This is a genomic window from Streptomyces sp. NPDC026575, from assembly GCF_055567415.1.
This window is the reverse complement of record NZ_JBVHQM010000031.1, coordinates 1-57671: the sequence shown is the minus strand read 5'-3', so window position 1 is coordinate 57671 and position 57671 is coordinate 1. Positions and strand designations below refer to the sequence as shown.

The window sequence follows — 57671 nt, the reverse complement described above, 5'->3', positions numbered from 1 at the left end:
ACGATGATCCCCTTCTACATCTTCTACTCGATGTTCGGCTGGCAGCGCACCGCCGACCAGATGTGGCAGCTCGGCGACCAGCTCGGCAAGGGCTTCCTCGTCGGCGCCACGGCCGGCCGTACGACGCTGACCGGCGAGGGCCTGCAGCACGCGGACGGCCACTCGCCGATGATCGCGGCGACGAACCCGGCGGCGCTGACCTACGACCCGGCGTTCGCGTACGAGGTCGCGGCGATCGTCAAGGACGGTCTGCGGAGGATGTACGGGGAGAGCGCCCCCGGCGAGGACTCGAACGTCTTCTACTACCTGACCGTCTACAACGAGCCGATGCCCCAGCCGGCCAAGCCCGAGGGCGTCGACGAGGGCATCGTCCGCGGCCTGTACCGCTTCAACACCGCGGCCTCCGCGGGCCTCACCGCGCCCGCCGGCGCCCCGGCGATCCAGCTGCTGTCCTCCGGCACGGCCATCCACTGGGCGCTGGCGGCCCAGCGGATGCTCGCCGAGGAGTGGGGCGTGGCCGCCGACGTGTGGTCCGCGACCTCCTGGACGGAGCTGCGGCGCGACGCGATGGAGGCCGACGCGGCCACGCTGCGCGGCGAGGAGCGCACGCCGTACGTCCGCGAGGCGCTCGGCGGCGCCGAGGGCCCGGTGCTGGCCGTCAGCGACTACATGCGCCAGGTCCCGGACCAGATCGCGCAGTGGGTCGAGCAGGACTACCTCTCGCTCGGCGCGGACGGCTTCGGTCTGTCCGACACCCGTGACGCGGCCCGCCGCCACTTCGGCGTCGACGCCGAGTCGATCGTGATCGCCGCACTGGCCCAGCTCGCCCGCCGCGGCGAGGTACCGGCCTCCGCGGTCAAGGAGGCCCGGGAGCGCTACGGGTTCTAGCCACGGGTCCCGAAGACCCGGAGGGACACCCCCCGATCTCCCGTGCGGAGGCGACCTTCCCGCGCCCGGAGCCTCCGCACGGGATTCCACTGGCCCGGCCGGTCACGCCCTGACTTCGGCCGGGCCTTCCTCCGTCCCCGTGCCGCCTCCCCGTCCGGCGTTGTCGGTGCCCCCCCGGCATCATGGGGGGCATGCGAGCCGCACGGCTGATCAAGATGGTGCTGCTGCTCCAGGCGCGGCCGTCGATGACGGGCGCGGAGCTGGCGCGGGAGCTGGAGGTCTCCGAGCGCACGGTCGTGCGCGATGTCCTCTCCCTGTCCGAGGCCGGGGTGCCCGTCTACGCGGACCGGGGCCGGGCCGGCGGCTACCGCCTCATAGGCGGCTACCGCACCCGCCTCACGGGCCTGGGCCGCAGCGAGGCGGAGGCCCTCTTCCTGTCCGGCGTGCCCTCCGCCCTGCGGGAGATGGGCCTCGCGGACGCCGCGTCCGCCGCCCGGCTGAAGGTCTCCGCCGCGCTGCTGCCCGAGCTGCGGGACGCCGCGACGGGCGCCGCCCAGCGCTTCCACCTCGACGCGCCCGCCTGGTATCAGGAGCCCGAGCCCCCCGCCCTGCTGCCCGCGATCGCCGACGCGGTCTGGGACGACCGCCGCATCCGCGCCCGCTACCTCCGCAAGGACACCGAGGTGGAGCGGGAGTTGGAGCCGTACGGCCTCGTGCTGAAGGCGGGGGTGTGGTATCTGGCGGCCCGGTCCCAGGGGGACTTCAGGGTGTATCGGGTGGACCGGTTCACGGCCGTCGAAGGCGCCGTCGGGGGCGCCGAGGGCAACGGCGGCGGCGCGGCCCGGTTCACCCGCGACCCCTCCTTCGACCTCCCCGCGTTCTGGGCGGAGCGGGCCGCGCAGTTCGCGCGCTCGATCCTGCGCGAGGAGGTGGTGCTGCGGCTCTCCGCGCACGGGGTGCGGCAGCTGCCGTACGTCACCGAACGCGCGGCGGCCCGCGAGGCGATCGAGGCGGCGCGGGCGGCCGGCGGCCCCGATCCGCAGGGGCGGCTGACCGTCACCCTGCCCGTGGAGTCCGCCGAGATCGCCTACGCCCAGCTGCTGGCGCTCGGCCCGGAGGGCGAGGTACTGGCGCCCGCCGAGCTGCGCCAGCGCTTCGCGGCGGCCGCCCGCCGGACAGCGGCCCTGTACCCGGAGCCGGGCGGACAGCAGCGTACGGAGCCCGGCGGGGGTACCGCCTAGGGCGGACCGGACCCGACCCATCGGACAGGCCCTAGCGGTAGTCCGCCGCGCTGCGGTCCTTCCCGCCGAAGACCACGTCCTCGAAGTAGCCGAAGCAGTCCGGCCGGGAGCCGTCCGTGTCGGTGAAGTCGTACTCCTTCGCCAGCTGGCCGCTGGAGAGCGACTTACCGCTCCAGCGCTGCTTGTCCGGGTCGCCGGCCAGCGCCCGTACACCGCGGGCGATCAGCGCCGGCGACTCGGCGATGGCGAAGTGCTGCTCCTGGGCGACCGCGTCGCGCCAGGTCTCCTCCGTCACCCCGAAGTGGTCCAGCATCTCCTCGGACCGCAGGAAGCCGGGGGTGAGCGAGACCGCCGTCCCGCCGTACTCCTTCAGCTCGGCGGCGAGGCCGAAGGCGATCCGGTGCGGGGCGCTCTTGGTGAGGTCGAAGCAGAGGTTGTCGCGGTAGGTGCGGTTGAAGTCCTCGGTGCCGTCGGTGATCTCGACGACCAGCCCGCCGGGCCGCCCGATCAGCAGCGGCAGCGCGTAGTGGCTGGTGATGACGTGGGCGTCGATGCCGAGGCGGAACATCCGCAGGCCCTTGTCCAGATCGAGGTCCCACACCTTGGTGTGGAACTCGATCAGCCGGTCGCCGCCCCACAGGCTGTTGACCAGCACATCCAGCCGTCCCTGCTCCCGGCCGATGCGCGTCGCCAGCGCCTCGACCTGCGCCGGCCGAAGATGGTCGGTCGGTACCGCGATCCCGGTGCCTCCGGCCGCTGTCACCAGCTCGGCGGTCTGCTCGATCGTCTCCGTGGCGCGGCCGACCTCGCTGACCCGCTCCCGGGTCGTCCGCCCGGTCACGTACACCAGGGCACCGGCCCGGCCCAGCTCCACCGCCATCGCCCGGCCCGCGCCGCGGGTCGCCCCGGCGACCAGCGCCACCCGGCCGGTCAGATCCGCCGCCACCGGCCGGTCCGCACGCCCCGCTCGTTCCTCATGGCCCGTCACGTTCTCGCTCCTCGCAGTCGGACACCGGATGCCGACGGCTCCGTATCGCCGCCGTACAGCGCGACCCTGACAGCGAATCCCGACACCTACTGTCGGGATTCAGAGCCCGGCACGCCGTGCCGTCCGCGAGCCCCCTAAGGGCGTAGCGCCCGCACGCTCCGCCCGTCCCGCAGCCGCCCGACGACCTCGGCCGCCGCGTCCCGCCCCGCCGGTGCGGCGAGCGTGCCGGCCTTGCCGCCGGCCCGTACGCCGCCCGTGGCGTCGAGGCCGACCACCTCCCGGCTGCCGGCCGCGAGCAGGTACCACTTCCCCGACTTCGCCTGCCAGTGGACGTCCGCGACGACATGCGGCCCGAAGCGGCTGCAGTCCGCGGTGTCGACGGCGCGTCCGGCGATCCGCCCCGGGTCGGCGGGACGGGCGGCGGGCGGCAGGAACGCGACGGCCACGGAGCCGGGGCCGCGCCAGGTGTCGGCGCGGGTGCAGACCCAGGTCGCCCTGCCGCCGCCCTCGGGGAGCGGCTGCTCGGCGAACGCCCAGTTGCCGACGGAGCGCACACCGGCGCCGCGCAGGGAGCCCAGCCGGCAGGCCGTACGGGCCCAGTTCTGCAGCGCCTGCGGGTCGGTCGCCTCGCGCGGCCCGCCGGCGGCGCTCCGCCCGTCCGCGGGAGGCGGCGGCGTATACGTCAGATGGACGGGCACCAGATCGTCGAGGTCGGCGAGGAGGAAGGCCGGCAGGGCCGCTCCGAGCCGCGTCGAGGCGCGGAACTGCGCCACCGGCCAGCGTCCGCAGCCGGCGCCCGCACCGGGCGGCGTGGCGATCCGGTCGGTGACGCCGTCCGGGGCGACATGCAGCCCGTGCGGCGGGGCTCCCGGCACCAGCAGGTCGCGGACGGCGACATCGGAGATCCAGGGCGCGAGCAGATAGCGCATCCAGCCGTTGCCGCGGCCGATCACCAGCCCGGCGCTGGTGGTCGGATCCGCGCCGTCGACGCGCGCGAAGTGCAGGGTGGGGGTGGCGTCTTCGGGTTCGGCGTAGCGGACCAGGCGCTCGCCGTCGTGGAGGACCACGACCATGACGTTGTCGATCAGGCCCGCGTAGAGCAGCTGCGGGGGACGGCCGGGCGGGCGGGTGGAGGTGCCGGCGGTCGCCGTGATCCGGGCGTCCTCGGGCGGCGCCGCCCAGACCCGCAGCGCCCGCGCCAGCAGCTCCTTGTCGCCGGTCTCCCGGCCGCGGGCGGGCCAGGCGGTGAAGTCCACCCGGGAGGTGCCGGACCACTGCTCGTTGGGGGTGCGCAGCAGCCGGGCCGGGTCCAGCGCCTGCTCGGCCTCGGTCGGCGCACGGCCGGCGGGGTCGCCGCCGGTCGGCACCGCCGCCGCCACGCCCGCCCCGAGCACCAGCGCGGCCGCCAGCGCGAGCGAGGCCCGCACCCGCTGGCGGCGGCGCAGCAGGTCCGTCGGCCGGGTCTGCACCGTGCACGGGTCGAACTCCCCGGAGTTCAGCAGGGCGGCGGCATCGGCCCCGGTCTCCCGCTCCAGCAGCCCGGCCGCCCGCTGCGCCGCCTCCGCGTCCTCGACCCCGGCCCGCTCCAGTACGGCGCGCGCCGCGTCCTCGTCCAGGCCCTCCAGGTGCCCCAGTCCGACGGCGGCCCGCACCGGCGCCGGGACGGCGGACAGCGCCTGGTCCAGGGCGAGTTCATCGGCGCCGCCGGCCCGCGGGAAGAGCCGCAGCCCCCAGACGACGGGCACGGCCGGCAGCCCCCGGCCGGGCCGTCCCTCGTGCGCCAGGGCCAGCCGCAGGATCCGCAGCCGTACGAGGTCGTAGCCGGACTCGGGCGCCGGGCCGCGCTGGGCCGGCAGCCCGCGGGCCGGGCGGCGGCGGCCGGCCCGCGGCAGGGCCCGCTGGACCAGCCCGTGGGCGGTCAGGACCCGGCGGTGGCGGCCCATCGACGGGGGCAGCACGAGGTAGGCGAGGCGGACCAGCCGTGGGTAGTGCTCGACGATGGCCGCCTCGGCCCGTTCGACGTCGGCCCGGGTGCGTTCGTCCATGGGCATGGCGTGAAACAGCCCTTCGCGAAGTGGCGGATTTGCCGTCTATGCCGTCGTTTGGTCGTTGCACGCCTTCCAACGAGTGATTCTTGGGACGGTCACACGACGAATCGCCCATACAGGGCACGAAGCAGTCCCGACGCCCGCGGGTCCGCCCGATCGTCAGCTCGGCGCACCGCCCGTCACCGGTCCGGATAACGACACCGTCGCATCCGGGGGACTCCGCATGCGTGGCACGGCGTCAAGGCGGATGCTGGAGCGGTGATGGACGAGACGGAGTTCTGGGAGCTGATCGACCACTCCCGCGCGGTCGCCGAGGGCGACCCGGAGGAGCAGGCCGACGCACTGGTCGATCGGCTGCTCGGGTTCGACCCGGATGCCGTCGTGGACTTCGCCCGCCACTTCGAGGCCCGCTACAGCCGGGCGTACACCTGGGACCTGTGGGCCGCGGCCTCGATCCTGCTCGGCGGCGCCAGCGACGACGCCTTCGACTACTTCCGCTGCTGGCTGATCGGCCAGGGCCGGGAGGTCTTCGAGGGCGCGCTGCACGACCCGGACCAGCTCGCCGAGCTGCTGGACGACTTCGACGAGGCGGTGGACGGCGACGCCGAGGAGCTGGGGTACGCGGCCGACGAGGCGTACGAGCGGATGACCGGCGGGGTGATGCCGGACCTGGCGCTCCCGCCGCCGCCCCGCGAACCCCTCGGCGGCTACCTCGACTTCGACGACGACCAGAGCCTGGCGGAGCGCTTCCCGCTGCTGTGGGACCGCTTCAAGTCATAGAGGGTGTCGGGCCGGGCCCGTCAGCACGGCGGACGGACCGCAGATGTCGTCTCCGGCGGCGCACTGCGGGCAGTATGGCCCCATGCGGATCGCGATCACCGGCTCGACCGGGCTCATCGGCACGGCGCTCGTACGCTCCCTGCGCTCGGACGGCCAGGACGTCGTCCGGCTCGTACGGCGCGAGCCCACGGCCGCCGACGAGGTGCGCTGGAACCCCGCGGGCGGGCAGGTCGACACCGCCGGGCTGGCCGGCTGCGAGGCGGTGGTCCATCTCGCCGGCGCCGGGGTCGGCGACCACCGCTGGACGGCGGCGTACAAGCAGGAGATCCGCGACAGCCGGGTACTGGGCACCCGCACCCTCGCCCAGGCGCTCGCCTCGATGGACGCCCCGCCCCGGGTCCTGGTGTGCGGCAGCGCGATCGGCTACTACGGCGACACCGGCGACCGGCGTACCGACGAGAGCGCACCGGCCGGAGCGGGGTTCCTGCCGGAGGTCTGCGTGGCCTGGGAGGACGCCGCGAAGCCGGCGCAGGACGCGGGTATCCGCACCGTCTTCGCGCGCACCGGCCTGGTCGTGGCCCGTGCCGGCGGCGCCTGGGGCCGGCTCTTCCCGATCTTCCGGCTCGGCCTGGGCGGGCGGCTCGGCGACGGCAGCCAGTACTGGAGCTTCATCTCCCTGCACGACCACATCCGGGCGCTGCGCCACCTCGTCGACACCCAGGAGCTGAGCGGGCCGGTCAACCTCACCGCCCCGGAACCGGTCACCAACCGCGAGGTGACCGCCGTGATGGGCCGCGTACTGAACCGGCCGACGCTGTTCACGGTCCCGGCGCCGGTGCTGCGGATCGCCCTGGGGGACTTCGCCGAGGATGTGCTGGGCAGCCAGCGGGTGGTGCCGCGGCGGCTGCTGGAGTCCGGCTTCGCCTTCGACCATCCGCGCATCATGGAAGCGGTCCGGGCCGCCTGACGGCCGCCGCGGCACCGTCCAGGCGGGGTAGACGCCCGGGCCCCGCGGGGGCTGTGGCCAAGGGCGCTCCGACGCGCCCCGGACGCCCCCTGCCCTACGGGCCGCCGCCTTCCTACCGTCCTCGCACACACCATCGGCATCCCGCGCGGCGGCACTGGGCATGACACTCGATGCGCCGCCGCTGGGACCGACCTCCGGGAGGGCACGTGCCGCCCATCGCATCGACCGTGGACGTCGTCATCGTGGGAGCCGGGCCGGCCGGTCTCGCCGCCGCCCGCCATCTGACCGGCGCGGGAGTGTCGGTCACCGTGCTGGAGGCCGCGGAACGGATCGGCGGCCGGTCCGCCACCGACCGGCTCGACGACTTCCGGCTGGACCGCTGCGGCCGCCCGCTGGCCGTCTCCACCGCCGAGCTGCGCCGCACCCCGGGCCTCGGCGATCTGACACTGCGTCCGTTCGCGTCCGGTCTGAGCGTCCACAACGGCCAGCGCAAGCAACGCATCGGCGCACCCCGGAGCACAAGGGGCGCACTCTCCGCAGCGCGCGCCCTCTTGCGCGCCGACCGATGTCCGCCGCAGCACACCGAGCACCGCACCGACCGCCCCACCCCCGCCGCCCCGCCCCCGGACCGCGCCATCCGCGACGCCCTCGCGGGCCGTCCCGCCTTCCCGCCCCGCACCCATGACGCGTTCCTGCGGCCCCTGCTGAGCGCCCTGCTGTGCGATCCGCAGCTGCGCGGCTCCAGCCGCGGCGCCGCCGCCGCGCTGCGCGCCTTCGCGCACGGGCGGCTATGGCTGCCGGCCGGCGGTGCCTGCGCGGTGCCCGAGCTGCTCGCCGCCGGACTGCCGCCCGGCACGATCCGTACGTCGGTGCGGGTCACCTCGGTCTCCACCACCGGCGTCGGCACCGCCGCGCACGGCCGGATCCCCTGCCGGGCGGTGCTGGTGGCGACCGGCGCGCGGGACGCGGCCGAGCTGCTTCCGGGGCTGCGGGTGCCGGCCTTCCATCCGGTGGCCGTGCTGCACCACACCGCGGGGGCCGGATCGGCGGGCCGCGCCGCGCCGCCCCGCGACACGGCGCTGATCCTGCCGACGGACGGGCCGGTCGGCTACACCTACCTCGCCGGCGCGATCGATCCGTCCCGTACGCCGCCCGGCCGGTCCCTGATCACCACGACCGTGCTCGGCGCCGCCGCCGCGCTGCCGCTGTCCGTCCTCGACAAGACGGTCCGGCCCCAGCTGGAGCGCATCCACGGGGCGCCGACCGACGACTGGCAGCTGCTGACCGCGCATCAGGATCCGTACGCGGTACCGGCGATGACGGCCCCCTACGACCCGGAGCGCACCGTGCGCGTGCTGTCCGGCCTCTATGTGTGCGGCGACCACCGCGACACCAGCACGCTCCAGGGCGCGCTGAACTCGGGCCGCCGGGCCGCCCGCGCCGTCCTCCAGGACTTCGGGCTGCCGACGCTCACGACGGAGCCGGACACCCTGCGCACGGCGGCCTGACCGGCCCGGCCGGACCGCCGCGCACCACCCGGCTCACCCCAGCGCCGCCACCCGCTCCCGGTACCCGCGCACCGCCGCCGCGTCCCGGTACGGCTCCAGGCGGCGCTCGAACTCCCTGACGTACTCATGGGCCCGTACGGACCGCATCTCGGAAGCCTGGAGCGCCGCCTCGGCACCCAGCGTGCAGGCCTGCTCCAGCTCGCCCAGGCCCAGCCGCGCGGTCGCCAGCACCACCCGGCAGAACAGCCGGCTGCGGGCGAACCCGGCGGCGCGCAGCTGCAGGGAGCGCTCGGCGTGCTGGGAGGACGCGCGGTACTGCTGGAGATCGCGATGGCAGTGCGCCAGCTCGTCGGCGAGCTGCGCCTCGTCGAAGAAGCGGGCCCAGTACGGGGTCTCGTCGCCGGGGCGGGCGGTCTCCAGCGCCCGCTCCGCACGGGCCAGCGCCGCCGTGCAGGCCCGCACCTCGCCCATCACGCCGTGGCCGCGCGCCTCCGCGGAGTGCAGCAGCGCCTGGACGGCGGGCGGCGCGCTGGAGCCGATGCCCTGCTGGGCGACGCGCGCCAGCTGGACGGCCTCCCTGCCGTGCCCCAGATAGACGGCCTGCCGGCTCATCGTCACCAGGACGTAGGAGCCGTACGCCCGGTCGCCGGCGGCCTGCGCCAGCCGCAGTGCCTGCACGAAGTACCGCTGCGCCAGGCCGTGCGCGGCGATGTCGTACGAGGTCCAGCCCGCCAGCCGGGTCAGATCGGCGGCGGCCGCGAACAGCCGGCGGCCGGTGGCCTCCCCGTAGGTGCCGCGCAGCATCGGCTCGGTCTCGTGCTCCAGATAGCGCACCAGGGCCTGCCGGGCGTGGCCGCCGCCGTAGGCGTGGTCCAGCGCCCGGAACAGCTCGCCGACCGAGCGCAGCGCGGCGATGTCGCCGGAGGTGACCCGCGAGCCCTCGGTGCGGTCGACGCGGTCCGTACGGCGCTGGCGCGGCACCGAGGCCCGGCTGCCCTGGACCGGCACCCGGCCCGACCCCTCGCCGGCGGGCTCGCCGCGGGCGACCCGGTCGTCGGGGCGGCCGATCAGCCAGTCCCGGCTCGGCACCACGAGGCCGGCCGGGGTGAAGGCGATCTTGCGGAGCTCGGCGTGGCTGCCGGAGTCCTTGCGCCACAGGCCGCTGACGATGTCCACGGCCTCGCTGGGGGTCGAGGCGAATTCCAGCCCGGCGTACACCGGCGCGCAGGCGTCCAGCCCGAGGTCCTGGGCGGACAGCCGGCGCCCCAGCCGGCGGGTGAACACCTCGGCGATCAGCGCGGGGGTGGTGCCGCGCGGCTGCTGGCCGCGCAGCCAGCGGGTCACCGAGGTCTTGTCGTATCGGAGGTCGAGGCCGTGCTCGATGCCGAGCTGATCGACCCGTCTGGCCAGTCCGGCGTTGGAAAACCCCGCCTCGGCGATGAGCGCGGCGAGCTGGCGGTTGGGTGTGTGGTGCGGGGGTCGGTCCGTCATCGGCTTTACCGGTCTCCTGCCTTCCGGGCCGGGCAGCCGGGTTCGGCGGACCCTGTCCGGCATGCTCATCGCCCTTGTGGAACGGCGTGAATGTAACGGCCTTCGGAGCCTTTCTCGCCGCCTGCGCCACGCGTTCATCCGATCGTGTGAGCAGGGACGGGGTCCGACAGGTGGCAGGTACACCGGCCGCCTGAAGCGTCCGGAATCGGTCGCCGTACAGTGGCAGGGGCGCGAAAGCATCGGAAGTGCATCAGCGTTGCGGAAAGAGCGCAACAAAGGTTCGAAGAGGAGCTGCCGTGACTGCGATCTCTCGGGGGGAGACCCCCGCACCCGAGGGGCTGCGCTTTGTGCACCTGGGCTTCGGAGCCGACGCCGTGGACTACGAGTCGGCCTGGCAGGAGCAGCGCCGGGTACACGCCGCCCGGTTCGCCGACGAGGTGCCCGACACCTGCCTGCTGCTGGAGCATCCGCCGGTGTACACCGCCGGCCGGCGCACCACCGACGACGAGCGCCCCCTGGACGGGACCCCGGTCATCGACGTGGACCGCGGCGGGAAGATCACCTGGCACGGGCCCGGCCAGCTGGTGGGCTACCCCATCCAGAAGCTCCCGCGCCCGGTCGACGTGGTCGCCCACGTCCGCCGCCTCGAAGACGCGCTGATCCGCACCTGCGCCGAGTTCGGCGTCGAGGCCAGCCGGGTCGAGGGCCGCAGCGGGGTGTGGGTGCTGGGCGACGCCGTGAGCACGGCCGAGGAGCGGGCGGGCCTGGGCGGGCTCCAGCTCGACTTCGATCCGCGGGTGACGGACGAGCTGTTCGACCCGCGGCTGAACGGCCCCGAGTACGCGCCGTCCAACGCCGGCCAGCGCCGCGAGGACCGCAAGCTCGCCGCGATCGGCATCCGCGTCGCCAAGGGCGTCACGATGCACGGCTTCGCGCTGAACGTGAACCCGGACAACACCTCGTTCGACAAGATCGTGCCGTGCGGCATCCGGGACGCGGGCGTCGCCTCGCTCGCGGGCGAGCTGGGCCGCGAGATCACCATCGCCGAGGTGCTGCCCGTCGTCGAGAAGCACCTGCGGGACGTGCTGGAGAACGCCGAGCTGCTGCCCCGGGCGGTCTGAGGCCCGGGTACGGGAATGCGCCCCTGCCGCAAGGGGTTGCCCCGCACGTAAAGACGTGCGAATTGACGGGCGTACCCTGGTGTACGCCAAGGAAACGAAGTCGTAGGGAGCCGGACGTGTCCGCAGTCGCACCCGACGGACGCAAGATGTTGCGCCTGGAGGTCCGGAACAGCCAGACCCCCATCGAGCGCAAGCCCGAGTGGATCAAGACGCGGGCGAAAATGGGTCCCGAGTACAACCACCTCCAGGGCCTGGTCAAGAGCGAGGGTCTGCACACGGTCTGCCAGGAGGCGGGCTGCCCCAACATCTACGAGTGCTGGGAGGACCGCGAGGCGACGTTCCTCATCGGCGGCGACCAGTGCACCCGCCGCTGCGACTTCTGCCAGATCGACACCGGCAAGCCGCAGGCCCTCGACCGCGACGAGCCGCGCCGGGTCGGCGAGTCCGTCGTCACGATGGACCTGAACTACGCCACGATCACCGGCGTCGCCCGCGACGACCTTGAGGACGGCGGCGCCTGGTTGTACGCCGAGACGGTGCGCCAGATCCACGCGATGACGGCGGAGCGCGCCGAGGGCTACACCAAGGTCGAGCTGCTCATCCCCGATTTCAACGCCGACCCCGACCAGCTGGCCGAGGTCTTCTCGTCCCGCCCCGAGGTTCTCGGGCACAACGTCGAGACGGTGCCGCGGATCTTCAAGCGGATCCGTCCCGGCTTCCGCTACCAGCGCTCCCTCGACGTCATCACGATGGCCCGCGAGGCCGGCCTGGTCACGAAGTCCAACCTGATCCTGGGCATGGGCGAGACCCGCGAAGAGGTCAGCGAGGCGCTGCGCGAGCTGCACGAGGCGGGCACCGAGCTCATCACCATCACCCAGTACCTGCGCCCCTCTCCGCGCCACCACCCCGTCGAGCGCTGGGTGAAGCCGGCGGAGTTCGTGGAGCTGAAGGAGGAGGCCGAGGAGATCGGCTTCTCCGGCGTGATGTCCGGCCCGCTGGTCCGCTCCTCCTACCGCGCCGGCCGCCTTTACCAGCAGGCCATCGAACGGCGCGAGGTCGAGGCGGCCAGTCAGGCGGTTTGAGTTTCCCGGCGCGCCGTCTTGTGAAACGTGGCACATGCTTGAGGACGCGGCCCGCACTCCCCCAGGACGGGGGGCGTGGCGGGCCGCGTCAACGTTTCATTGGTGTTTGACCGGCAGGTCATCCGTTGGTAACACCTTTCCGTGACGATGGATGCACGCACCGTTCACGCACCTTGCCCTGCTCCTGCGAACGCCAGAAGGAGTCACCCACCATGCAGGCCGCGCCGCTCCGCGCCACACCCGCCCTCCCCCGTCCTTCCGTCACCGGTGCACTGCGTGCCGTCGAGGCCGTACTGATGCGCGGCGGACAGCGCACCGCCCGCCGCAACGCCTGGACGTCGGTCCTGGAGGACCGCCGCCGCGCCAAGGACCGGTACGACGCCGAGTACGTACTGGAGGCCGCGGCAACCCGTCGCCCGCACGCCACGTAGACTGCGCTGTATGGCGAGGAAGGTAAACGCTGAGGGCGCTGCCGGCGCTGCCGGCGCTGAGAACCCCGGGCGGCTCAAGCAGATCGCCCTGACCTACAAGATGACCCGTCGGGTCGACTCCAAGGTCGGTCTTGTCGTCGCTGGTGTAGGCATCGTCGTATTCGGCGTTCTCCTTGCCATCGGCTTCCTGATCGGCCACCCCATCTACGCGGGCATCCTGGGCTTCGTGCTGGCCTTCCTCGCGATGGCGATCGTCTTCGGGCGGCGCGCCGAGCGGGCTGCCTTCGGGCAGATGGAGGGCCAGCCCGGTGCGGCGGCGGCCGTGCTGGAGAACGTCGGGCGCGGCTGGACGGTCACCCCCGCGGTGGCGATGAACCGCAGCCAGGACGTGGTGCACCGCGCCGTCGGCAAGGCCGGCATCGTGCTGGTCGGCGAGGGCAACCCGAACCGTCTGCGCGGTCTGCTGGCCGCCGAGAAGAAGCGGATGGCGCGCACCGTCGCGGACGCACCGGTCCACGACATCGTGGTGGGCGACGGCGAGGGCCAGGTGCCGCTGAAGAAGCTCCGTACGACCCTGCTGAAGCTCCCGCGCGTCCTGCCCGGCGCCCAGGTCACGGCCGTCAACGACCGGCTGCGTGCGCTCGGCGACCTGATGAGCAACATGCCGGTGCCGAAGGGCCCGATGCCGAAGGGCATGCGGATGCCCCGGGGCGGCGGAAAGACGCGCTGACCGCGCGACTCGTATACATCGAAACGGGTGGGCCCGGGACCGCGAAGGTCCCGGGCCCACCCGTTTCTCACGGAGTCTGCGAGGCGCCGGACCCCGCGTCCGGTCACCCGCGTTCGGCGCGTCCGGTCACCCGCGTTCGGCTTCGTCGCGGGATTTCGTCGCTAGATCCGGACCTGGACGGCGCGCGCGAGACGGTCGTGCAGCCCCCGCCCGTCCCGGTCCCAGACCACCGCCGGGATGACCACGACCAGCAGGACCGTGCGCAGCACCACCCGCGGCAGCGAGATCCGGCCACCGCCCTCGGCGATCACCCGCAGGCCCAGCAGCCGCTTGCCCGGCGTGAAGCCGACCGTGCCGACCGTCAGCACGCTGAGCACCGCGAAGACCACCAGGGCCCAGTTGCTGGCCGACTGCGCCTTGCCGCCGCTGAGCAGTCCGTACGCGATGAGCATGCACAGCGCCCAGTCGATGAAGAGCGCGGCGAAGCGGCGCCCTGGGCGCGCGAGGGAGCCCGGTCCCTCCTCCGGCAGCCCGAGCCGCTGCCCGCGGTATCCGAACTCGACACCCATGTCCTCGGCTGCCGCGCGGGGCCCGGAGATCCACGATCCGATTGCTTGCCTGTTGTCCACCCGTCCACGGTACTGCGACCGCATACGTTCGCTTCGCGGAGGTCGGAATCCGGCCCGTGCGGGCCCGCGGAGAGCACGGACGGCGGCCGACACCGCCCTACCCGAGATGCGCCACTTTGACGCACACTGGGGGATATGAGCCACCGCGCGGCGGTTAACCTCGGCGAAACAAATGGGTCATGCTTGGGAAATCCCGCCTGCCTATGGTCGGGCGAGCGCGCCTGTGCAGATGGTCGCGTTCCGAGTAGCAATCCCGCGTCCGCCGACCGGTGACCGGGCTAGGAGGAGTTGGATGTTCCAGAACGCCGACGAGGCCAAGAAGTTCATCGCGGACGAGGACGTCAAGTTCATCGACGTCCGCTTCTGCGACCTGCCCGGTGTGATGCAGCACTTCACGATCCCGGCGAAGGCGTTCGACCCGGCCGAGGAACTCGCCTTCGACGGCTCCTCGATCCGCGGTTTCCAGGCCATTCACGAGTCCGACATGGCCCTGCGCGCCGACCTGTCGACGGCTCGCGTGGACCCGTTCCGCCGCGACAAGACCGTCAACATCAACTTCTTCATCCACGACCCGATCACGGGCGAGCAGTACAGCCGCGACCCGCGCAACATCGCCAAGAAGGCCGAGGCCTACCTCGCCTCCACCGGCATCGCGGACACCGCGTACTTCGGCCCCGAGGCCGAGTTCTACGTCTTCGACTCGGTGCGCTTCAACACCACGTCGAACGAGGGCTTCTACCACATCGACTCCGAGGCCGGCGCCTGGAACACCGGTGCGGTCGAGGACAACCGCGGCTACAAGGTCCGCTACAAGGGCGGCTACTTCCCGGCCCCGCCGGTCGACCACTTCGCCGACCTGCGCGCCGAGATCTCCCTGGAGCTGGACGCCGCCGGCCTGCAGGTCGAGCGCCAGCACCACGAGGTCGGCACCGCCGGCCAGGCCGAGATCAACTACAAGTTCAACACGCTGCTCGCCGCGGCCGACGACCTGATGCTCTTCAAGTACATCGTGAAGAACGTCGCCTGGCGCAACGGCAAGACCGCGACCTTCATGCCCAAGCCGATCTTCGGTGACAACGGCTCCGGCATGCACGTCCACCAGTCCCTGTGGCAGGGCGGCGCGCCCCTCTTCTACGACGAGCAGGGCTACGCGGGCCTGTCGGACACCGCCCGCTACTACATCGGCGGCATCCTCAAGCACGCCCCGTCGCTGCTGGCCTTCACCAACCCGACGGTGAACTCCTACCACCGCCTGGTCCCCGGCTTCGAGGCCCCGGTCAACCTGGTCTACTCCCAGCGCAACCGCTCCGCGGCCATGCGCATCCCGATCACGGGCTCCAACCCGAAGGCCAAGCGCGTCGAGTTCCGCGCCCCGGACCCGTCCTCCAACCCGTACCTGGCCTTCTCGGCCCTCCTCCTCGCGGGCCTGGACGGCGTCAAGAACAAGATCGAGCCCGCCGAGCCGATCGACAAGGACCTCTACGAGCTCGCCCCCGAAGAGCACGCGGGCGTCCCCCAGGTCCCCACCTCCCTCCCGGCGGTCCTCGACGCCCTTGAGGCCGACAACGAGTACCTCCAGCAGGGCGGCGTCTTCACCTCCGACCTGATCGAGACCTGGATCGACTACAAGCGCACCAACGAGATCGCCCCGATCCAGCTCCGCCCGCACCCGCACGAGTTCGAGCTTTACTTCGACATCTAAGAGGCGGCGCCCGGCGACCTGGGCGTAAGTCTGAAACAGCGGCTGTGACCTGCGGAAACTCTTCTCGTGAGTTCTTGTGGGTCACAGCTGTTTTTCGTTCCCTTGTGCACCGGGTGTGCACCGCCTGGCCAGTTCTCTGACTTGATGTCAGCAATGACACGAGGGCCGCTACCCCATATCCGGGGTAGCGGCCCTCGCTGGCTTGGCCCGCCTCCTGTGGCTTACGCGCAGGCCAGAACCTCCCGTACGCCGTCGGTGACGCCCGGCAGGTCGCCGAGGGCGGCCCACTGGTGCAGGTCGTGTTCGGTCAGGACGACCGGCCCGGTCTCGGAGACGGTGACGGCGAAGTTGAACTGGCGGGTGGTGGTGCCGCGGCTGTTCTCGTAGTCGAAGTGGCCGAGGTAGCGGTCCACGGAGGCGACGGTCAGGCCGGTCTCCTCCAGCGTCTCGCGGCGGGCCGCGTCCAGGATGCTCTCTCCGGCGTCCACATGACCGGAGGGGATCTCCCACAGGCCGCCCATGTAGTCGTCCGGCTTGCGGCGGACCAGGAGGATGCGGTCGGCATCGGTGACGACGGCCGCGGCCACGAAGGTGGTGATGCCTTCGGCTTCGGCCTCCTCTGCCAGGGTTCGGGCGAGGTCGGAGGTCACGGTCACAGGAGCTCCTTGTGGTGTTCGCTGGCCTTCCTGGCCGCGCTGACGTACTGCTCGGCCAGTTTCAGATCCTGTTCACGGTGCCAGACCGGCAGCTTGATCGTGCGCGCGTGCGCCTTCTCAGCGACGGGGAAGTCACCCTCCCGGTATCGGCTGCGGGTGTTCGGATAGCCAGGGAAGAGATGAGAAGGGTGCTGGTAGAGCGGGAGCTGGTTCAGGGGGCGGGTGGAGTCGGGCCGGTCGAACTCGGTCGCGCCCTCCGCGACGAGAGCCGCGTGGAAGCGGTCGAGGGGCAGGCCGCCGAGCTGGTCGGGCCGGTAGGTGGCCGTCAACGCATACCAGGATGATTTCACCCCCTCGGGCATCGGGCTCACCTCCAGCCCGGGTATCTGCCCGAGCTCTCGGATCAGGTAGGCGGCGATCTCCTCGCGGCCGGCGAGGTAGGCATCCAGGCGGGAGAGCTGGTCGTGGGCGAGGGCGGCGGCCAGGGGATGGATGCGGAGCTTGAGTCCCGCCCCGGTGACCGCGTACCGCGCGAGCGGATGGCCTTCCGGGATCTCGTTCCTGGACCGCTTGTTGTAGTGCGCGAACGTGAGAACGCGGTAGTAGGTGTCGTCGTCGTTGGTGAGGACGACGCATCTCCTCGTTCTTCTCCGCCACCTTGGGGCTGCCGAAGATGGTGTCCGCCTCGTCCACCAGGAGGGTGGGCGGGTTGGCGGTGATGGAGCGGAAGATGGCCGCCGGGGTCGAGTTGACCGTGATGAATGGGTCGTGGACGGTCTCGTGCAACACGTCCAGCAGCCTCGACTTGCCGCACCGCTTCGCCGGGCCCACCACCGCCAGGCGCGGGGCGTGCTGCCAGGCAGGCTGCAGGTGTGTGGCAGCAACCCACAAGGTGACCGCGTCCAGGGCTTGCCGGTGGGGCAAGACCACGAACGTTTCGATCGCTGACCGCAGTTCAGCCAGCAGGTCAGCGCCCTCGGTCAGTGGGCCAACGAACGGAGTGGCTGGACGGTCAGCGCTCTCCATCGACCGGTCCTCGGTCGGGGTGTCGTCGGTGTCTGAGGCATTCGTTGCACTGCCCGGTGGGGGCGACGAATCCCGGTCACCGGTGGGCACTGCAGCGCGGTGGGCACCGGCCTGCCCGGGGATGGCGACCGGTGGCCAGGTGGGTCGGTGGGATGCGGCGGTGGGCTGCGCCGTCATAGGGTGGTTCAAGGACGTTCCTCACCCGGTGGTACGAAGCGTGCAGGCTCCGCACCACCGTCGTCATCGTTCAGGTACGGGCGGTCGGTTGGGGCCTCTTCGGCCCTCGGCGTTGACGCGCCGAGGGCCGCTTCGTCATCCGGCGGTTCAGGCGACCAGATCCAGGGACTGGGTCTGGAGCCACGCGTCGACTTCCGTCCATCGGTAGCGCAGATGCTTGCCAACCTTGTGGACCTTCGGGCCGGTGCCCCGATATTTCCACTGGTACAGCGTGCGCACTGGGATGCCGAGGTAGTCGGAAATCTCCTGCGGACTCGCCAGCGCGCGACGGTGCTTTCCGGCATCCTGGCGGGACTCGGTGTGCTTCATTTGCTTCCCTTCGCTGAATTGGGCGGGCGGCGTGGCCAACATAGCCACGCATCTTCGGCAACATCCAGCGCTATCTTGCAGACAATTCACGGCCGCACCAAACAGCATCCACACAGGACATCGAAAACCTCTGATCGGAACCGCCGATCAGCGAGAGTGAGCCACATTCCATACCGCAGAGAGCGACCCTGAAGTACCAGGCTATGAGGGTGTGACGGATCACCGGAAGCGCCATGCGGACGCAAGGCGCGGGAACATATCACAGAACCCTGGTCGGCATTTCTGTAACCACACAGATGCACAGCGACAGGACCCACGAAGGGCGCCTCCTTATACAGAAGAATTACGGCTTCCCCAAACCGGGGAACGCGAGCTACAACACCGCCATGCCAAAAAGCCCCGTCGAATCGGCCCCGCCGGAATCCGAACCGCGCGCAATATCGAGCGCCTGCGCCTCGCGCGCGACCTCTCCCAGCAGCAGCTCGCCGAGCGCTGCGCCGCCCTGGGCCGCCCCATGACCAACACTCTCCTCAGCCGCACCGAACGCACCCGCCGCCGCTGCGACGTCGACGACCTCGTCACCATCGCCACCGCCCTCGGCGCTGCCCCTGCCGCCCTGCTCCCGGCCTCCCTGGCGGCGGCGCGTGGCTGAGCCGTACGACCGCTGGCACAAGAAGCGGCCGCAGGCCGACGAGGAGAAGTGCACGGCCCACAACAAGGTCCCCTCTCGCGAACACGGTCGCGGCAAGAGGTGGTTGGCCCGGTGGCGCGACCCCGACGGCGAGCAGCAGAGCGAGAGCTTCGACCGGTACGAGGACGCCCGGCAACATCTCACCAAGATGCAGGGCAGCGTCGACGACGGCACGTACGTCGACCCCAGGAAGGGCGAGGCCCAGCTCAAGGCCGTGGCCGAGCAGTGGCTGGAGAACCAGACGTTCGGCAATCCCCGGACCTACGCCCAGTACGAGTCCCGCGTCCGCAACCACATCATCGGGCCGCTGGGCTCACTCAAACTGCGCCAGATCAAGTCATCCACCGTGCAGACCTGGATCAAGCGCCGGCTGCAGGTGCTGGACGAGACGACCGTCGGGCTGGTCTTCACGCACCTGTCGTCGATCCTGGCCATGGCCGTGGACGACGACCTGATCGCCAAGAACCCTTGTGAGACGGGGTCGGTGAAGCGCGTCAAGCCGAGGCGGTCGAAGAAGGCGGCGAAGGACGTGCCGTTGTCCTGGGAACAGACGGACGCCGTGCGCGAGCACCTACCCGACCGCTACCAGGCCACCGTCGATTGCGGCCGAGGACTCGGCATGCGGCAGGGCGAGATCTTCGGGTTCAGCCCCGAGGACGTCAACTGGCTGCAGAAGGACAAGATCGTCCACATACGCCGCCAGATCACCCACGACCGCGGCACGCTCGTCTTCGCCCCGCCGAAGGGTGGTACGGAGGACGACCCCAAGGACCGCTTCGTGCCGGTCGGCGACGAGTTGGCCGTGCGGCTCGCCGAGCACCTGCGCAAGCACCCGCCGGTCGAGGTCACCCTGCCGTGGATGACCAAGGACGGTGAGCTGGTCACCGTGCGCCTGGTGTTCACCACACGGGAGCGCAAGCCGCTGAACAAGAACTACTTCAACTACCTCTGGAAGGGTGCCCTGGAGGCGATAGGCGCGATAAAGGCCCTCAATGACAAGCCCGTTGGCAAGGGCCGCAAGTGGGAAGAGTGCCGCGACAAGATGATGCACGCCCTGCGGCACCTCTTCGCTTCCGAGGCGATCAACGAAGGTGTCGACGTCTACACCCTCGCCGACCTCCTCGGCCACGAGGATCCGGCGTTCACGCTGCGCCGGTACGTGCACCGCGTGACGGGCGCGGTCGAGAAGGCCCGCAAGGCGATCGGCCGACGCTACCGGCTAACCGCGTGAGAGAGGCTCACGCACGTCACTCGCCATCGAACAGCTCAGGCCGCCACTCCTGGATGTCCGCGTCGAGTCTTCCTTCGTCTACGTCCTGGAGGGCCGCCGCGTAACCGATCTCGATGGCCCGCAAGAACGCCTCAGGGACGTCCGTCGGCGCGTTGAGAGGTAGCCGCTGCCCGAGTGGAGGTTGTCGGCGGCTTCGGACACCGCACGAGCGTCCTTAACAGGCAGGCCGTTGATGGTCCGCACGGAACCATCGATCCTATGCTGATCGGGTGGAACTGACGTCGCGTCGGAAAGAGCACGCGTGCGCGTCGGCAGAGTCCGGGAACACACTGTTGGGCACTGAGGGGCAACTCCGGAGGCGCACATGCACCGCTCGACCGATGCCGGAGTGTCACGCCGCGCTGCGGTGCGCCTGGTCGCAGTCACCGCGCTGGCTTCCGCACTCCCCAGCGGCGAGGCCCTGGCCATAGGAGCAGTCCCGGCGGCACACCATGGCGACCACTGGGACGGTACTCGCAAAGGGCTGCGACAGCGGCTGGTGCGGGCGTTGCGTCAGGCGGGCTGGGTCTCCGTGACGGCCCAGGTACGTGAGGGCCGTGAACGGGTGGCGGTTGCAGTCGGCGCGGCGGTCGTGGGCACCGGTCGGCGGGTTCCGTTGGATGGGCGATTCCGTGCTGCGAGCATCACCAAGTCGTTCGTCGCAACCGTGGTGTTGCAACTGGTGTCGCAGGGGCGGCTTTCCCTGGCCGACCCGGTGGGCGTCTGGCTGCCCGGGGTGGTGACGGGCCACGGCAACGATGGCCGGGCGGTGACCATCCGCAACCTGTTGCAGCACACCAGCGGACTCCACGACTTCGCCGAGGACTTGCCCGACACACGACGTGGCTTCCAGGCCCGCCGCTTCCGGCACTGGGACGCGAACAGTCTCGTTGCGGGGGCGATGACGCACGCGCCCGATTTCGCACCCTCCTCCGCCGGTTCCCGGGATCCACGGTGGGCGTACTCCAACACCAACTACGTACTTCTCGGCATGGTGATCGAGCGTGTCACCGGCCGACCGTGGGCGGCCGAGGTCCACGAACGCGTCATCGTGCCGCTGCGGCTGCGCGGTACCCACGCCCCCGGCGACGACCCATGCCTGCCACCGCCCTTCGCCCACGCATACCACCGGTTCACCCCGCACGGCGACTGGCTGGACGTCACGCGGCAGAACGTCACATGGGCCGACGCCGCCGGGGCCCTGGTGTCCACCCGGGACGACCTGGACCGCTTCTTCACCGCCCTGCTCACCGGCGCGCTGCTGCCGCCGGACCGCCTCGCCGACATGCGTACGACGGTCAAGGCATCGGCCGCGATCCGTTCGTATTTCCCGGGGATGCGCTACGGGCTCGGACTGATGTCCCAGCCCCTGCCCTGCGGAGGCAGCCGCTGGGGCCACGGGGGTGACATCCACGGTACGTCCACCCGCGCGTGCGTCACCGCCGACGGTCACCGCAGCCTTGTGGTCACCGCCCACGGCACGTTTTTCGACCAGAAGCGGGTCCACGCAGCCGAGAGGGCCATGCAGGACTTCATCGACGCGATCATGTGCACCAGGCCGACCGGGCGGGTGCGGGACAGCCTGCTTCTCGATCAAGTCACCCCTGCTGGACGGACGCTTCCCACGCTCACGCAGGGTGGACAGGCTTGACCAGGGAGGGTTTACGCCCTCCTCGCCACCAGGCTCTGATCCGCACCAGCGCAGACGCCGTGCACAACCGCCGGACCTCGACCCGGACCGTGTCAGCTTCGCCCTCCTCCTCCAGACCGCCCGCGATCAAGTCGCCCATGGCCCCCTGGAAGACGTAGGCGCGCTTGTCGAACCGGGCCGCTGCGGCCCGGAAGCGGCGACGGTCATGCGATCCGTCGGACGCGCCCTGGATGCGCTGCCGAGGAGCGATCGAAACACCGGTCCGCCGCTTCTCCCCCGCGATGTGCACCGCTTGTGCACCGGCCTCCCTGTAAGACGTACGTCGTTGCAGGTCAGGACGGTTTCCCACCTCTACTTCGACATCTAGAAAGTAGAGCTCGAACTCGGCAAGCCGACGGAAAGGCTCAGAGCGGTTGCCTCCACCCGAGTGGAGGCAACCGCTCGTCGTCTGTCGCGACCCCTCTGCTTCATAGACATCCAGAGCCCAGCTGGATTCGCTATGTGGCCCAGGCTGCAGATCAGATACGCGTCTGGCTCGCCCACTTGGGTCCGCCATGGATGGTTGCCGACTGTCTTTTGCCGACCCTGGACCGTCAACGCGACACGGACGCTACCCCACCTCGCGAGCCGGCTCGGCCTCGAACGCCATGAGCGTCAGTGCTGTGACGTGGATGACGGCGTCCCACTCGTCCTGGGTCAAGTCCGGGAATTCCTCCAGAACACAGCTGGGGACAGGACAGCCACCAGCGCTCAGCACTACCTTCGCGAAGGCCGCCCCCGAGCGGCTCAGGCACAAGCGCGGCCCTTGCTGAGGCTCCCCGGTGCGCAGCACCGCGATGCTCTGAGCGGCGTCCTTGTTGTCGGGTGTCTCCGACGCGAAATTCAGGAGCGCGGTCCGCAATTGCGCAGTGAGTTCGTCCTGGTGCAGGTCAGGGCGTTCCGAAATGGCCGCCAGCGCCTGGCAGAATCGCTCTCTCGCTACCGACCGGGGCGGTCTCGGGGCGACCTGCGGCTGTTGGCCGGCATCGTCGCGCACAGGCTCGGGCTCCGACTGAAGACCCATGAAGATGAGCTTGGAGACCAGCAGTACGGCCTCCCACTCCTCCTGGCTCAGGGTCGGGCAACTCTCCTGCACCTGGGGCGGAAGGTCGCTCTGGTCTGCGTACAAGAGCACGTCCGGCAGCTCTACGTCATAGTCCGCAAGCCGAAGACCGAAGCTTCGTCCACAGGGGCGCTCCTCAGCGCCAAGGGTGACCAGCTCGACGCGCGAACGCTCGCCCAGCGCCTCCACAGCCAGTTCGCGCAGCGCGGTGGTGACTGCCGCACGGAGGTCGGCCTCGGTCGCGTCCCCCCTTTCGCCGACACGCAGCAGGGCATCGCGCAGGCGTCCGCGCGGCGATGACGGATTCATCGTCTCCTCCTACGGCCGCCGCCCGAGTCGAGCGGCTGGACGGTCGTCTTCTCCACGTACTTGTTGAACTCATCGATCTTGTCCGCCGGTACCGCGTAGCGACCCGGCTCGTTGGTCGGCTTGATCTCGTACTGCTTCAGCCAGGCCAACACTTCTGGCTTGCAGTGGAACTCCATTTTGTGGGTGTAATTCTTGCTCTTGCCCAGCGTGCCGGGGTTGACCTTGCCGGTCTGGGCGATCCACTTTGGCTGCCGTTCGTGGCCGGGCCTCGGGACAAGGCCCCCGTTCGGCTTCACTGCTGCGCTCGCCTTCGCTTCCGCCTCGCTGCCGTAGCGTTCGATGATGACCGGGCACTTCTTCTTCGCCAGGCCGAGTGGGTCGATCTCGGCGAAGGGATTGTCGACGTACCCGTGGGGGTCGGGGGCGGGCCCGAGGCCGAGCGGATCGGGGCTGAGATACCGTCCGGTAAGTGAGTCGTAATAACGGAACAGGTTGTAGTGCAGGCCGCTCTCACGGTCGTGGTACTGACCTGGGAAGCCGAGACTGCACCCCACCACCGTCTCGCGGGGATCAACGGGAAGCGGTGTTCCCCACAGCGTGGACCTGGAATGCCAGGCAATCGCGCCGTCTTCATCCACAAGTTCCGTGGGTGTGCCGACCAGGTCAGTGATGATGGAGTAGAACCGTTCGTCGAATTCCTCCTGCGTCGGCTCGGATCCGCCGGCAGCTCGGTCTACCTGGGTCAGGACGCGGTAGCCGACCGGGTCCCACTCCCAGCTGGTGACCTGGACACCAGCCGACCCTGAACCGCTGCGCAGCTCCTCGGCAAGAACGGTGCCGTCCCAGGTGAACGTGGTCTGCTCCACCACAGTGGTGGTGTCGCCGCTCAGCCGCTCCTTGGCGATGCGGCGCCCGAGGGGATCGTAGTGATAGCACCAAACAGTGCCGTCCGGGAGGGTGACCGTGGTGAGGCGGTCGTCTGCGTCCCAGGAATAGTGCCAGGTGCGGGTGCCTCCGGAGAGCAGCCTGCGGGATTGCTTGATGACGCGTCCCTGGCCGTCGTACTCATAGCTGGTGCGGCCTGCCTGACGGAGCAGGGTGCCGTCGTACGACCTCGTCCCCGAGGTGTCGTTGAGACTCGCCTGTCCGGCGGTCTGGCCTCCCGTGTAGGCCAGGTTGCCCGCAGTGTCATAGGCATAGTTCTCGGACCAGTTGTGTCCCGAGACGCTGGTGACCCGCCCCACCGGATCCAGATCGAAGGCACGCGTCCCCAGCATGGTGTCCGTGAAACCGAGCAGCTGATCGTCCGGGCGGTAGGCGAAGGTGCGGTGTCGTAGCGCAGTCTCAGGTATGTCGGCACCAGGCGGCGCCGACATACCTGAGAGGGTCTGGGCCGTCATACGGTTGGCCGGATCCCAGGTCTGGGAGAGGACCGCCGCACCGAGATTGCGGCGGATCTCCCGACCGGCGAGGTCGTGGCCGAACCTGACTTCTCGCCCAGCGCTGACCAGCGTTGCCGGCCGACCGGCCGCGTCGTAGGTCCATCGGCTCTCCACACCGCTGGGAGTACGACGCAGGGTGCGCCGGCCCAGCCCGTCGTAGCAGAATTCGATAACTGACGAATCCCGTTGCTCCGTCAGCAAGCGCCCTGCTGGGTCGTACGTGAAGGCCAGGTCCGTGGCGCCGTTCGCCGCGTACAGCAGACGGCCTTCGGCGTCGTAGTGGAATCGCGCTCCGCCGGCCTGCGTGGCTTCGCGGACAACGCGGTCGAGCAGATCGCGGGTGTAGCGCACGGTCTGGCCCGCACCGTTGGTCCGCGACGTCAGCCGGCCGGCCACATCGTGGGTGTAGCTGATGTGCCGTCCGTTGAAGTCGGTCTCTTGCACGACCCGGCCCAGCGAGTCGTAGGTGTAGCTCCACTGCTGCCCATGAGGGTTGGTGACGGCAATGAGTCGCAGCTCAGCGTCGTAGGCGAAGGTGAACCTGGCACCGTCAGGGCCCGTGCGGGCGGAGACTCGGTCGAAAAAGGTGTATTCGAAGGAGGTGGTTCCGCCGGCCGCATCGACGTGCTGGCGCAGGTTCTCCTCTGCGTCGTAGGACCACCGCTCGGTGTGACCGTCGGGCCGGGTGCACCAGGCCGGCTGTCCTTCCACCGTCCAGCCGAAGGCCGTCACCGCGCCCATCGGATCGGTCACCAGCCGGGGTCGGCCGAAGGCATCCCGCTCACATGTGGTCACGGCCCCCAGAGGGTCAGTGACGGATACCGGCAACCCGGCGGCGTTGGCGGTGAGACGGGTTGTCTGGCCGATTGCATCGGTAACGGCTGTGAGATGACCGAAAGAGCCGTACTCATAGTTGGTGGTCGCTCCGGCCGGATCGGTGATCTGCAGCAGGTTTCCGCAATCGTCGTACGCGTACTGCCAGCCTGAACCGTCCGCACCGACCATGAGCAAGGGCTGGTGGAGGTCGTTGTAGACAGCGGTCATCCGCGATCCATCGGGGCGGGTGACCGCGGTGGCGTCGCCCGCCGCGTCGTACTCCATCGTGACCGTAAGGCCCAGCGGGTCCGTCCGTCGCAGCAGTCGGTGGTACCGGTCCCATTCGAAGGTGGTGACCGCGCCCGAGGGGTCGGTCTCCTTTGTCGTCTGACCGCGTTCGTTGAGCTCGTAGACAGTGACCTGTCCCAGCGCATCGGTCACCCGGGTGCAGCGCGCCTCATCGTCATACACGAAGACGGCGTTGAGGAAACCGCCTTCACCTCGGGTCTCGACACAGCGCCCGGCCGCGTCGTAGAGGTAGTCGTACCGATGCCGATTCCGGTCGGTCCAGGAGGTGATCCGGCCGTCCTGGTCATACGTGAAGCCCATCGGTACACCGGACGAGTTGGTGACCTCGGCGAGGTTTCCGTTGGCGTCGTAGGCGAATGCAGTCAGCAGCAGTCCCGTCGCGGAGTCGCCCTCCACCCCCGCATTACCGGTTGGCTCGGTTGCTGTCAGTGCCACCGCGTCCGAGCTCCGCGCATCCAGCAGGCGCAGCCCGGTTATTCGTGGCCCAGCGGTCTCGACACCGATCCGGTATCCGCCGCTGTGCCAGACCTCGCTGGGGGTGCCGTCGTCGGAATAGTCGATGTCGATCTGATTCCCGTGCCGGTCGGTGATGGCCGTCAGTGGGAGCGGTGAGGCACTCCCCTCTCTCAGCTCACCCCTCACGTCGGCCAGCCTGGCGAAGTGCCAGGAGCGTCCCTCCTGCGGGTCGCTGATGCAGAGCCCACCGGGCGTTTCGGTGTCCCAGCTGAGCGGCCATCGGGGGCCTTCGAGGGGGAGGACCGGCTCGTCATGCCGGGGCACCGGGTAGACCAAGATCATGCCGTCTTCAGTGGCGAAGACGGCACCTTCGTCGTCGAGTTCGAGGCGCTGGTCGAGAGTCGAAGACCACGACGGGCCGAACCAGCCGCCACAGCGGTACGAGGACACATGGGTTCGCGAGAGCAGTAGCGGCAACACAGCCGAAAGGCTGACGTCCTCTTGAGCCAGGACCATCTCACCCGAGGCGATGTCGATCGGGTCGCTTCGACAGTTGCGGTCGTCCGCTGGGGTGCTGGTCTTGTCCGGTTCTGCTGCCCCGTTCCGCAGGGGCGATTTCGGTGAGCCGCTTCCCGGCTTCTTGCCGCCGGCTCGGTTACCGACCCCGCCGATGCCGCCCCCCGGGACTTTGGGGTCCTTCTTGTCGCCCTTGCCGATGCCCGTGAAGTGGTCGGCCAGCTTCCGGTCGTTGTCCTGATGGTTCTTGGCCATCTGCTTCACACCACGGGTCATGTTGTCGTCGAGGTGCTTGGCGGTTTTCTTGACGCCGTCCTCGATGCCGTCGATGACCTTGTCCAACATCGCGTTGGCCGCGTCAGCGATGGCGTCCTTGCCACGGGTACGCCCGTGGTGACTTCTGGCCCGGCCGATCTTGCCGCCTGCCTTGTTGCGGAAGGTGCCACCTGCGCTCTGCAGGCCGGTCACTACGCGGTCGTGCTCATCCGGATCGAAACTGAACCCTCCGCCGGCGCCTCCGCCCCCACTGCCACCGCCGGCACTGAGGAGCTCCATCGGGTTGTCCGCGGCCGATTTCGCGGAGTCCTTGGCATCCTGCACGCCCTGGTGGAAGCCGTCCTTGCCGGCTTTGGCGGTCTGCCCCAGGTCCACTCCGTCCTTGACCCCGAGGGCGTTAGCACCGATCTGGACGACCAAGTCGCCGACCATTGCGCCCAGGGCCTCCTCGACCGGCGTCAGGGCGATGCTGATGACCTGTTCAGCGACCTGCTGGCATACCTCCTTGAAGAGGCGTTTGACGATGACGCGGGTCGCCTGGGTTGCGGCCAGAGCTCCGACTTCGGAAAGGCCCAGCGTGAACGGTGCCGCCGCCTGCGCGGCGATCACTTCTGCGGCGAGGATGCCCAGCTGGACAATCGCGCCGATCTTCGCGCCCTCGATGAGGACCGCGACACCGTCCATGGCAGTGGCCGCCATCCGGCCGCACTCCCCCAGATTCTTGAGGTGAGTGCCATTGATCTTGCTCCAGTGAGCGTTGAGCGCCTCGACAGCCAACGAGCCACCCGCTGATCCCACCAATCCCTGGATGGCCGTGTGAGCTTCGTTGGCACCGTGGTCGATGTCATCGGCGAACTCCCGCATGGCATCGGCCATGTCCCGGTAGTCGTCCTCGTCAACGTTCGGCCATGAGACACCGATGATGTCGAGTACTTCGTCCGCCCAGCCAGGCAGCACTACACCCACGTAAGACCACTCCCCCGTTGACCATTCCTCAGATGATCAAATGCTGCCAGCTGGGCGAACGGCTTCTCAAGCGCCCTATGAGTCCTCGTGTGGCGCGTTTACCGAGATTGCCGTCGCCTCGTCGTGCGTATGCCCGTCATGGAAGCGGTGGATCACCTCGCTTCCACATCAGGTGGGTCCGGGCCGTGCGTGGCAAAGCGTCGACCTGTTCCTCTGTCGCTACCCAGTGCCAGCACCGGGAGGCCGGTCGAAACACCGCGTCGGACGCGCGCCAGGCACTCCGCCTGGCCCACAATGTGCACCGGCCGTGCACCCACCCAGCCTTCAGACGGAATCTGTGCAGGTCAGATCACTTCTCGTGCTGTACTACGACATCTAAGCCCGCCTCAGGTCAGAGCAGAATCCCCGCTCGCCTGTGTCGTCTGTGTCGTCTGTAGGCCGCCGGTCGTGTTCTCCCTGCTTCGGGAGGCGCGGGCGGCGGTCGTTTTCGTGGGTGTGGGTCGGGGGGCGGCGGCGGTCAGCGGGCGGTGCCTCGATGGGCGTAGGTCGGGAAGGGTGGCTCGGTGGGCTGGGGGGCGGCCGGGGTGGTGGGGGTGGTCAGGAGGGTTGCGGGGAGGGTGGCGAGGAGGGTGATGCCGATCGAGCACCAGAGGGTGGTGGAGTAGCCGGTCAGGGTGGCCTTGTTGATGATGTGGGCCAGCTGGGGCGGGAGGCTGTGGGCGTTGATGACCTGGCCGCTGCGGGCCGCTTCGGCGAAGGCCGGGGGGAGGCCGGGGACGGCCTTCAGGCCGGTGGCGACGGCTGAGGCGAGGATGCTGGTGAAGAGCGCGCCGCCGAGTGCGCCGCCCAGTCGGTCGGCCGTGTTGGTCACCGCGGCGCCCCCGCCGGAGTCCGGGGCGGCGATGCCGGCCGTCGCGAGGGAGACGAGCGGCGGCAGGGCCATGCCGAGGCCGAAGCCGGCGAGGAGCATGCCGGGCAGGACCAGGGCGGTGTAGTCGCTGTCGGGGGTGAGGAAGGTCAGCAGGAGCAGGCCGAGGGCGGTGAGGAGCAGGCCCGGCACGATGAGGTTGCGGGGCGGTACGCGGTGCTGCAGACGGGCGGAGACCTGGGTGGCGCCGAGGGCGATCGCGGCGACCGTGGGCAGCATGGCCGTGGTGGTGGCCATCGGGGAGTAGCCGCGGATGTTCTCCAGGTACGCCATCAGGGTCGGGAAGAGGGCGAGCGCGCCGGCGACGGTCAGGAAGAGGGTGAGGAAGGAGCCGATGCGGTTGCGGTGGTTGAGGGCGTATGGGGGGAGGAGCGGGTCGGGGGCCTTGGTCTGCCACCAGGTGAAGGTGAGGAGCAGGGCGGCGCCGAGGGCGAGGAGGGTGAGGACCAGGGGGTCCGTCCAGCCGCGTGGGCCCGTCTCCTGGAGGCCGTAGACGAGGGCGACGATTCCGGCGGAGCCGAGCAGCAGGCCCAGCGGGTCCAGGCGGGGGCGGGTGCGGGTCGGGCGGTCGTGCACCAGAGTGGCCGCGCCGATCACGGCGATCACGGCGAGGGGGACGTCGATGTACAGGCAGGGGCGCCAGCCGAGGTTGTCCAGCAGCCATCGGCCGGTGAGCAGGCCCACCGTCGAGCCGCCGGCGGTGAACGCGGCGTAGACGCCGAAGGCCCGGCCGCGTGCCTTCGGTTCGGTGAAGTTGACCGACACCAGGGCCAGTGCGGCCGGCGACAGCAGTGCGGCGAAGGCGCCCTGCAGGGCGCGGGCGACGACCAGCACGCCGCCGGTGGGGGCCGCTCCGCCGATCGCGGCCGCCACCGCGAAGCCGGCCAGACCGATGATCAGCATCCGCTTGCGGCCCATGAGGTCCGCGAGGTGCCCGCCGAGCAGGAGCAGCGCGCCGAAGGCCACTTCGTACCCGGTGAACAGCAGGCCCAGGTCGTCGGCGGCCAGGTGCAGGTCCGCCATGATGGACGGGATCGCCATGTGCAGGGAGGTCGCGTCGGCCAGCACGAGGAGCTGCACGAGAGCGATCACCGCCAGGCCCCACCAGCGTCTGGGGTGCAAAGGCGCTGCGTTGGGGGCCATGCCCGGGGGCGGGCCGAAGCCCTGCGGGGTGACGGGGTGTGCCTGGGCCGTGGGCGAGTAGGCCGGGAGTGGGGGTGGCGAGGGGTGCGAGGGGCCGGGCGGGGTGTGCGGGGCGGCGGCCGGCACCGGCGCTTCGGCGGGAGCGGCGACGGGGGTGCCGATGGCCGTTTCGGGGGCGTAGTCCAGCAACTTGGCGGCGTGGCGGCCGAGTTGGGCCAGTACCGCGCCCGGTAGCCATTCGCCGTCCGGGTCGGCCTCCGTGCGGGCCGCGACCTGCTGGAGGGTGGGGCGCTTGGCCGGATCCTTGTCGAGGCACTCGCGTACGAGGTCGACCAGCGGCTCCGGTACGCCGGCCAGGTCCGCCTCGTCCTCGGCGATCCGGAAGAGGTGGGCGTGCAGACCGGTCTCGGTGGCGCCGAAGAGCAGGCGCCCGGTGGCGGCGTAGACGAGGACGGCGCCCAGGCAGAACACGTCGCTGGCGGGGGTGAGTTCGAGACCGCGCACCTGCTCGGGGGACATGAAGCCCGGGGAGCCGATCAGCATGCCGGTGCGGGTGTGCAGGCTGTCCCCGGCGAGGGTGTCCATGGCGCGGGCGATGCCGAAGTCGATGACGCGCGGGCCGTCCACCGTCACCAGGACGTTGGACGGTTTGAGGTCCCGGTGGATCAGGCCCGCCTCGTGCACCGCCTGCAGGGCGAGGGCGAGGCGGTTGGCCAGCACTCGTACGGAGTTCTCGGGCAGCGGACCGAAGTCGTCGGCCACCACGGTGGTCAGGTCGGGCCCCGGGATGTACTGGGTCGCCACCCAGGGCACCGCGGCCTCGGTGTCGGCGTCGAGCACGTCCGCCGTCCAGGAGCCGCCGACCCGGCGGGCGGCCGACACCTCACGGGCGAAGCGCCGGCGGAACTCCGGGTGCTGTGCGTGCTCGTCCTGGACGACCTTGACCGCGACGGTCCGCCCTGCCTCGGAACGGCCCAGATAGACCAGGCCCATACCGCCGGCGCCCAGGCGGGCGATCAGGCGGTACGGGCCTATGTGCGTCGGGTCTGAGGAGATCAGCTGGTCCACAGGGGCAAGGTAATCGACGGTGCGGGCGCCGGTAGGGGATTCCACAACTCCGCCATCACGTTCGCGGGGTCACCACCTCGGCCGTTGTGGTGCCGTGGGGTCAGGGGCGGCCCAGGAGTTGGGCGCCGGCGGCGGTGTCGGTGCGGGCGGTGAAGTAGTCGGTGAAGGCGCGCAGGAACTCGTCCTCGGTGATCCGGCCGTCGCCGTCGGCGTCGAGCTGGCGGAAGCCGTGGTTGAGTTCGGCGGGGTGGACGCGGGAGCCGCCGAAGAGGACGCGGTACTCGTCGGCTCCCACCTGGCCGCTGCCGTCGGTGTCCGCGGCGCGGAAGAGGGCGCGCAGCGCCGTGTGCAGGCCCTTGTGCAGGTAGTCGGGGTCGCGGTCGGCACCGGCGACCATGGCGGCGGTGAACTCGGCCCGGCTGACGCGGTCGTCGCCGTCGGTGTCCATGGTGGCGCGGATGTGCTGCCACCAGGCGTCGAAGCCGGCGTACACCTCGGCCTCGGCCGCTTCGTCGAGTTCGAGCTGCCAGCAGACGTTGTGCGCCATGGCCTGCAGGTCGGCGGAGGTGAGGTACCCGTCGCCGGTCTGGTCCAGGACCTGGCGGAAGAACGCCTCCGCGCGCGCCCTCGGCGAGCCGCCGCGGTTGCGCCGGGGCCGCGGCACCCGGCCGGTCGCCGGGGCGTCGGCGCCGCCGTCGCCGGGTGGGGCGGTAGCCGGGCGGGCGGCGGGGGCGCCGGTCGGGGGGATGCGGTAGCGCAGCCGGTCGGGCAGGCGTGTCATGGCCCGGCGCATGCCGTGGTGCAGCGTCCAGGACAGCGCGGCGGCGCTGCGGGTGCGGGGCAGGTCGAAGCGCTCACGGAAGGCCGGGGGCAGGTCGGCGAGGGTCAGGGCGGTCAGGAAGCGGGCGATGAGGCGGCGCAGCAGCGGCCAGGCGGGCCCGAGGCGCCCCAGGCGGCGGGGTGCCGGGGCCTGGCGCAGCATCGTGAACAGCAGGTCGTGCACGGCGTCGCTGTACTCCAGGCGTTCGCGGATGGTGCGGTCCATGTAGGCGGGCACGTCCGCGGCGGTCTTCGGGAACAGCTCGTCCGGCAGGCCGAACTCGGCGCACACGGCGCGGAACTCGGCGTACAGCCCGTCGAGTTCGGCGGGGCTCATGGGGTCGCCGGACAGCTCGCGCATCGCCGTCATCGATTCGTACAGCGTCACCAGGACCCAGACCCGTACGGCCGGATCCAGTGCCGTGAACGGCCGGCCCTGGTCGTCGATGCCCTGGATGCGGCGGTGCGTACGCTCCAGCCGGGCGATCTCCCGGCGCAGGCCCTCGCGGTCGGAGAAGAACAGCCGCTCGCCGCTGTCCATGGTGTGCTCCATCCGCCGCCAGGGGTGCGCCCGGTAGGTCGAGAACCGCGCGGCGCCGGCGGCGACGGCCGGGTCCGCGTTCTGCAGCACCAGCAGCCGCCATGCCACCAGGGCGATGCGCTTCTCCGCGAGGGTGCGGCGCAGCAGGGATTCGGGACCGGTCGGGGCGGTATGGGTCACTGGCGTCTCCTGGGGGTGTGAGGCGTCCATGCGCATGATCGGATAGGCGCATCGCGGTACAAGTAACGTCCGGGTGGGGCCCGCGGAGACGCCTTCGGCCGCGAAACCACTCGTCAGGGCGGTGCGGCAGCGGGGGCGCGCTGGGCCGGTGGGCCGGGTTTCCGGGCGGGTGGCTCCCGGCGGGGCACAATGGCGTGATGCCCGAATTGCCGGAGGTCGAGGCGCTCGGCCGGTTCCTGGACGATCATCTGGCCGGCCGGACCGTGGCCGGTGCCCACCTGGCCTCTGTCCATGCGCTGAAGACCTACGATCCGCCGCTCGGCGCCTTGGAGGGCCGGGCGTTCGACGGTGTGGGGCGGCACGGCAAGTTCCTGGATCTTCGGGCGGGGCAGCTGCATCTGGTCGTCCATCTGGCCAGGGCGGGCTGGGTGCGCTGGAGCGACCGGGTGCCGGCCGCTGCGCCCCGCCCCGGCAAGGGGCCGCTGGCGCTTCGGGTGCGGCTCGCCGAACCCGCAGGCACGGGCTTCGACGTGACCGAGGCGGGGAGCCAGAAGCACCTGGCGGTGTATGTCGTCACCGATCCGCGGGAGGTCCCCGGGATCGCGCGGCTGGGCCCCGACCCGCTTTCCGCGGCCTTCACCCCGGCGTCGTTCGCCGGGGCGCTGAAGGGCGAACGCCGCCAGATCAAGGGCGTACTGCGTGATCAGAGCGTGCTGGCCGGGATCGGGAACGCCTACTCCGACGAGATCCTGCACACGGCGCGGTTGTCCCCGTTCAAGCCGGCCTCCGGGCTCGGCGAGGAGGAGGCGGCCCGGCTCTACGAGGTGATCGGCGCGACGCTCGCCGACGCGGTCGAACGGTGCCGAGGACTGGCGCCGGGGGAACTCAAGGCGGCGAAGCGGCGCGGCCTTCGGGTCCACGGGCGGACGGGGGAACCCTGCCCGGTCTGCGGCGACACGATCCGCGAGGTGTCCTTCAGCGACTCCGCGCTGCAGTACTGCCCCACCTGCCAGACCGGGGGCAAGATCCTCGCGGACCGGCGGCTGTCCAGACTGTTGAAGTAGCCGGACCGGCGGGGCCGCCGGCCCCGGTGCGGGGTGGCGGCCCGTCGGCTCCGTGCGGGGTGCGGGGCGGTGCCGGTCAGTTCCCGGACCGGTCGGATGCCAGCAGGTCGCGCAGTTCGTCCACGGCCTCGCGGAGGTGGTCGGCGAAGCGGTGCATCTGGTCGGCGACCGGCATCGGCGTGCTCAGGTAGAGGTGGAAGCGCTCGGGGAGCAGGACGTAGGCGACGCCGATGCAGCGGCTGCTGGTGGAGCCGAAGCCGAAGTACTGGATGTGGGTGGAGGGGGCGGAGCTGGTGCTGAGGTAGTCGTCGCGCAGGGTCAGCCAGCCGGGGGTGCGGTAGAGGGCGGGCTGCTCGGTGACGCCGAGTTCCGGGCCGCGGCGGCGCTGGATGAGTTCCAGTTCCCACAGGTGCTGTTCGGGGGCGTCGCCTGCCTGGCATTCCTTGGCGCGGGTGACGTGTGCCCGGGCGGCGGTGCGCAGTGCGGCGCGGCGGGTGTCCGGGTCGGTCGCCGGGTCCTCCATGGCGGCCACGAAGTCGACGATCTCGGGGGTGACGACGCGCATCGCCTCGGTGCGGCCGCGGCGCCACTGCCGGGTGGCGATCGACTCGTAGGTGGCGCCCAGGCGGCCCTTGGCGCGCTGGTGGGCGAGTTGGTAGGCGAGCTGGACGAAGGCGTCCGGGGAGACGCCGAGGGACTTGGCGGTGTTGGCGCCGAAGTCGTCGAAGGAGACGGCGCGGGTGGCGGTGTCCGCGCCGTACCGCGCGAACGCCTCGGCGGCGGAGCGCACCTGGGCGCGCAGGGCGTCGTCCAGGTGGAAGGTGATCGGCTGGAGGGCGGGCACGCCCTGGGAGCGGGCGCCGGACGCCCGGGAGTGCTCCTCGGCCGGGGTGGACAGCAGGGCGTCGACGAAGCTGAGGATGGTGGTGCCGTCCAGCTCGCAGTGCTCGACGTTGATGCCCGCGCGGCCGTCGGCGAAGACGACGAAGGAGACGGCCTTGTCGAACCAGCGGTTGCCGCGGTCGCCGTGGAGCAGTTCGTCGCAGGTCTCCTGGGTGTCGGCGGGCGCGAAGTCCTCCAGGCAGACGCAGAAGAGGGCGGTCTCGACGTCGTCCAGGGCCTCGGCGTTGCGGGGGTGGTGCGCGAGCAGGGACGCGCGGGCGGCGGCCCACTCGGCGCGGGCCATGGTGGTGAGGTGGCCGACCGGGGCGTCGGCGCCGGCCGGCTTGCCGCCGTCGAGTACGGCGCGCAGCCCCGCCCGCAGGTCGTCCAGGCCGTACGGCGTGCCGTCCGCGCCCAGTACGTCCAGCTTGACCATGCCGCCCCGGAAGAAGACCACGATGTGCCGGGCGTCGGACGGGCCCGGCCACTGCGGGGTGTACGGGGCGCGGACGGTGTCCTGTTCCGCGCCGGGGATGCGGGTGGTGGAGAACAGGTACTTGTTCTGCTCCATGGTCTGCGGCACACCGCGCTGGACCACCGGAGGGATCAGCTCCTGGTCCAGCCGGTGCTTGTAGTGCAGGGCGGCGGCGATCAGGCCGGCGGCCCGCTCCACCTGCGGTTCGGCCGGCGGCTGCGCGGGCGCGGCGTCCTGGAAGAGGAAGAAGAAGTTGGCGTTGAGCGCGATGCGGTCCCGGCGGCCCAGGTAGCGGTACGGCCAGAAGGTGTCGAGCCAGCTGTGGACGCCCTCGGTGGCGTCGTACTCCTCCAGCGCCGCCTGGAGCACCCGGCCGGGGCCGCCGGGGCGGAGGTAGGCGGTCACTTCGGCCTCGGTCGCCGCCAGTTCGTCGGCGGTCAGCAGCGGTGCGCACCAGGCGAGGAACCGCTCGCAGCTCTCCTCCAGGGAGGGCAGCGGCACCCGCGGGAGGCTGTCCTCCAGCGCGAAGGTGGGCGTGGCGCCGGGGGCGGGCGGAGCGGTGGGCGTGGTCGGGGTGGGTGCGGCGCCCTGACTGTTGGTCACGTACGGTCTCGATTCGGCTTGTCGGTGGGTGCGGGGGCTGGGGCGGGTCGGGGGTGCGGGGTGCGGGGTGCGCCCCAGGGGACCTGACAGAGCCTGCTCCTTGCGGGAGGTGAACCGGCGCCGTTTGAACTGCTTTTGGCACGTCGCGGCGGACGCCCGACCGGCAACCGCCCGCCCGGGTCCGCGAGGAGCACCTCCCCTAGGGGTGCGGGGCGGCGCCTAGTCCAGCAGGCGGTCGCTGCGCACCGCCCGCTTCTCGGCGGCCAGGTGCTCGGGGCGCACCCGGCCGAAGAGCTGCCGGGTGCGGGCCACGCTCCCGATGACGCCGGGGCGCTCGCTGTAGGCGAAGATCGCCGAGTGGCGGGCGACCTCGCCGTGGACGGGGCTGACCCGGTGCAGTGCGTAGCGGCCCTTGAACAGCTGCAGGTCGCCGGGCCGGAGGGGGAGGCGGTGCACCAGCCGCTCGCCCCGGCCGTGCAGGACGTCGCGTACGTCGTCGAAGTGCTCGTCCTGCGCGGACCTGATGTTCGGGCAGTACTCGAAGACGCCGCCGGACTGCGCGTCCTGGGTGAGCATGCTCACGGTGAACTCGTTGGTGTCGAAGTGCCAGGGGTGCTCCTTGCCGGGCTCGACGACGTTGAGGACGAGCCCGGAGAGCGGGTCGGCCAGCTCGTGCAGCTGCGGAAGCCGGAAGCAGCGGGCGACGAACTGCTGGAACGCCGGGGCGGAGTAGAGCCGGCTGATGAGCGAGTCCGCGGGGATGCGGTCCCGGGCCACGAAGGCGTTGCCCCGTTCGAAGGCCGTCCGGCCCGGGTGGTCCGCCGGCAGGTCGGTGTCGACGGCGATGTTGTAGACGTTGACGGTCTCCACGTCGAAGTGCGCCCGGGGGGCGAGCGCGGAGCACTCCTCGCGCAGCACCTCGCGCAGCGCCGGGTGGATGAAGTCCGGCAGCACGGTGCAGCCGAGGGTCTCCAGATCGCGCCGGGCACGGGAGACCAGGGCCCGCCCCTCGTCGCTCTCCGGTTCCGACAGCGGGTAGCGCGCGGTGTCGACCACCTGGTCCAGCGTCAGGGTCGTGGCGTGCAAGGTGCTCATGGATTCCTCTCCGCGAGCGCACCGGCCAACCTCGTTCGGACGTACGGCCGTTCGGTCGGCTCGTGCGGTAACTGCCCTGTCAAGAAGCTCAGTTGAGCGCAGTTGAAGCTGCCATAACACCAGCGGTGTTGTCTGTGACAAGTCACACGATGGAGTGGCGCATAGTCATGCCGGGCCGACGGTGCGCCACCCGGAGGCGCCGCCCAAGGGCCGTGAGGCCCCTTCGAAGACCGCGAGGACCCCGTGCCGCCGCCTCGCGGGGCCCTCGACGACCCTCCTGCCCGGACCTCCACAAGATCCACACCTACACTTTCGAGTGAAGGGTTCGGCCATGTGGGCGTCCCCCGTGTAACTTCAGCCACACCCGCTAGCCCATTAGCAGCGGGCATTGCACCTTGTCAGCGACACAGTGGAAGTTGCATAAAGACCTTGAGCAAGCTGCGCTACGCCTTCACCGCCCTCACCGCACTGTCCCTCCTGGCCGCGATCATCACGGCGGCCGCCGGCGAGCAGGCGGCACCGGCCCCCCGTCAGCAGCTGGCGGGCGGCGCGGTCACCGGCAAGCAGGTGATGTGGTGAGGCGCGGGACGGCGGTCGGCGGTCAGGACCCGATGGCGGTCGGCAGGGTCAGCAGCCGGTCGAGGTCCGCGGCTTCCGCGGTCGCGCCGAGCTTGCGGTAGAGGGCCAGCGCGCGTTCGGCGTACGGGCGGGCCGCGTTGATGTCCTGTACGCGCAGCAGGGTGCGGGCGATGCCCGCCAGGGCGTGGGCGGCGCCCAGGGGAAAGCCGAAGGTCTGCGCGATGTCCAGGCCGCCTCGGTAGGTCTCCAGGGCGGGGCCGGGCTGCCCGGCCGAGCGCAGGGTGTCGGCGATGCCGATCAGGGCGCGGTGCCGCTCGTAGGGGCTGTCGATCCGGCGCGAGACCTCCTCGGCCGCGCGGAAGTGCGCCAGGGCCTCGTCCGTGCGGCCGGACTCCACGCAGGCGGCGCCCAGGCTGGTCAGCGCGTTCACCTCGCCGACCGCGTCGCCCCGGGCCCGGTGGCTGGCCAGGGCGCGGCGGAAGCAGACGCGGGCCAGGCCCGGCTGTCCGGTGACGCGGTAGACCGTGCCCAGGTTGGTGTCGAGGATGGCGAATTCCTGTCGCCCGCCGAAGCGGCGCACCTGGACGAGGGACTGCTCGTAATGGCGGCGGGCCTCGTCGTACCCGCCCTCCGCGAAGTAGATCTCGCCGATGTTGTTGAGCGCCTTCGCCTGGCCGTGGGCGTCGTCGAGGTCGCGGTGGATCGCCAGCATCTCCTCGAAGCGCCGCATGGCCTCGGTGTACCGGGCGCCGAAGATCAGCGCGGCGCCCTGCACGTTGAGGCTCTCGGCCACGCCGTAGCGGTCGCCCGCCCGGCGGTAGAGGTCCAGAGCCCGGTCCATCTCCTGTAAGCACGTCTCGCCCCGGCCCGCGGCGAGATGGGCGCGGGCGGTTTCGAAGAGGGCGTCGGCGCGGCCGTGGGTGTCGTGCAGCTCCTCGAAGAGCAGCCGGGCCTCGGACGCGCAGCGCAGCGCCTCGCCGTGGTTCTCCTGGGCCAGTACGCCCGCGCGCTCCACCAGGGTCTGGGCGAGCGCCAGGCGGTCGCCCCCGGAGCGCAGGGCGCGCTCCGCGGCGGCGGCGAGTTCGGCGGTGGTGTCCCGTGCTCCCCACAGCCGCAGGGAGTAGGCCAGCACATGGGGGAAGAGGACGGCGAAGTCCGGGAACTCGCCGGCCGCCGTCCGCGCCACGGCCAGGAGGTTGGCGCACTCCACGCTCAGCCACACCGATGCCGCGTCGGCCGGGTCGCCGGCGGCGGTGTCGGTGAAGTCCGATGCGTACGGCGAGATCTGTGCAGGGCCGATGGGGCGCCGGCGGCGGCGCGGGTGGGCGAGCCGGTCGGCGCGGTCGGCGGTGGTCAGGTAGTACGCCATGAGGCGGCCCAGCGCGGCGCGGCGGGCCGGCCCGGAGTCCTCGCGACAGGCCAGCCGACGGCCGAACGCCCTTGCCAGATCGTGCAGTTGATAGCGGTCCCGGACGGGCTCGTCGAGCAGATGGCGGTCCAGCAGCTGGTCGGCCGCCTGGCGGACCTCGGCCGGATGCGCGGCGCACAGCGCGGTCGCCGCCGCGAGGGTGATGTCGGGGCCGGGGTGCAGCGCCAAATGCCGGAAGAGCCGCTGTGCGGGGGCATCGAGATCGGCGTAGCTGAGCCGGAAGACGGCCGCCACCCGCTCGTCGAACTCGTCCAGCCGGTCGGTCGCGTGGGCCAGGCGGTGGGCGACGTACTCCAGGTCCCAGGTGTCCCGGTGCCGGAAGCGGCTGGCGAGGAGCTGGACGGTCAGCGGATGGCAGCCGCAGAGCTGGACGACGCGGCGCAGCGCGGCGGTGTCGGAGGCGCGGGTGCCGCCCACGATCCGGGCGAAGAGCGCACATGCCTCCGAGACCGGCAGCACGTCCAGGTGGAGGGGTGTGGCGCCGTCCAGCTCGGTGAGGCGGTTGCGGCTGGCCACGATCGCACAGCAGGTCGCGGCGCCCGGGAGGAGCGGGAGCACCTGCTCCGCGTCGCGGGCGTTGTCCAGGACGACGAGCACCCTGCGATGGGCGGTCCACTCCCGCCAGCGGGCGGTCCGCTCGTCGAGGCCAGCGGGCAGCGGCTCGGCCACGCCGGCGCTGCGCAGCAGGGACGCCAGCGCCTCGGCCGGTTCGTAGGGCGGCTGGTCGCTGTAGGCGCGCAGGTCCAGATAGAAGCCCCCGTCGGGGTAGTCCGGGCGCATCCGGTGCGCGGCATGGACGATCAGTGTCGACTTACCGACTCCCGGCATGCCGTGGACGACGGTCAGCGGCAGGGCCGTCCCGTGGGCGTCCTGGGACGGGCCGCCGAGCAGGAGGCGCAGCTCGCCGCCGCGCCCGGTGAAGTCCCTGGTGTCGCGCGGGAGGGTGCTGCCCCCGCCCTTGGCGGCCGCGGGGCTCCCCCGGCCGTCCGGCCCCTCGGCGGGTGCCGCGGCGGGCCCGGGAGTCGCGGCCGGGCCGGCTAACAGGAGGGTGGGGTCCTGGGCGAGGATCCGGCGCTGCAACTCCCGCAGTTCCGCTCCGGGATCGATGCCCAGCTCCTCGCTCAGCCGGCGGCCGGTGTCGCGGTAGAGGGCCAGCGCCTCGCCCTCCCGGCCGGAGCGGTAGAGGGCCAGCATCAGGGCCGCGACGGCCTGCTGGGCGAGCGGGCTGCGGGAGACGATCTCGTGCAGCTCGCCGATGAGGTCGGCGTGCCGGCCCAGCTCCAGTTCCAGCCGGATGCGTTCCTCCCGTACCCGCCGGTGGTCCTCGGTCAACCGGGCGCGGGCCGCGAGCGCCCAGTCGCCGCTGAACTCCGCGAACGGCTCCCCGCGCCACAGGGCCTCGGCGGTGTGCAGCAGCCCGACGGCGAGTTCCCGCTCACCGCGCCGGGCCGCGGCACGGGCGTCCGTACGGAGCCGCCGGAGCCGGGTGAGGTCGACGTCGTCGGCGTGGCGGACGCGCAGCCGGTAGCGGCGCGGGGAGGGGCGCTCCACGCGCGCCAGATCGCCGACGGCGCGGCGCAGCCGGGAGCGCAGTCGCGACAGATAGCTGTGCAGTGTCTCGACGGGCGTGCCGGGCAGGGCGTCGTCCTCCCAGACGTGTGCGACGAGGGTGTCGACGGCGACCGGGTCCCCTTGCGCGTACAGGAGCGTGGCCAGCACGCAGCGCTCCTTGGGTGAACCGAGTGTGTGCTGACGGCCCTGGTGCCACAGCTCCAGAGGTCCCAGCGTCAGAAGTTCCACCATCGCCCCCCGGATGGTTCTCCTGCCTCCTGCCGCCCCGGCAGTTCCCGCGCAGGTGCACGGTGCATCCGATTCACTGTTGCGGCCGGGGCGGATCGGCCGGAGGGTGCGGGCCGGGGCGCACTGTCGCGCGAGGGGCGCACATGCCCCGTGCAGCTGTCAGCGGCGGCTTGCAGTTCGCCTGCAAGGTTTCTGCAACCCCGGCTGCAAGGATCCGCGGGCACTCACCTCACCAGGACCCGATCGACTCAGGCAGGGAACGGGGGAGTTCACGTGAGTGTGACATGGGGGGACGTCGACCGGCGGCATGTGCCGCTGCGCCTGGACGTCGACCGCTGGGCCACGCGCCGGGTGCGCAGGAGCGTACTGGCGGTGGTGCACACGGTCACGGCGGGGCAGCGGCTGCTGGAGGCGGTGCAACTGTTCGACGGCGATCCCCGGGTGCAGGTGGTCTTCACCGCGGCACCCGATGTCTTCAGCCATGGTGTGGACGCTTTCCTGGAGGACACCAAGGCCCTGGTGCTGCCCTGGAGCCAGGCCGTCCAGACCAGGTTCGACCTCGCGCTGGCCGCCAGCCACGGCGGTCTGCACGAGCTGCACGCCCCGGTGATCGTGCTCCCGCACGGCGCCGGGTACAACAAGCTGGTCTCCGCGCCCACCGGGCGGCGCGGGCTCCCGGCGGTCGCGGCCGACCGCGGGGTGTACGGGCTGAGCCGTCAACGCCTGGTCAGGGACGGGGTGGTGGTGCCCGCGGCGATCGTGCTCGCGCATGAGGAGGAGCTCGGCCGGCTGGGCCGGGAGTGCCCGGAGGCGCTGCCCGCCGCGGAGGTCGTCGGGGACCCCTGCTTCGACCGCATCACCGCGAGCCTGCCCTCCCGCGCCCTGTACCGGGAGGCGCTCGGCACCGGCGCCCTCCAGGAGCTGGTGCTCATCTGCTCCACCTGGGGGCCCGACTCCCTGCTGGGGCAGGAGTGGGAACTGCTGGAGCGGCTGGTCGCCGAGCTGCCCCGGGACGAGTTCCACATCGCGGTTCTGCTGCACCCGAACGTCTGGAACGCCCATGGCGAATGGCAGATCCGCAGCTGGTTCGCCGGGCTGGGGCGCCGCGGTGTCAGCCTGATCAGCCAGCACACCGACTGGTGCGGGCCGCTCGTCGCCGCCGACGCGATCGTCGGCGACCACGGGTCGGTGTCGCTGTACGGGACGATGACCGGCGCACGGATCCTCACGGCGGGAGCCGCTGCGGTGGAGCTGGCGCCCGGCTCGCCGATGGCGGAGCTGCACTCCCTCGCCCCCCGGCTCCGCGCCGACCGGCCGCTGCGCAGGCAGCTGCGCCGGGGCGCGGCCACCCACCGCGCCGACCGCTATGCGCGGATCGCGGCCCGGATCACCTCGGAGCCGGGGCGCTTCGCCCGGCGGATGCGGGCGCTGATCTACCGCAAGCTCCGGCTGCGGGCACCGGCCGCCCGGCTGTGGCAGGAGCCGGCGGCGCTGCCGCTCACGGTGCGCTACGGCGGCACGCCGGGCGGGGTGGCGTCATGAGCACGCTGCGGCTGGCGCTGACGGGGCCGGGGCTTGCGGGGCCGGGGCTTGCGGGGCCGGGGCTTGCGGGGCCGGGGCTTACGGGTTCCCCGTCCGGGGCCGTCGCCGATACCGCTACCGCTACCGGTGCAACTGCCGGTGCCAGGGCCGGTAGTGAAACCGCCTCCGTCGCGGTCTCCGTCTCCGTCGCCGTCTGCGCGCCTGCCGCCGCCGGCGGCGGGTCCGTCCGCGCGGCGTACGGAGCCGTGCACCGGGTGCGGGTCGGCCTGCTGCTGCCGGGCTCCGGGCGGCCGGTCGTGGACCGGCATCTGCGCGTGACGACCCCGGCGCCACGGCCCTGGCCACGGCTCGCCGACGTACTGGCCGTACCGGGCGCGGACGCCGCGGCGGCCCGCGACGTGGCGGTGCGCCATCCGGGCGCCGCGGTGGTGGCCGTGTACCGCGACGGCGAAGGGTGCGCACTGCGGCTCGGCGGGCCGTACGGCTGCGGCGGTGCGCTGCTGGAGCCGGCAGCCCGGCGCTCGGCCGGGATCTGCTGGGAGACCTGGGCCTCGCTGGCGCACGCCTGGCTGGTGGCCGGGCTCTCGGTGGCGGACCTGGCCGCGGCCGAGGTGCGGGTGGTCCGGCGCCCGGTGCCGTGGGTTCAGTCCGGGGCGGTGTCGCCCAGCAGCGCCAGCCGCTCGCGCACCGCGGCGGCGGGCTCGGGGCGGTCGACCGACAGATAGAGGTCCAGCGCCTCCCGGTAGCGGCGCCGGGCCAGTTCCGGCCGTCCGAGCTGCTCGGCGGCCTCGGCCAGGGCCGCGAGGGCGCGGGCCGTCTCGTAGCCGGCGGCGACGCCGCGCAGCACGGCCAGCGCCTCGGACAACCGGGCCTGTGCCGGCTCGGGCGCGCCGCGGCGGAGCAGGACCCGGCCGAGCAGCAGGGTCGCCCGCGCGGCGTTGTACGGATCGTCCGCGGCCAGCAGCGTCGTACGCGCCGCGTCGGCGTCGGCGGCGGCCCGGTCGAGCAGGCCGGCGGCGAGGGCGACATCGGCCGCGTTGAGCCGGGCCAGTCCGCCGGCGCGGACGTCTCCGCAGGCGGGCAGCTCCACGGCGGCCCGGGCGAACAGATCGGCGGCCCGGGCGGGCCGGCCGGCCCGCTGATGGGCCAGTCCGCGGTAGTTCAGCGTCCGGGCCTCGCCCAGTGCGTCACCGCGGGCGGCGAAGGTCCGCGCCGCCCGCTCGAACATCTCCAGCGCGCGGTCGAAGCGGCCGGCGCCCAGCTCCCCCAGGCCCCCGGAAGTGAGCATCCGGCACTCGGCCGCGGTGTCCCCCGCCTCCCGCGCGGCGGCGAGGCCCTCGGCGTGGACGGCGCGCCAGTGGTCGTAGTGCTTGCGCCGGGGGAAGAGCGGCCACATGGCGTCGGCGAGCTGCCAGGCGACCGGGCCGAAGCCCGCGGTCCGCGCGCGGCGGATCACCGCCGTCAGGTTGTCCAGTTCCCGCTCCAGCCAGTCGAGCGCGGCCTCGGCCCCCTCCCCCAGCTCGTCGGTGACCACGGGGCCCGGACCGAAGGTGCGCGGCAGTCCGTCCCGCCCCGGGTCGGTGATCTGCTCGACGCGGGCGGCGGTGGCCAGATAGTGGTCCGCTATGCGCCGTAACGCCGCGGTCCGCTCCGCCGGGGTCTCCTCCTCGCAGACCTTGGCGGCGGCGTGCAACCGTACGAGGTCGTGGAAGCGGTAGCGGTCCTCGCCGACGTCGATCAGCAGATTCCCGTCGTGCAGCACATCCAGCAGCTCCAGGGCGTCGGCCGGTTCCGCGCCTAATTCGGGCTCCGGGCCCGATCTCGGCTCCAGGGCGCCCGGTCCGGCCAGTACGGCCCGTGCCACCGCGCTGCCGAACTCCCTTCCCGGGTGCAGGCCGAGCAGCCGGTAGAGCCGGGCCGCCGCGCGCGGCAGGCCCTGGTACGACAGGTCCAGCACCCCGCGCACGCTGAGGTCGCCGTCGATGGCCAGTTCGTCCAGCCGCCGTCGCTCCTCGGTCAGCGCCCGGACCATCGTGGTGATCGGCCGGTGCGGCCGGGCCGCGAGCCGGGCGCCGACGACCCGTACCGCCAGCGGCAGACCGGCGCACAGGCCCGCCAGGGCGCGGGCGTCGTCCGGCTGGTCGGCCACCCGGCCGTCGGCCAGGGTGTCCGCCAGCAGCTCGACCGCCGCCTCCAGGCCGAGCGGCTCCAGATGGACCTGGTGGCAGCCTTCGAGGGTCAGCCCGGACAGCCGCTGCCGGCTGGTGACCAGCGTGACGTTCGGCCCGCCCGGCAGCAGCGGGCGCACCTGGGCGGCGGTCGCGGCGTCGTCGAGCAGCACCACTATCCGCAGCTCGGCGGTCAACGAGCGGTAGAGCGCGGCACGTTCCGCGATACCGGACGGCACCGCCCGCGGGGGCACGCCCAGCGCGCGCAGGAAGCGGCTGAGCACCTCCGCCGGCTCGGCCGGGCCGTGCGGCGACTGCCCACCGAGGTCGGCGTAGAGCTGGCCTCCGGGGAAGTCCGCGCGCAGGGTGTGCAGCCAGGCGAGCGCCAGGGCGGTCTTGCCGACCCCGCCCAGTCCGCTGACCGCGGCCAGACAGGAGTGCCCCTCCCGCGCGGCCTGGGCGCGGTGGCGCTCCAGGAGCGTCAGCTCGGCCGCGCGGTCGGTGAGCGCGACGGCCGGCGGGAGCTGCCAGAGCACCTGCGGTACGGCCGGCGCCGCGGCGCGGATGTGGATACCGCCGTGGACGGTGCCGGCCTGCACGCTGGGGCCGTGGACGACCCCGTTCACCTCGTTGTGGCTGCCTTGGTCATGCCCGCGCACGCGTCCCCCTCCGCCGTCACCGACTCCGGCCGGTGACCGGCCGGTTCCCAGGAGCAGTATTTCCGCACCGGCTGTGGGCAACCAGGGAGCCGGCCGGCGGGCGCCGCCCCTTTATGCAGCCGGCGCGGGCGGGGGCGCCGGCCTCCAGTAGCCTCGCTCACAGTTTTTGCAACTTGTTGCATAAGGGCCCGCGGCTGGTCTACAACGGTGCGTACCGTCCGCCGCGCAAGGAGGCCAGCCATGAGCCCCACGACCCCGTATCCGCACCTGATGAGCCCGCTCGACCTCGGGTTCACCACGCTGCCCAACCGGGTGCTGATGGGGTCGATGCACATCGGCCTGGAGGAGGCCGAGAACGGGTTCGCGCGGATGGCCGCCTTCTACGCCGCCCGCGCCCGGGGCGGTGTCGGCCTGATGGTTACGGGGGGCATCGCGCCGAACGACGCGGGGCGGCCGTACGAGGGCGGGGCCAAGCTGACCACTCCGGAGGAGGCGGCGCAGCACCGGACCGTGACCGAGGCGGTGCATGCCGCGGGCGGGCGGATCGCGATGCAGATCCTGCACTTCGGGCGGTACGCCTACCACGCCGATCTGGTCGCCCCGAGCGCGATCCAGGCGCCGATCAGCCCCTTCACCCCGCACGCGCTCACCGACGACGAGGTCGAGCAGACCGTCGAGGACTACGTGCGGGCCGCGGAGCTGGCCAAGTCCGCCGGGTACGACGGCGTCGAGGTGATGGGCTCGGAAGGGTATTTGATCAACGAGTTCATCGCCGGGGCCACCAACCGCCGCACGGACCGGTGGGGCGGCTCGTACGAGAACCGGGTGCGCTTCCCGCTGGAGATCGTGCGCCGCATCCGGGAGCGCGTCGGGACGGACTTCATCCTGATCTACCGGCTGTCGATGCTGGACCTGGTCCCGGGCGGCTCCACGCTGGAGGAGGTGGTCGCGCTCGCCAAGGAGATCGAGGCCGCGGGCGCGACGATCATCAACACCGGGATCGGGTGGCACGAGGCCCGCATCCCGACCATCGCGACGTCGGTGCCGCGCGGCGCCTTCACCTGGGTGACCAAGCGGCTGATGGGGTCGGTCTCGGTTCCGCTGGTGACCAGCAACCGGATCAACACCCCCGAGGTCGCCGAGGAGTTGCTCGCCGACGGGCGGGCCGACATGGTCTCGCTGGCCCGGCCGTTCCTGGCCGATCCGGACTTCGTCGGCAAGGCGAAGGAGGGCCGGGCCGAGGAGATCAACATCTGCATCGGCTGCAACCAGGCATGTCTCGACCACACCTTCAGCGGGCAGATCACGTCCTGCCTGGTCAATCCGCGGGCCTGCCACGAGACCGAGCTGGTGCTCGCACCGACGAGGCTGCGCAAGCGGCTCGCGGTGGTCGGCGCCGGTCCGGCGGGGCTGGCCTGCGCGGTGTCCGCCGCCGAACGCGGCCACGACGTCACGCTGTTCGACGCCGCGGCGGAGATCGGCGGGCAGCTGAACATCGCCAAGCGGGTGCCGGGCAAGGAGGAGTTCGACGAGACGCTGCGCTACTTCCGCACCCAGCTCGCGCTGCGGGGCGTGCGGGTGCGGCTGAACTCCCCCGTCGCGGCCGGCGACCTCGACGCCTTCGACGAGGTGGTGGTCGCCACGGGCGTCAGCCCGCGCGTCCCGGAGATCGAGGGGATCGACCACCCGAGCGTCGTCAGCTACCTCGATGTGCTGCGCGACGGCGCGCCGGTGGGCGAGCGGGTCGCGATCATCGGCGCGGGCGGGATCGGCTTCGACGTCGCGGAGTTCCTGACCGATGCCGGCGAGGGGGCGAGCCGGGACCCGGAGACGTACTTCCGCGCCTGGGGTGTGGACACGGCGTACGGCGAGCGCGGCGGGCTGCGGGCGCCCGAGCGGACCAAGGCGCCCCGCCAGGTGCATCTGCTCCAGCGCAAGACCTCCAAGGTCGGCGCGGGTCTGGGCAAGACCACCGGCTGGATCCACCGTACGGAGCTCCGGCACCGGGGCGTGACGATGATCGCCGGGGCGAGCTACGAGCGGATCGACGACGAGGGGCTGCACCTCACCGTCGACGGCGCGGCCGCCACGCTCGCCGTGGACACGGTCGTGCTGTGCACCGGCCAGGAGCCGTGCCGGGAGCTGTACGAGGAGCTGCGGGCACAGGGGCGGGCGGTGCATCTGATCGGCGGGGCGGACGTCGCCGCCGAACTGGACGCCAAGCGCGCGATCAAGCAGGGGACGGAGCTGGCCGCGGCGCTGTGACCTGCCGCCGCGCCCTGGGGCGGGCCTGGGGAACCGGGGCTGCCCCAGGGTCCGCCCCCTAGGATTTCCCCATGTCCCTCCCGCACGCGATCCTCACCGCCCTGCTTGAGAAGCCGTCGTCGGGGCTGGAGCTGACCCGCCGGTTCGACCGGTCGATCGGCTACTTCTGGCCGGCCACGCATCAGCAGATCTACCGGGAGCTGGGCAAGCTGGAGCAGGCCGGGTTCATCCGGGCGCTGCCGTCCGCGCAGCCGTCCCGGGGGCAGAAGAAGGAGTTCGAGGTGCTGCCCGCGGGACGCGCGGAGCTGACCGCGTGGGCGTCCGGCGAGCAGGACTCCAAGCCCGTCCGCAATGCGCTGCTGGTGCGGCTGCGGGCGGCCGCGGTGGTGGGGGACGCCGGCCTCGACGAGGAACTGCACCGCCATCTCGCGCTGCACCGGCGGCAGTTGGCGGAGTACGAGGAGATCGAGGGGCGCGACTTCGGCGCCGCGACGGAGCCGGCGGACCGGCTGCGGCGGCTGGTGCTGCGGGCCGGGATCGGGCTGGAGACCTTCTGGGTGCAGTGGCTGGAAGAGGCGCTGGCGGAGGTGGCGGACAGCGCGCCGGGCGAGCGGCCCGGGGAGTGAACCCCGAACCGCCCGCCGGGCCCCGTCGGCGGACACCGTGCGTCAACGGATGCCGTGGATCAGCGGATGCCGTGGACCAGGGCGCCCGGGGCGCGCACCGGGTGGATCAGCAGTTGTCGTAGATCAGGGCGCGGACCAGGCGGCAGGTCGTGTCGGAGGGGCTGTGCACCCCGATCTCCGCGGCAGTGCTGCGGATCTTGCGGTTGTGGGCCTGCTCGGGGCGGTAGACGCCGGTGTCGAGCAGGGCTATGGCCAGACGCATGGCCTTCAGGCGGCGGTTGTGGGATTCGTACCGCTCGCGCGGCCATCCGGCGGGCAGCGGCTTCTTGGGCAGCGGGTGGGCCGGGAGAGGCTTCGTCATGAGTGTGGCAGCGGCCATCGGCGACCTCCGGGAGCGTGGAAAAAACCCTCACTGACTGGTTCCCATTCTACTGGCCCCCACTGACAAAAGCCCCTGGCCAGGGGCGATTTGGGGCCTCTGGCCAGGGGTGCGGCGGACCGCCGGGGCGGACCGGTTCAGGGCGCGGCGACGGCCGCCCGCAACCGGGCCTTGTCGGGCTTGCCGACGGGGGTGAGGGGGATCTCGTCCACCACCCGGATGGCGACGGGGGCGTAGAGCGCGCCCTTGTGCTCGGCGACGAAGGCACGCAGGGCGGCGGCGTCCACCCGGTGGCCCGGGGCGGGGACGACCGCGGCGTGCACCTGCTCCACCTCGTCGGCCGTGCGCACCCCGTAGACGGCGCAGTGGGCGACCGCCGGATGGCTGTGCAGCAGGTCCTCGACCTCCGCCGGGTGGACATGGCCCCCGACGACGATGATCACGTCCTTGACCCGGTCGACGAGGTAGAGCCGGCCGTCGTCGTCCAGGCAGCCCACGTCGCCGGTGCGCAGCCAGCCGTCGCCGGTCAGCACCGTCGCGGTCAGCTCGGGCTGCTTCCAGTAGCCCGTCATCACACCGGCGGAGCGTACGTGGACCTCGCCCTGCTCCCCCGCCGGCAGGTCCCGCCCGTCGGCGTCGCGGATCGCCAGCTCGACACCGGGCAGCGCCCGGCCGACGGTGATCCGGCCGTCGGGGCCGGTCGGGGTGTGGTCCGCGGGGAGGGCCGTGGTGATCGACATCGCCTCGGACATGCCGTACATCCCGTACAGCACCGGGCCGAACGCCTTGGCGGCCTCCATCAACCGGGACGGGGAGGCCATGCAGCCGCCGTAGACGATGCTGGTCAGCGAGCCGAGGTCGGTCTCGGGGAGGGTGGGCTCGTCCAGGAGGCGGTAGAGCAGCGGGGGCAGCAACCACAGGTGGCTGATGCGGTCGTGGGCGACGGCGGCGAGGACGGCGGCCGGGTCGAAGGCGCGGTGCAGTACGACGCTGCCGCCGGCGGCGAGCGTCACATCGCTCAGCACGCCCGCCATGTGGGCCAGCGAGGTGCAGGCGAGGAACCGGGGCCGCTCGCCGGTGCCCGCCGACTGCTGGGCGATCATCCCGGCATACGGGGCGTGCGCCATCCGGACTCCCTTGGGGATGCCGGTCGTTCCCCCGGTGTGCCGGATGCACCAGTCGTCCTCCGGGCGGGCGGCGCTCGGGACGGCGGGGGTGGCCGGCAGGGCGGCGCAGGCGGCCGTCAGGTCGGGGCCGAGGCCGGACGGCGCCGGGCCGAAGGTCATGACCTCGGGGAGCGGGCCCTCGGTGTGCGCGAGGAGTTCGCGTGCGGTGTCGTGCAGCGCCGGGTCGACGAGGAGCAGGGCGGGCTCGGCGCTCGCCACGACACGGGCCAGGGTCTCGGCGGCCATGCCGTCGTAGAGGAGGACCACGCGGGCGCCGAGGAGGTTGACGGCATAGCGGGCGGCGAGCGCCTCGGCGCGGTTGCCGCTGAGGACGGAGACGGTGCGGCCGCGGCCGATGCCGTGGTCGGCCAGTACGGCCGCCATCCGGTGGACGGTGGCGTGTAAGGCGCCGGCGGTGACCTCGGGGCGGGCCTCGCCGCCCGGTCTGCCGGTGGCGTCGGGCTCCGGGCCGGTCAGGACGGTCCGAGAGGGGTCCTTGGCGAGGACGGCCAGGATGGTGTCGACGTAGCTGGTGAATCCGGTGGCGGGCGGCATGGCGGTGGTGCTCCTCGGTGCGGCGGCGATGCTCGGACCCCCGACGCTAAGCGCGATCGCTCATGCACTCCATGACCAATTCCGCCATGTGGTCATGCCCCCAGGGGCATGAGCGGTGCCAGTGTCCCCTCCGCCGCGGCCAGGATCTCGGTGACCCGCAGCCCGAAGTGGATGTCGCAGGCGTTCGGCAGGCCGGTGCCGGCGGCGGCGAGCAGGGCGTCGACGGCGCGGTGGTAGGCCGCGTCGGGGCCGTACCGGCGGCGCGGCAGGGTGGCGACGCCGGCGGTGCCGCGGAGGGTGACCTCGACGCCGGACGCGGCGGCCGGGGCGGTGAGCCCCACCGTCGCCGAACTGGCCGCCCCGCTGCTGTGACGCATCGTCAGCAGGACGGTGTCGGCCGGGCCCCGGGCGGCGGTGACCGCCTCCACGTCGCCGAGGACCGCGAGGAGCACGGAGAGCGCATGCGGGCCGATGTCCCACAGGCCGCCCTTCTCGCGGCGCCAGGGCGAGCGGGCGTAGGGGCTGGTGGTGTCCTCGACGAAGACCGGGGCGAGCCAGTCGGCGTGCGCGGTGAACCAGCCGCCGGCGGCCGCCTGGGCGGCGATCCACTCGCCCTCCCCCTCGCCGAAGCGCGCGGTGAAGAAGACCACCGAGGCGACGCCGGCGCGGTCGGCGGCGTCGGCGGCGGCCCGGGCCTCGGGCACGGAGGTGGCGACCGGCTTGTCCAGCAGCAGATGGCAGCCGGCCTCGGCGGCGCGCACCGCCAACGGGGCCTGGACGGACGGCGGCAGGGCGATCGACACCGCGTCGCAGGCGGCGAACAGCTCGCCGGGGGTGGCGTACGGGCGGGAGCCGTGGGCCTGGGCCAGCGCGGCGGCGGCCTCCGGCCTGCGCCCCCAGACACCGGTGAGCTCGACGCCGGGGTGCGCGGCGAGGGCGGGGGCGTGGACGCCGCGCGCCCAGGGGCCGGTGCCGAGGAGTCCGATGCGCAGGGTCGTCATGCGGCCAGTGTCCCGCGGGGCGCGGCGCGGCACGAGCATCCGGCGGCCGTGGCCCCGGCGGGTAGTCCGTATGCCGGTACGCGCGGGCGGTGTCACGTTGCACGGGCCGGCCGCGGGACTCCGGTGCGACTTCCGGACCTGATCCGCAAAGCGACGATTCGCTGCTCGTGCCCCCTTCCCGGCGGGCGTCCGACGGACGGGGGAGGACGCGGTGGCGAGCCGGTCACGGACGGCAGGGTGCGGGTCGCCTGCCTCAAGGCGTTCCGGCTCTCCGACAAGCAGGTCCGGCGCGGCCGTGTGCTGCACCGGCTCGTCGCGCACGAGTGGCCTGTGGGGCGTACGGCGGAGGCGACGGCGATCGGCGGCCGGGAGCTGGTGCGGCGCGTCGACCATCTGGGATTCCGGGGCCTGCGGAAATGCTTCGTTGAGCTTTGCACCACATCACAGTCAACAAACCGGGGCATATCGGCATCAGCAAACCAGGACACAGTCGGGCATAAATCCGCGGAATCGCGCGATGTCCGGTTGAGTAACCTGCGGTTCACATATGGGCAACGGACGGGAAACGGCCTGTTGCGAGTGTGCGGAAGTACGCCCGCACGCGTACCCGCACCTACCTGTTTAAGAGGACCCGTGACCATCAAGGCCGAGTACATCTGGATCGACGGCACCCAGCCGACCGCCAAGCTCCGTTCCAAGACCAAGATCCTGGCGGATGGATCCAAGCTGCCGCGCTGGGGCTTCGACGGGTCCAGCACCAACCAGGCCGAAGGCCACTCCTCGGACCTCGTCCTGGAGCCGGTGTTCAGCTGCCCGGACCCGATCCGCGGCGGCGACCACCTGCTGGTGCTGTGCGAGGTGCTGCACACGGACCTGACCCCGCACCCCACCAACACCCGTGCGGCGCTGCGCCCGGTGGCGGAGAAGTTCGCCGACCAGGAGCCGATCTTCGGCATCGAGCAGGAGTACACCTTCCTCAAGGGCGACCGTCCGCTCGGCTTCCCCGAGGGCGGCGGTTTCCCCGCTCCGCAGGCCGACTACTACTGCGGCGTGGGCGCCGACGCGATCTTCGGCCGCGAGATCGTCGAGAAGCACCTCGACCTGTGCCTGGCGGCCGGCCTCGGCCTGTCCGGCATCAACGCCGAGGTCATGCCCGGCCAGTGGGAGTTCCAGGTCGGCGCCCTGGCGCCGCTGGAGGTCTCGGACCACATGTGGGTGGCGCGCTGGCTGCTGCACCGCGTGGCGGAGGAGTACGGCGTCACCGCGTCACTGGAGGCCAAGCCGGCCAAGGGCGACTGGAACGGCGCGGGTGCGCACACCAACTTCTCCACCCGCGCGATGCGCGAGGGCTACGACGCGATCATCACCGCCTGTGAGGCGCTGGGCGAGGCCGACAAGCCGCTGGAGCACGTGCGCCAGTACGGCACCGGCATCGAGGACCGGCTGACCGGCGCGCACGAGACCGCCCCTTGGGACGAGTACAGCTACGGCGCCTCCGACCGCGGTGCCTCGGTGCGCATCCCGTGGCAGGTCGAGGTGGAGAAGAAGGGCTACATCGAGGACCGCCGGCCGAACGCCAACGTCGACCCGTACGTGGTCACCCGGCTGATCGTGGACACCTGCTGCACGGAACTGGCGCGACGCGAGCAGATCTGAGCGAGCAGGCTGCGCGGGCAGAGTCGAGGCAGGCGGAACGCACGCGCAGGAGAGGGCCGGGCCGAGGGGCCCGGCCCTCTCGCATGCCCGGCCGCGGCTCGTCGCGCCGGGCCGCGGCCGGTTTGTCAGTGGCGGCTGGCAGGCTGGGGACATGCTTGCGATCAGCATCAAGACCGAGACCGGGGCGGACCGTTCGCGCCCCACGGCAGCCGAGCTGACAGAGCTGCTGCGGCGGATCGGCGGCGACGGCGACCACTTCGTGGTCGCCGAGCGGCTGCCTGCCGAGGGCCAGGTGTTCGTGCAGACCTGGCGGGACGGTGACGGGCCCTTCCAGGTGGAGCACCGCGACGGCGCGCCGGACCGGCACTTCACCGCGCGGACCGACGACGCCCAGCAGGTCGCCGAGGTCTTCGTCGACTGGGCGCGCGGCGGGCAGTCGTGGCGTACGGCGCTGGACTGGCAGCCCGCGGACCTGTACTCCACGCCCGGACTGGCCCCGGAGACCCGAGCGGCCGCCGAGGAGCAGGCCCGCAACGGCATCCGGTCCGGCTTCCGGACCTTCCACGAGGTCGCACAGGGCGTCCGCGACGCCTTCGACCCCGAGGACACCCCGGTCTCGCCGGAGGAGGCACGGCGGATCGTCGCCGGCCTGTGGCAGGAGCGGCTGGCCGAGCAGGCCGAATGGCCCGAGGTCACCGAAGCGGACCGGGTCGCGCGGGCCTTCGCCACACTGGACGCCCAGGGGCTGACGGCCCGGATGGACTTCACCTGCTGCAGCCGCTGCGGGCTCGGCGAGATAGCCGCCCATCGCGCCGAGGGCGACCGGGGGTTCGTCTTCTTCCACCACCAGGACACCGAAGCGGCCGCGGAGGGCCACGGGCTGGCGGTCCGGTACGGCGCCTACGAGGACTCCGAAGCGGCATCAGGCGAGGCCCCGGCGGACACGGCCCCAACGGACGAACGCGCCGAGATCGGGCGGACGGTGGCCGCGGCGCTCGGCGCAGCGGGCCTGTCGGTGCGCTGGGACGGCGATCCGGACCGGGTCATCGAGGTCGCCCCGCTGGACTGGCGCAAGCGGCTGCCGGCGGGTGCCTGAGATGGCCCTCCGCATGCCCTGGCTCGCGCCGCTCTACGTCGGCGCCGTACAGCTCGGCGCGCACGCCACCGCGCGGCTGCCCGAAGGACGGCGCACGCGGTTGCTGCGCCGCCACTCCACCAACGTGGCCAATCTGCGGGCCGGCCGCTGGGAGACGCTGGCCACCAGCGCGGGCCTCGTCGAGGAGCCGCTGCCGATCCCGTACGCCGCCGCACTGCTCGCCGCCCTGGGGACGGCCGAGGTCCGCTGGGGCCCCGGGCGGGCGGCAGCGGTGTTCGCGGCCGGGCACACGGGCGCCAGCCTGCTGATATACGCGGGGCTGCGCGACCGGGTCCGTACGGCTCCACCGGACGCGACCGCGCGGGCCGTCGACGTCGGGGCCAGCTACGGCTTCAACGCCACACTGGGCGCCCTGGCCGCGAGCGTCCCGCACCGCGGCGCCCGGGCCGCGGCGACCGCCGGGCTGCTGGCGCTGGGGCTCCGCCCCGTACTCCGGCGCGGCCGGACGTTCACCGACGCCGGGCATCTGGCGGCGACGGCACTCGGCGTGGCACTGGGGTGCGGCATAGGGGCGGGAACGGGACGGGACGCGGGAGGGGACGCCACCACCTGAGGCGGGAGAAGCACTTTCCGGCCATCGGCCCCGTGGTCCCCTGCTCTCCAACTCCGCGGCGAGGAAGCCGAGTCGGATCCGCAACGCCCCCGGTACCGCCGCCCGAGCGGGCCGGGCGCGGCGGAATTACGTCACACCGGCACCCGTACGAGGGACAGATCACCGACTGTCTGGTTCAATAAGGCCATGGCCAGCCTTACAGACAGCGCGACGGGTCGCAGCGACCTTGAGCCCTTCTGGCCGTCCCGGCAGGCGCACGCCTTCGACCTGCTGTGTTGCCGCGCACACTGAGCGCGGGCCCGCACACGCCTCATCGACGCCGCTGACCGGCGTCCCCAGCCCTGCCCGCGCGCACGACGTCCCCGACGCCCCTCTGCGCGAAAGAGCTGACTCCCCATGACGAACGTCCGTACCCTGACCGCCAACTCCGCGACGGCTCCCGAGTCCCCCCGCACCACCCCGCACCCTCATCGCCACCGACTGCGCGCGGTGGCACCCGACGAGGCCCTGCCCTCGCCCGCCACCGCCCCGAACGGCGCGGCGCAGCACGGTGTCCGATCGGTCGCCGAGCTGCTGGACTCCGGCGCGACGTGGATCCCGGCGCCCCAGCACAGCCTGCCCGCGCTGCCCGGCCAGCCGCCGATGGTCGGGTACCTGGTCCTCGTCCCCGCCGAGCAGGCCGCCGCGCAGACCGTCGCGCAGCCGGCCGTCGAACCCGCGGTCGCGCCGACCGGGGACGAGATCGTGCGGATCGACCCCGAGCAGCGCACCGCCTACGTCCAGGGCCGGCCGCTGGATCTGACGTACCTCGAATTCGAGCTGCTGGCGCATCTGGTCGCCCATCCGCACCGGGTGCACACCCGCGACCAGCTGGTGACCACGGTGTGGGGCTACGGCCATGTCGGCGACGGCCGCACCGTCGATGTCCATGTCGCCCGGCTGCGCCGCAAGTTGGGCGCCCAGCACCGGGCGTCGATCGTGACGGTGCGCCGGGTCGGCTACAAGTACGTGCCGAGCGCCTGAGACCGGCGCCGGGGGGTGTCTCCCGGAGACCGGAGCGACACCCCCTACGGGCAACCGGCGCCGGCCCGCTCCTTCGGGGGCGGGAGGGCGCCCGAACCGCGCCGGTGCAGACACCCCACACCGGCCGCCACCAGGAGCCCGATCCCGGAGGCCAACAGCATCGCCTTGGCCGGGGAGTCGGTGAGCGCCGCACCGCCCAGGCCGCCGAGGGCCGCGCTGCACAGCGCCCAGACGCCCGCCCCCACCGCGTCCAGCAGCACGAAGCGGCGCAGCGGGAAGTGGACGCTGCCGGTGGACAGCGCGGAGACCACACGGCCACCAGGGACGAAGCGGCCGCCGACGACGAGCAGGGCCGCATGCCGCTCGACCATCGCGCGGGCCCTGGCGTGCCGGGCGCGGCCGCGTTCGCCGCGGAGCAGCCGGGCGGTGGCGCGGGGGCCGGCGTACCGGCCCACCGCGTAGCCCAGGCAGTCGCCGGCCAGCGCCCCGGCCGCCGCGACGCCCGCCAGCAGGGCGAGCAGCGGCAGGTCGGGGCCGATGAGCACGGCGACCAGGAGGACCGTGGTCTCGCTCGGCATGAACGGCAGCAGCGCGTCGAGACCGGACACCAGCAGCACGACCAGCCACAGCCAGGGCGAGTCCAGCAGGCCCTGGAGCGGCTCGGCGAGCTGGTCGAGCTGGTCAAACATGGGCCGGGGCATCCCGGACGTCCGCGGCCGCCACCGGCGTGTGCCGCACCGCCGCGCCCCGTACCGGCGCGGCCGCCGGCGACCGGCCGCCCAGCACCGCCCGTGCCGCGCGCGCCGCCAACTCCCGCCGGTCCAGCCCCGGTTCCCCGCCCGCCGTGGTCAGCACCGGATGCGCGGTGACGCGTATCGTCAGCGCGCGGGCGGCGAGCACCCGGCGCAGCGAGCCGAGGAAGGTGTCCTCGCCGCAGAACGCGGCGACCGTGCTGGGCAGTTCCCGCTGGGTGTACTCGATGGTCACCGGCCGGACCGGTGCGCCCGCGTCGAGCGCGGCCTGGAAGGTGGCCCGGCGGAAGGTGCCCTGCTCGGCGGTGCACCAGGTGGTGGCCTGCGGGAAGACCGCCACCGACCGTCCGGAGGCGAGCAGTTCGGTCAGGTCCCCTATGGCGCCGGGCAGCCCGCGGGGGCTCGTCCGGTCGATGAAGTGCGTACCGGCTCTGCGGGCCAGTCCGCCGACCACGGGCCAGCCGCCGACCTCGCGCTTGGCGAGCAGGGTGACCGGTTCGACGGCGAGCAGGGCGGGGATGTCGAGCCAGGAGATGTGGTTGACGACCAGGAGGGTGCCGGGGCCGCCCCCGGAGGTGAGGGTGCCGGGGCCCTCCCCCGGGCCGTCGAGGCGGATGCCCAGCGCGTCGAGCAGCCCGCGGGCGTGCGCCCGCAGCCGTACCGGATCGGCCATCCGCTCGCCGTCCGTGAGCGCCCGGCGCACCCGGTGCGCGAACGCCGCGGAACGCCGGGCGGCGCCGGTCGCCGGGATCCGCGGCAGGGCGTGCGCCGCGCAGCCCGGTGTGCAGTCGGACCAGACGTCCCAGGGGCCGTTCACTGCTCCCCCAGGAAGTAGCGCCGGTAGCGGTCGCCGAGCCGTTCCATGTCCAGCACGACGAAGAAGTCGGCGGTGTCGAACTCCGGGTCGTGGGCGGGCGCGCCGCAGATGAAGGCGCCGATGCGGAGGTAGCCGCGGAGCAGCGGGGGCAGCTGGGCCAGGCTGGGGCGGTCGGGTACCGGGACCGTGGACTGCCAGGGGTGGTGCGGGGTGACCTGCAGCTCCGGCGGTGCGGCGTACCGGGTGCGGCCCAGCTCCCAGGCGTGGGCGGCGGCGGTACCGCCGTCGGCGAGCGCGACGGAGGCGCAGCCGGCCAGGTAGCGGTGGCCGGAGAGCAGGGTGTAGCGGGCGAGGGCGGCCCACATCTGGGTCATCACCGCACCGCTGCGGTGGTCGGGGTGGACGCAGGACCGGCCGGCCTCGATGAGGGAGGGCCGCAGCTCCTCCAGGGCCCCGAGGTCGAACTCGCCGTCGGAGTACAGCCGCGGGCTGCGGCCGGGCGGCAGCAGCCGGTAGGTGCCGACGACCTCGCCGGTGGCGGTGCGGGTGACGATGAGGTGGTCGGCCAGCTCGTCGACGGCGTCGATGTCGTGACCGGCCAGCGGGGAGTGCAGGGTCGCGCCCATCTCGCCGGCGAAGACCTGGTGGCGCAGTCGCTGCGCGGCGCGGATCTGGTCGGTGCTGTCGGCGATCTGCGCGCTGTAGTCGGGAGCGCTTGCGGGTGCGGGTGCGGCTGCCGGGGCGGGAGCGGTGCCGGGGACGGCGGCGGACGCGGTCGGTGCCATGCTCATCAGAGCCCTCCATGGGGAGTGGGGAGGCGGTGCGAGTCGTCCACGGGGCCTGAGCCCCATGACCTGGCCCTTCTCTACGCGGCAGACTGTTCCCCGGCCCGACAGCCGGGCGCGTGAAGCGCAGGGAGCTAGTGGGTGAGGGGCGTCCAAACACTTCTGCTGCACTTGGCTGGCTTCCCACGTTTTTGGCTTTCCCGCCGTGTGGGTTTCGGTGGGTTCGCCTGCGGCGGGCTGGGGCCGCTGCGCGGGGCTTTCGGGTGCCGGTGTCGGTCCTCCGGGGCTGGGTGTCCGGACTGCTGCGCTTTACGTCCGGACACC

Annotated in this window: 43 protein-coding genes and 2 pseudogenes (1 of these 45 running past the window's edge); 23 read left to right on the top strand and 22 right to left on the bottom strand. The window is 72.3% G+C overall.

The annotated features are described in order from the left end of the window. On the top strand, window positions 1-888 hold the 3' end of the coding sequence (aceE, locus tag ACZ4NB_RS32335; RefSeq protein WP_467666599.1) for a pyruvate dehydrogenase (acetyl-transferring), homodimeric type. It extends 1800 nt beyond the left edge of the window; 888 of the gene's 2688 nt are visible here — the last part of the coding sequence; its start codon lies beyond the left edge, outside the window; the stop codon is at window positions 886-888. Window positions 889-1079: 191 nt separating this feature from the next. Continuing rightward, window positions 1080-2129, top strand: coding sequence for a helix-turn-helix transcriptional regulator (locus ACZ4NB_RS32330; RefSeq protein WP_467666598.1), 1050 nt, complete (start codon window positions 1080-1082; stop codon window positions 2127-2129). Window positions 2130-2160: 31 nt separating this feature from the next. Here ACZ4NB_RS32330 and ACZ4NB_RS32325 read toward each other — a convergent pair whose 3' ends face one another. Both ACZ4NB_RS32325 and ACZ4NB_RS32320 read right to left on the bottom strand, forming a co-directional pair. Then, window positions 2161-3117 carry an SDR family oxidoreductase gene (locus ACZ4NB_RS32325; protein WP_467666597.1) on the bottom strand — a complete coding sequence of 319 codons (957 nt, stop codon included), beginning with the start codon at window positions 3115-3117 and terminating at the stop codon, window positions 2161-2163. Window positions 3118-3251: 134 nt separating this feature from the next. Further along, window positions 3252-5162, bottom strand: coding sequence for a hypothetical protein (locus ACZ4NB_RS32320; RefSeq protein ID WP_467666596.1), 1911 nt, complete (start codon window positions 5160-5162; stop codon window positions 3252-3254). Between the two features lie 264 nt (window positions 5163-5426). Here ACZ4NB_RS32320 and ACZ4NB_RS32315 point away from each other — a divergent pair, with 264 nt between their 5' ends. The 3 genes from ACZ4NB_RS32315 (at window position 5427) to ACZ4NB_RS32305 (ending at window position 8420) form a co-directional block, all read left to right on the top strand. After that, window positions 5427-5945 carry a DUF4240 domain-containing protein gene (locus ACZ4NB_RS32315; RefSeq protein ID WP_467666595.1) on the top strand — a complete coding sequence of 173 codons (519 nt, stop codon included), beginning with the start codon at window positions 5427-5429 and terminating at the stop codon, window positions 5943-5945. An 82-nt stretch (window positions 5946-6027) separates the two neighbouring features. Next, a complete protein-coding gene (locus tag ACZ4NB_RS32310) occupies window positions 6028-6912 on the top strand; it encodes a TIGR01777 family oxidoreductase (protein ID WP_467666594.1) in 885 nt (294 codons plus the stop codon). 206 nt (window positions 6913-7118) lie between these two features. Then, window positions 7119-8420, top strand: coding sequence for an FAD-dependent oxidoreductase (locus tag ACZ4NB_RS32305; protein ID WP_467666593.1), 1302 nt, complete (start codon window positions 7119-7121; stop codon window positions 8418-8420). A gap of 33 nt (window positions 8421-8453) precedes the next feature. Here ACZ4NB_RS32305 and ACZ4NB_RS32300 read toward each other — a convergent pair whose 3' ends face one another. Further along, the gene (locus ACZ4NB_RS32300; RefSeq protein WP_393500349.1) at window positions 8454-9911 is read right to left on the bottom strand and encodes a regulator; all 1458 of its coding nucleotides are present in this window, start codon (window positions 9909-9911) and stop codon (window positions 8454-8456) included. 296 nt (window positions 9912-10207) lie between these two features. On the opposite strand from ACZ4NB_RS32300, the gene lipB reads away from it, so the two are divergent. The 4 genes from lipB (at window position 10208) to ACZ4NB_RS32280 (ending at window position 13275) form a co-directional block, all read left to right on the top strand. After that, the gene (gene lipB, locus ACZ4NB_RS32295; RefSeq protein ID WP_393500352.1) at window positions 10208-11032 is read left to right on the top strand and encodes a lipoyl(octanoyl) transferase LipB; all 825 of its coding nucleotides are present in this window, start codon (window positions 10208-10210) and stop codon (window positions 11030-11032) included. 116 nt (window positions 11033-11148) lie between these two features. Next, a complete protein-coding gene (locus tag ACZ4NB_RS32290; protein WP_467666592.1) occupies window positions 11149-12114 on the top strand; it encodes a lipoyl synthase in 966 nt (321 codons plus the stop codon). A 212-nt stretch (window positions 12115-12326) separates the two neighbouring features. Next, on the top strand, window positions 12327-12545 hold the full coding sequence (locus tag ACZ4NB_RS32285; protein WP_467666591.1) for an SCO2195 family GlnR-regulated protein: 219 nt from the start codon (window positions 12327-12329) through the stop codon (window positions 12543-12545). Window positions 12546-12555: 10 nt separating this feature from the next. Then, on the top strand, window positions 12556-13275 hold the full coding sequence (locus tag ACZ4NB_RS32280; protein ID WP_467666590.1) for a DUF4191 domain-containing protein: 720 nt from the start codon (window positions 12556-12558) through the stop codon (window positions 13273-13275). Window positions 13276-13436: 161 nt separating this feature from the next. Here the strand turns inward: ACZ4NB_RS32280 and ACZ4NB_RS32275 are convergent, their stop codons facing one another. After that, window positions 13437-13904, bottom strand: a complete 468-nt coding sequence (locus tag ACZ4NB_RS32275) for an RDD family protein (protein WP_393500364.1) — start codon at window positions 13902-13904, stop codon at window positions 13437-13439. Between the two features lie 292 nt (window positions 13905-14196). On the opposite strand from ACZ4NB_RS32275, the gene glnA reads away from it, so the two are divergent. Next, window positions 14197-15606, top strand: a complete 1410-nt coding sequence (glnA, locus tag ACZ4NB_RS32270; protein WP_384436590.1) for a type I glutamate--ammonia ligase — start codon at window positions 14197-14199, stop codon at window positions 15604-15606. A 221-nt stretch (window positions 15607-15827) separates the two neighbouring features. On the opposite strand, the gene ACZ4NB_RS32265 is transcribed toward glnA, so the two are convergent. The 4 genes and pseudogenes from ACZ4NB_RS32265 to ACZ4NB_RS32250 all read right to left on the bottom strand — a co-directional run bounded on the left by ACZ4NB_RS32265 (window position 15828) and on the right by ACZ4NB_RS32250 (window position 17834). Further along, window positions 15828-16262 carry an NUDIX hydrolase gene (locus ACZ4NB_RS32265; RefSeq protein WP_467666589.1) on the bottom strand — a complete coding sequence of 145 codons (435 nt, stop codon included), beginning with the start codon at window positions 16260-16262 and terminating at the stop codon, window positions 15828-15830. Further along, a pseudogene (locus ACZ4NB_RS32260) lies at window positions 16259-16831 on the bottom strand (DegT/DnrJ/EryC1/StrS family aminotransferase); the annotation flags it as partial. The gene ACZ4NB_RS32265 and the pseudogene ACZ4NB_RS32260, both read right to left, overlap by 4 nt. A gap of 34 nt (window positions 16832-16865) precedes the next feature. Continuing rightward, window positions 16866-17465 (bottom strand): annotated as a pseudogene (locus ACZ4NB_RS32255) (DUF3631 domain-containing protein); the annotation flags it as partial. A 147-nt stretch (window positions 17466-17612) separates the two neighbouring features. Further along, window positions 17613-17834, bottom strand: coding sequence for a helix-turn-helix transcriptional regulator (locus tag ACZ4NB_RS32250; protein ID WP_248866795.1), 222 nt, complete (start codon window positions 17832-17834; stop codon window positions 17613-17615). Window positions 17835-18045: 211 nt separating this feature from the next. On the opposite strand from ACZ4NB_RS32250, the gene ACZ4NB_RS32245 reads away from it, so the two are divergent. The 3 genes from ACZ4NB_RS32245 to ACZ4NB_RS32235 all read left to right on the top strand — a co-directional run bounded on the left by ACZ4NB_RS32245 (window position 18046) and on the right by ACZ4NB_RS32235 (window position 21446). Next, on the top strand, window positions 18046-18486 hold the full coding sequence (locus ACZ4NB_RS32245; protein ID WP_467666588.1) for a helix-turn-helix domain-containing protein: 441 nt from the start codon (window positions 18046-18048) through the stop codon (window positions 18484-18486). Next, the gene (locus ACZ4NB_RS32240; RefSeq protein ID WP_467666587.1) at window positions 18479-19756 is read left to right on the top strand and encodes a tyrosine-type recombinase/integrase; all 1278 of its coding nucleotides are present in this window, start codon (window positions 18479-18481) and stop codon (window positions 19754-19756) included. The genes ACZ4NB_RS32245 and ACZ4NB_RS32240 overlap by 8 nt, the downstream gene beginning before the upstream one ends. Window positions 19757-20120: 364 nt before the next feature. Then, window positions 20121-21446 (top strand): serine hydrolase domain-containing protein, encoded by a 1326-nt coding sequence (locus ACZ4NB_RS32235; RefSeq protein WP_467666586.1) that lies wholly within the window; start codon window positions 20121-20123, stop codon window positions 21444-21446. Window positions 21447-22056: 610 nt separating this feature from the next. On the opposite strand, the gene ACZ4NB_RS32230 is transcribed toward ACZ4NB_RS32235, so the two are convergent. The 4 genes from ACZ4NB_RS32230 to ACZ4NB_RS32215 all read right to left on the bottom strand — a co-directional run bounded on the left by ACZ4NB_RS32230 (window position 22057) and on the right by ACZ4NB_RS32215 (window position 32317). Further along, window positions 22057-22857: a hypothetical protein gene (locus tag ACZ4NB_RS32230; protein ID WP_467666585.1), complete on the bottom strand. Its 801-nt coding sequence runs from the start codon at window positions 22855-22857 to the stop codon at window positions 22057-22059. Continuing rightward, window positions 22854-27638 (bottom strand): DUF6531 domain-containing protein, encoded by a 4785-nt coding sequence (locus ACZ4NB_RS32225; RefSeq protein WP_467666584.1) that lies wholly within the window; start codon window positions 27636-27638, stop codon window positions 22854-22856. The genes ACZ4NB_RS32230 and ACZ4NB_RS32225 overlap by 4 nt, the downstream gene beginning before the upstream one ends. 517 nt (window positions 27639-28155) lie before the next feature. Further along, window positions 28156-30777 (bottom strand): MDR family MFS transporter, encoded by a 2622-nt coding sequence (locus tag ACZ4NB_RS32220; RefSeq protein WP_467666583.1) that lies wholly within the window; start codon window positions 30775-30777, stop codon window positions 28156-28158. Window positions 30778-30877: 100 nt separating this feature from the next. After that, entirely contained in the window at window positions 30878-32317 is a 1440-nt protein-coding gene (locus tag ACZ4NB_RS32215; protein WP_467666582.1) for an oxygenase MpaB family protein, read from the bottom strand. 197 nt (window positions 32318-32514) lie between these two features. On the opposite strand from ACZ4NB_RS32215, the gene ACZ4NB_RS32210 reads away from it, so the two are divergent. After that, entirely contained in the window at window positions 32515-33381 is an 867-nt protein-coding gene (locus ACZ4NB_RS32210; RefSeq protein WP_467666581.1) for an Fpg/Nei family DNA glycosylase, read from the top strand. Window positions 33382-33457: 76 nt separating this feature from the next. Here ACZ4NB_RS32210 and ACZ4NB_RS32205 read toward each other — a convergent pair whose 3' ends face one another. Together ACZ4NB_RS32205 and ACZ4NB_RS32200 are read right to left on the bottom strand one after the other, a co-directional pair. Then, window positions 33458-35260 (bottom strand): choline/carnitine O-acyltransferase, encoded by a 1803-nt coding sequence (locus ACZ4NB_RS32205; protein ID WP_467666628.1) that lies wholly within the window; start codon window positions 35258-35260, stop codon window positions 33458-33460. A gap of 300 nt (window positions 35261-35560) precedes the next feature. Then, entirely contained in the window at window positions 35561-36436 is an 876-nt protein-coding gene (locus ACZ4NB_RS32200; protein ID WP_467666580.1) for a HalD/BesD family halogenase, read from the bottom strand. Between the two features lie 429 nt (window positions 36437-36865). Here ACZ4NB_RS32200 and ACZ4NB_RS32195 point away from each other — a divergent pair, with 429 nt between their 5' ends. Next, complete coding sequence (locus tag ACZ4NB_RS32195) at window positions 36866-37015, top strand: hypothetical protein (RefSeq protein WP_467666579.1); 150 nt, start codon at window positions 36866-36868, stop codon at window positions 37013-37015. Window positions 37016-37037: 22 nt separating this feature from the next. On the opposite strand, the gene ACZ4NB_RS32190 is transcribed toward ACZ4NB_RS32195, so the two are convergent. Then, a complete protein-coding gene (locus tag ACZ4NB_RS32190; RefSeq protein WP_467666578.1) occupies window positions 37038-40247 on the bottom strand; it encodes an AfsR/SARP family transcriptional regulator in 3210 nt (1069 codons plus the stop codon). A 270-nt stretch (window positions 40248-40517) separates the two neighbouring features. Between ACZ4NB_RS32190 and ACZ4NB_RS32185 the strand changes: the two genes are divergently transcribed. Both ACZ4NB_RS32185 and ACZ4NB_RS32180 read left to right on the top strand, forming a co-directional pair. Continuing rightward, on the top strand, window positions 40518-41786 hold the full coding sequence (locus tag ACZ4NB_RS32185) for a hypothetical protein (protein ID WP_467666577.1): 1269 nt from the start codon (window positions 40518-40520) through the stop codon (window positions 41784-41786). Continuing rightward, on the top strand, window positions 41783-42511 hold the full coding sequence (locus ACZ4NB_RS32180) for a hypothetical protein (protein ID WP_467666576.1): 729 nt from the start codon (window positions 41783-41785) through the stop codon (window positions 42509-42511). The genes ACZ4NB_RS32185 and ACZ4NB_RS32180 overlap by 4 nt, the downstream gene beginning before the upstream one ends. On the opposite strand, the gene ACZ4NB_RS32175 is transcribed toward ACZ4NB_RS32180, so the two are convergent. Next, entirely contained in the window at window positions 42430-44613 is a 2184-nt protein-coding gene (locus tag ACZ4NB_RS32175; RefSeq protein WP_467666575.1) for an ATP-binding protein, read from the bottom strand. The genes ACZ4NB_RS32180 and ACZ4NB_RS32175 overlap by 82 nt on opposite strands. 240 nt (window positions 44614-44853) lie before the next feature. Between ACZ4NB_RS32175 and ACZ4NB_RS32170 the strand changes: the two genes are divergently transcribed. Both ACZ4NB_RS32170 and ACZ4NB_RS32165 read left to right on the top strand, forming a co-directional pair. Further along, on the top strand, window positions 44854-46878 hold the full coding sequence (locus tag ACZ4NB_RS32170) for an oxidoreductase (protein WP_467666574.1): 2025 nt from the start codon (window positions 44854-44856) through the stop codon (window positions 46876-46878). Between the two features lie 71 nt (window positions 46879-46949). After that, window positions 46950-47504: a PadR family transcriptional regulator gene (locus ACZ4NB_RS32165; RefSeq protein ID WP_467666573.1), complete on the top strand. Its 555-nt coding sequence runs from the start codon at window positions 46950-46952 to the stop codon at window positions 47502-47504. Window positions 47505-47610: 106 nt separating this feature from the next. Here the strand turns inward: ACZ4NB_RS32165 and ACZ4NB_RS32160 are convergent, their stop codons facing one another. From ACZ4NB_RS32160 to ACZ4NB_RS32150, 3 genes are all read right to left on the bottom strand, one after another. After that, entirely contained in the window at window positions 47611-47883 is a 273-nt protein-coding gene (locus tag ACZ4NB_RS32160) for a hypothetical protein (protein ID WP_384436558.1), read from the bottom strand. A 137-nt stretch (window positions 47884-48020) separates the two neighbouring features. Continuing rightward, window positions 48021-49604, bottom strand: coding sequence for an AMP-binding protein (locus ACZ4NB_RS32155; RefSeq protein WP_467666572.1), 1584 nt, complete (start codon window positions 49602-49604; stop codon window positions 48021-48023). Between the two features lie 92 nt (window positions 49605-49696). Further along, window positions 49697-50605 (bottom strand): Gfo/Idh/MocA family protein, encoded by a 909-nt coding sequence (locus tag ACZ4NB_RS32150; RefSeq protein ID WP_467666571.1) that lies wholly within the window; start codon window positions 50603-50605, stop codon window positions 49697-49699. Window positions 50606-51238: 633 nt separating this feature from the next. On the opposite strand from ACZ4NB_RS32150, the gene glnII reads away from it, so the two are divergent. The 4 genes from glnII (at window position 51239) to ACZ4NB_RS32130 (ending at window position 54993) form a co-directional block, all read left to right on the top strand. After that, a complete protein-coding gene (gene glnII, locus ACZ4NB_RS32145; protein ID WP_467666570.1) occupies window positions 51239-52261 on the top strand; it encodes a glutamine synthetase in 1023 nt (340 codons plus the stop codon). Window positions 52262-52412: 151 nt separating this feature from the next. After that, complete coding sequence (locus ACZ4NB_RS32140; protein WP_467666569.1) at window positions 52413-53357, top strand: DUF6891 domain-containing protein; 945 nt, start codon at window positions 52413-52415, stop codon at window positions 53355-53357. Between the two features lies 1 nt (window position 53358). Next, complete coding sequence (locus tag ACZ4NB_RS32135; RefSeq protein WP_467666568.1) at window positions 53359-53970, top strand: rhomboid-like protein; 612 nt, start codon at window positions 53359-53361, stop codon at window positions 53968-53970. Window positions 53971-54366: 396 nt separating this feature from the next. Next, window positions 54367-54993 (top strand): winged helix-turn-helix domain-containing protein, encoded by a 627-nt coding sequence (locus ACZ4NB_RS32130; protein WP_467666567.1) that lies wholly within the window; start codon window positions 54367-54369, stop codon window positions 54991-54993. Window positions 54994-55037: 44 nt separating this feature from the next. On the opposite strand, the gene ACZ4NB_RS32125 is transcribed toward ACZ4NB_RS32130, so the two are convergent. The 3 genes from ACZ4NB_RS32125 to ACZ4NB_RS32115 are packed head-to-tail and all read right to left on the bottom strand — an operon-like array spanning window position 55038 to window position 57353. Then, window positions 55038-55682, bottom strand: a complete 645-nt coding sequence (locus ACZ4NB_RS32125; protein WP_467666566.1) for a DedA family protein — start codon at window positions 55680-55682, stop codon at window positions 55038-55040. Then, complete coding sequence (locus ACZ4NB_RS32120; protein WP_467666565.1) at window positions 55675-56562, bottom strand: lysophospholipid acyltransferase family protein; 888 nt, start codon at window positions 56560-56562, stop codon at window positions 55675-55677. Before ACZ4NB_RS32120 ends, ACZ4NB_RS32125 begins: the two co-directional genes overlap by 8 nt. After that, window positions 56559-57353, bottom strand: a complete 795-nt coding sequence (locus tag ACZ4NB_RS32115) for a GNAT family N-acetyltransferase (RefSeq protein WP_467666564.1) — start codon at window positions 57351-57353, stop codon at window positions 56559-56561. The genes ACZ4NB_RS32120 and ACZ4NB_RS32115 overlap by 4 nt, the downstream gene beginning before the upstream one ends. Window positions 57354-57671: the final 318 nt, after the last annotated feature.

Bases quoted from the DNA above. Each gene is read 5' to 3' on its own strand.
- ACZ4NB_RS32115 (WP_467666564.1), bottom strand. From the start codon at position 57,353: ATGAGCATGGCACCGACCGCGTCCGCCGCCGTCCCCGGCACCGCTCCC.
- ACZ4NB_RS32125 (WP_467666566.1), bottom strand. From the start codon at position 55,682: ATGTTTGACCAGCTCGACCAGCTCGCCGAGCCGCTCCAGGGCCTGCTG.
- ACZ4NB_RS32235 (WP_467666586.1), top strand. From the start codon at position 20,121: ATGCACCGCTCGACCGATGCCGGAGTGTCACGCCGCGCTGCGGTGCGC.
- ACZ4NB_RS32140 (WP_467666569.1), top strand. From the start codon at position 52,413: ATGCTTGCGATCAGCATCAAGACCGAGACCGGGGCGGACCGTTCGCGC.
- ACZ4NB_RS32310 (WP_467666594.1), top strand. From the start codon at position 6,028: ATGCGGATCGCGATCACCGGCTCGACCGGGCTCATCGGCACGGCGCTC.
- ACZ4NB_RS32160 (WP_384436558.1), bottom strand. From the start codon at position 47,883: ATGGCCGCTGCCACACTCATGACGAAGCCTCTCCCGGCCCACCCGCTG.
- ACZ4NB_RS32320 (WP_467666596.1), bottom strand. From the start codon at position 5,162: ATGGACGAACGCACCCGGGCCGACGTCGAACGGGCCGAGGCGGCCATC.
- ACZ4NB_RS32150 (WP_467666571.1), bottom strand. From the start codon at position 50,605: ATGACGACCCTGCGCATCGGACTCCTCGGCACCGGCCCCTGGGCGCGC.
- ACZ4NB_RS32315 (WP_467666595.1), top strand. From the start codon at position 5,427: ATGGACGAGACGGAGTTCTGGGAGCTGATCGACCACTCCCGCGCGGTC.
- ACZ4NB_RS32280 (WP_467666590.1), top strand. From the start codon at position 12,556: ATGGCGAGGAAGGTAAACGCTGAGGGCGCTGCCGGCGCTGCCGGCGCT.
- ACZ4NB_RS32165 (WP_467666573.1), top strand. From the start codon at position 46,950: ATGTCCCTCCCGCACGCGATCCTCACCGCCCTGCTTGAGAAGCCGTCG.
- ACZ4NB_RS32155 (WP_467666572.1), bottom strand. From the start codon at position 49,604: ATGCCGCCCGCCACCGGATTCACCAGCTACGTCGACACCATCCTGGCC.
- ACZ4NB_RS32200 (WP_467666580.1), bottom strand. From the start codon at position 36,436: ATGAGCACCTTGCACGCCACGACCCTGACGCTGGACCAGGTGGTCGAC.
- ACZ4NB_RS32130 (WP_467666567.1), top strand. From the start codon at position 54,367: ATGACGAACGTCCGTACCCTGACCGCCAACTCCGCGACGGCTCCCGAG.
- glnA (WP_384436590.1), top strand. From the start codon at position 14,197: ATGTTCCAGAACGCCGACGAGGCCAAGAAGTTCATCGCGGACGAGGAC.
- ACZ4NB_RS32250 (WP_248866795.1), bottom strand. From the start codon at position 17,834: ATGAAGCACACCGAGTCCCGCCAGGATGCCGGAAAGCACCGTCGCGCG.
- ACZ4NB_RS32300 (WP_393500349.1), bottom strand. From the start codon at position 9,911: ATGACGGACCGACCCCCGCACCACACACCCAACCGCCAGCTCGCCGCG.
- ACZ4NB_RS32135 (WP_467666568.1), top strand. From the start codon at position 53,359: ATGGCCCTCCGCATGCCCTGGCTCGCGCCGCTCTACGTCGGCGCCGTA.
- ACZ4NB_RS32180 (WP_467666576.1), top strand. From the start codon at position 41,783: ATGAGCACGCTGCGGCTGGCGCTGACGGGGCCGGGGCTTGCGGGGCCG.
- ACZ4NB_RS32170 (WP_467666574.1), top strand. From the start codon at position 44,854: ATGAGCCCCACGACCCCGTATCCGCACCTGATGAGCCCGCTCGACCTC.
- ACZ4NB_RS32190 (WP_467666578.1), bottom strand. From the start codon at position 40,247: ATGGTGGAACTTCTGACGCTGGGACCTCTGGAGCTGTGGCACCAGGGC.
- ACZ4NB_RS32230 (WP_467666585.1), bottom strand. From the start codon at position 22,857: ATGAATCCGTCATCGCCGCGCGGACGCCTGCGCGATGCCCTGCTGCGT.
- ACZ4NB_RS32330 (WP_467666598.1), top strand. From the start codon at position 1,080: ATGCGAGCCGCACGGCTGATCAAGATGGTGCTGCTGCTCCAGGCGCGG.
- ACZ4NB_RS32285 (WP_467666591.1), top strand. From the start codon at position 12,327: ATGCAGGCCGCGCCGCTCCGCGCCACACCCGCCCTCCCCCGTCCTTCC.
- ACZ4NB_RS32210 (WP_467666581.1), top strand. From the start codon at position 32,515: ATGCCCGAATTGCCGGAGGTCGAGGCGCTCGGCCGGTTCCTGGACGAT.